At 54.3% G+C, this 55,005-nt stretch carries 62 protein-coding genes and 1 riboswitch (2 of these 63 running past the window's edge); of the genes, 40 read left to right on the top strand and 22 right to left on the bottom strand.

Annotated elements, in window-relative coordinates; genetic code table 11:
* The 8 genes from M8Q36_RS00850 to M8Q36_RS00815 form a co-directional block, all read left to right on the top strand.
* Window positions 1-289, top strand: partial view of a PM0109 family protein gene (locus tag M8Q36_RS00850; protein ID WP_249879717.1) — the 3' end only. Its footprint begins 314 nt before the window's first position; 289 of the gene's 603 nt are visible here — the last part of the coding sequence; its start codon lies off the left edge, out of view; the stop codon is at window positions 287-289.
* Between the two features lie 778 nt (window positions 290-1,067).
* A complete protein-coding gene (locus M8Q36_RS00845) occupies window positions 1,068-1,511 on the top strand; it encodes a hypothetical protein (protein WP_249879716.1) in 444 nt (147 codons plus the stop codon).
* A 147-nt stretch (window positions 1,512-1,658) separates the two neighbouring features.
* Entirely contained in the window at window positions 1,659-2,138 is a 480-nt protein-coding gene (radC, locus tag M8Q36_RS00840; protein ID WP_249879715.1) for a RadC family protein, read from the top strand.
* A gap of 61 nt (window positions 2,139-2,199) precedes the next feature.
* Window positions 2,200-2,673: an Ivy family c-type lysozyme inhibitor gene (locus M8Q36_RS00835; RefSeq protein ID WP_249879714.1), complete on the top strand. Its 474-nt coding sequence runs from the start codon at window positions 2,200-2,202 to the stop codon at window positions 2,671-2,673.
* A 140-nt stretch (window positions 2,674-2,813) separates the two neighbouring features.
* Window positions 2,814-3,146, top strand: coding sequence for a type IV toxin-antitoxin system YeeU family antitoxin (locus M8Q36_RS00830; protein WP_249879713.1), 333 nt, complete (start codon window positions 2,814-2,816; stop codon window positions 3,144-3,146).
* Between the two features lie 12 nt (window positions 3,147-3,158).
* Window positions 3,159-3,374: a hypothetical protein gene (locus M8Q36_RS00825; protein ID WP_249879712.1), complete on the top strand. Its 216-nt coding sequence runs from the start codon at window positions 3,159-3,161 to the stop codon at window positions 3,372-3,374.
* 23 nt (window positions 3,375-3,397) lie between these two features.
* Complete coding sequence (locus M8Q36_RS00820) at window positions 3,398-3,751, top strand: TA system toxin CbtA family protein (RefSeq protein ID WP_249879711.1); 354 nt, start codon at window positions 3,398-3,400, stop codon at window positions 3,749-3,751.
* Complete coding sequence (locus M8Q36_RS00815; RefSeq protein ID WP_249879710.1) at window positions 3,748-4,083, top strand: DUF5983 family protein; 336 nt, start codon at window positions 3,748-3,750, stop codon at window positions 4,081-4,083. Before M8Q36_RS00820 ends, M8Q36_RS00815 begins: the two co-directional genes overlap by 4 nt.
* Before the next feature lie 464 nt (window positions 4,084-4,547).
* On the opposite strand, the gene M8Q36_RS00810 is transcribed toward M8Q36_RS00815, so the two are convergent.
* Together M8Q36_RS00810 and bhsA are read right to left on the bottom strand one after the other, a co-directional pair.
* A complete protein-coding gene (locus M8Q36_RS00810; RefSeq protein ID WP_017458785.1) occupies window positions 4,548-4,757 on the bottom strand; it encodes a YdgH/BhsA/McbA family protein in 210 nt (69 codons plus the stop codon).
* Window positions 4,758-4,843: 86 nt separating this feature from the next.
* The gene (gene bhsA / locus M8Q36_RS00805) at window positions 4,844-5,101 is read right to left on the bottom strand and encodes a multiple stress resistance protein BhsA (RefSeq protein WP_017458786.1); all 258 of its coding nucleotides are present in this window, start codon (window positions 5,099-5,101) and stop codon (window positions 4,844-4,846) included.
* A gap of 250 nt (window positions 5,102-5,351) precedes the next feature.
* Here bhsA and M8Q36_RS00800 point away from each other — a divergent pair, with 250 nt between their 5' ends.
* On the top strand, window positions 5,352-6,005 hold the full coding sequence (locus tag M8Q36_RS00800; protein WP_249879709.1) for a TetR/AcrR family transcriptional regulator: 654 nt from the start codon (window positions 5,352-5,354) through the stop codon (window positions 6,003-6,005).
* 71 nt (window positions 6,006-6,076) lie between these two features.
* On the opposite strand, the gene zinT is transcribed toward M8Q36_RS00800, so the two are convergent.
* Entirely contained in the window at window positions 6,077-6,721 is a 645-nt protein-coding gene (zinT, locus tag M8Q36_RS00795; protein ID WP_249879708.1) for a metal-binding protein ZinT, read from the bottom strand.
* Window positions 6,722-6,978: 257 nt separating this feature from the next.
* Here zinT and mntP point away from each other — a divergent pair, with 257 nt between their 5' ends.
* Both mntP and crcB read left to right on the top strand, forming a co-directional pair.
* Window positions 6,979-7,548, top strand: coding sequence for a manganese efflux pump MntP (mntP, locus tag M8Q36_RS00790; RefSeq protein WP_249879707.1), 570 nt, complete (start codon window positions 6,979-6,981; stop codon window positions 7,546-7,548).
* A 30-nt stretch (window positions 7,549-7,578) separates the two neighbouring features.
* A riboswitch (Fluoride riboswitch) is annotated at window positions 7,579-7,648 on the top strand.
* A gap of 73 nt (window positions 7,649-7,721) precedes the next feature.
* Window positions 7,722-8,102, top strand: a complete 381-nt coding sequence (crcB, locus tag M8Q36_RS00785) for a fluoride efflux transporter CrcB (protein ID WP_249879706.1) — start codon at window positions 7,722-7,724, stop codon at window positions 8,100-8,102.
* A gap of 40 nt (window positions 8,103-8,142) precedes the next feature.
* On the opposite strand, the gene M8Q36_RS00780 is transcribed toward crcB, so the two are convergent.
* Window positions 8,143-8,469 (bottom strand): four-helix bundle copper-binding protein, encoded by a 327-nt coding sequence (locus tag M8Q36_RS00780; protein WP_071925260.1) that lies wholly within the window; start codon window positions 8,467-8,469, stop codon window positions 8,143-8,145.
* Between the two features lie 323 nt (window positions 8,470-8,792).
* Between M8Q36_RS00780 and M8Q36_RS00775 the strand changes: the two genes are divergently transcribed.
* From M8Q36_RS00775 to M8Q36_RS00765, 3 genes are all read left to right on the top strand, one after another.
* Window positions 8,793-8,966: a con-10 family general stress protein gene (locus M8Q36_RS00775; protein WP_072051630.1), complete on the top strand. Its 174-nt coding sequence runs from the start codon at window positions 8,793-8,795 to the stop codon at window positions 8,964-8,966.
* A 100-nt stretch (window positions 8,967-9,066) separates the two neighbouring features.
* Window positions 9,067-9,288: a hypothetical protein gene (locus tag M8Q36_RS00770; RefSeq protein WP_249879705.1), complete on the top strand. Its 222-nt coding sequence runs from the start codon at window positions 9,067-9,069 to the stop codon at window positions 9,286-9,288.
* A 495-nt stretch (window positions 9,289-9,783) separates the two neighbouring features.
* Window positions 9,784-9,861, top strand: a complete 78-nt coding sequence (locus M8Q36_RS00765; protein ID WP_249882697.1) for a hypothetical protein — start codon at window positions 9,784-9,786, stop codon at window positions 9,859-9,861.
* Between the two features lie 202 nt (window positions 9,862-10,063).
* Here the strand turns inward: M8Q36_RS00765 and M8Q36_RS00760 are convergent, their stop codons facing one another.
* On the bottom strand, window positions 10,064-10,348 hold the full coding sequence (locus M8Q36_RS00760) for an Rdx family protein (protein ID WP_249879704.1): 285 nt from the start codon (window positions 10,346-10,348) through the stop codon (window positions 10,064-10,066).
* A 227-nt stretch (window positions 10,349-10,575) separates the two neighbouring features.
* On the opposite strand from M8Q36_RS00760, the gene M8Q36_RS00755 reads away from it, so the two are divergent.
* The 6 genes from M8Q36_RS00755 to M8Q36_RS00730 all read left to right on the top strand — a co-directional run bounded on the left by M8Q36_RS00755 (window position 10,576) and on the right by M8Q36_RS00730 (window position 17,398).
* Window positions 10,576-12,948 (top strand): TonB-dependent receptor domain-containing protein, encoded by a 2,373-nt coding sequence (locus tag M8Q36_RS00755; protein ID WP_249879703.1) that lies wholly within the window; start codon window positions 10,576-10,578, stop codon window positions 12,946-12,948.
* A gap of 145 nt (window positions 12,949-13,093) precedes the next feature.
* Window positions 13,094-14,146 carry a hemin-degrading factor gene (locus M8Q36_RS00750; protein ID WP_249879702.1) on the top strand — a complete coding sequence of 351 codons (1,053 nt, stop codon included), beginning with the start codon at window positions 13,094-13,096 and terminating at the stop codon, window positions 14,144-14,146.
* Window positions 14,143-14,961 carry a heme/hemin ABC transporter substrate-binding protein gene (locus M8Q36_RS00745; RefSeq protein ID WP_249879701.1) on the top strand — a complete coding sequence of 273 codons (819 nt, stop codon included), beginning with the start codon at window positions 14,143-14,145 and terminating at the stop codon, window positions 14,959-14,961. Before M8Q36_RS00750 ends, M8Q36_RS00745 begins: the two co-directional genes overlap by 4 nt.
* A complete protein-coding gene (locus M8Q36_RS00740; protein ID WP_249879700.1) occupies window positions 14,961-15,953 on the top strand; it encodes a FecCD family ABC transporter permease in 993 nt (330 codons plus the stop codon). Before M8Q36_RS00745 ends, M8Q36_RS00740 begins: the two co-directional genes overlap by 1 nt.
* Complete coding sequence (locus tag M8Q36_RS00735) at window positions 15,950-16,729, top strand: heme ABC transporter ATP-binding protein (RefSeq protein WP_249879699.1); 780 nt, start codon at window positions 15,950-15,952, stop codon at window positions 16,727-16,729. The genes M8Q36_RS00740 and M8Q36_RS00735 overlap by 4 nt, the downstream gene beginning before the upstream one ends.
* A 75-nt stretch (window positions 16,730-16,804) precedes the next feature.
* Complete coding sequence (locus M8Q36_RS00730; protein ID WP_249879698.1) at window positions 16,805-17,398, top strand: LysR family transcriptional regulator; 594 nt, start codon at window positions 16,805-16,807, stop codon at window positions 17,396-17,398.
* 52 nt (window positions 17,399-17,450) lie between these two features.
* On the opposite strand, the gene M8Q36_RS00725 is transcribed toward M8Q36_RS00730, so the two are convergent.
* The 8 genes from M8Q36_RS00725 to eat all read right to left on the bottom strand — a co-directional run bounded on the left by M8Q36_RS00725 (window position 17,451) and on the right by eat (window position 25,155).
* Entirely contained in the window at window positions 17,451-18,278 is an 828-nt protein-coding gene (locus M8Q36_RS00725; protein ID WP_249879697.1) for a glycosyltransferase family 8 protein, read from the bottom strand.
* Window positions 18,275-19,657, bottom strand: a complete 1,383-nt coding sequence (locus M8Q36_RS00720; RefSeq protein ID WP_249879696.1) for a D-arabinono-1,4-lactone oxidase — start codon at window positions 19,655-19,657, stop codon at window positions 18,275-18,277. Before M8Q36_RS00720 ends, M8Q36_RS00725 begins: the two co-directional genes overlap by 4 nt.
* 296 nt (window positions 19,658-19,953) lie before the next feature.
* A complete protein-coding gene (locus M8Q36_RS00715) occupies window positions 19,954-20,484 on the bottom strand; it encodes a 2-oxo-tetronate isomerase (protein WP_020456704.1) in 531 nt (176 codons plus the stop codon).
* A gap of 58 nt (window positions 20,485-20,542) precedes the next feature.
* Window positions 20,543-20,992, bottom strand: coding sequence for a DUF421 domain-containing protein (locus M8Q36_RS00710; RefSeq protein WP_017458803.1), 450 nt, complete (start codon window positions 20,990-20,992; stop codon window positions 20,543-20,545).
* A 10-nt stretch (window positions 20,993-21,002) separates the two neighbouring features.
* A complete protein-coding gene (locus tag M8Q36_RS00705) occupies window positions 21,003-21,518 on the bottom strand; it encodes a hypothetical protein (RefSeq protein ID WP_249879695.1) in 516 nt (171 codons plus the stop codon).
* 92 nt (window positions 21,519-21,610) lie between these two features.
* Window positions 21,611-22,384, bottom strand: a complete 774-nt coding sequence (gene eutC / locus M8Q36_RS00700) for an ethanolamine ammonia-lyase subunit EutC (RefSeq protein ID WP_045509343.1) — start codon at window positions 22,382-22,384, stop codon at window positions 21,611-21,613.
* Complete coding sequence (locus tag M8Q36_RS00695; protein ID WP_249879694.1) at window positions 22,381-23,769, bottom strand: ethanolamine ammonia-lyase subunit EutB; 1,389 nt, start codon at window positions 23,767-23,769, stop codon at window positions 22,381-22,383. Before M8Q36_RS00695 ends, eutC begins: the two co-directional genes overlap by 4 nt.
* Window positions 23,770-23,778: 9 nt before the next feature.
* Complete coding sequence (eat, locus tag M8Q36_RS00690; protein WP_020456708.1) at window positions 23,779-25,155, bottom strand: ethanolamine permease; 1,377 nt, start codon at window positions 25,153-25,155, stop codon at window positions 23,779-23,781.
* A gap of 160 nt (window positions 25,156-25,315) precedes the next feature.
* On the opposite strand from eat, the gene M8Q36_RS25445 reads away from it, so the two are divergent.
* Entirely contained in the window at window positions 25,316-25,444 is a 129-nt protein-coding gene (locus tag M8Q36_RS25445; RefSeq protein WP_283945925.1) for a hypothetical protein, read from the top strand.
* Window positions 25,445-25,852: 408 nt separating this feature from the next.
* On the opposite strand, the gene olsF is transcribed toward M8Q36_RS25445, so the two are convergent.
* The 3 genes from olsF to ampH all read right to left on the bottom strand — a co-directional run bounded on the left by olsF (window position 25,853) and on the right by ampH (window position 29,968).
* Entirely contained in the window at window positions 25,853-27,577 is a 1,725-nt protein-coding gene (gene olsF, locus M8Q36_RS00685) for a bifunctional ornithine lipid synthase OlsF (RefSeq protein ID WP_249879693.1), read from the bottom strand.
* 141 nt (window positions 27,578-27,718) lie between these two features.
* Window positions 27,719-28,690 (bottom strand): porphobilinogen synthase, encoded by a 972-nt coding sequence (gene hemB, locus M8Q36_RS00680; protein WP_249879692.1) that lies wholly within the window; start codon window positions 28,688-28,690, stop codon window positions 27,719-27,721.
* Between the two features lie 120 nt (window positions 28,691-28,810).
* Window positions 28,811-29,968: a D-alanyl-D-alanine-carboxypeptidase/endopeptidase AmpH gene (gene ampH / locus M8Q36_RS00675; RefSeq protein WP_045509330.1), complete on the bottom strand. Its 1,158-nt coding sequence runs from the start codon at window positions 29,966-29,968 to the stop codon at window positions 28,811-28,813.
* A 192-nt stretch (window positions 29,969-30,160) separates the two neighbouring features.
* On the opposite strand from ampH, the gene M8Q36_RS00670 reads away from it, so the two are divergent.
* The 3 genes from M8Q36_RS00670 to M8Q36_RS00660 all read left to right on the top strand — a co-directional run bounded on the left by M8Q36_RS00670 (window position 30,161) and on the right by M8Q36_RS00660 (window position 33,193).
* Window positions 30,161-30,694: an isochorismatase family protein gene (locus M8Q36_RS00670; protein ID WP_249879691.1), complete on the top strand. Its 534-nt coding sequence runs from the start codon at window positions 30,161-30,163 to the stop codon at window positions 30,692-30,694.
* A 137-nt stretch (window positions 30,695-30,831) separates the two neighbouring features.
* Window positions 30,832-32,052, top strand: coding sequence for a peptide antibiotic transporter SbmA (gene sbmA / locus M8Q36_RS00665; RefSeq protein ID WP_249879690.1), 1,221 nt, complete (start codon window positions 30,832-30,834; stop codon window positions 32,050-32,052).
* Window positions 32,053-32,065: 13 nt separating this feature from the next.
* Window positions 32,066-33,193, top strand: coding sequence for a DUF1615 domain-containing protein (locus tag M8Q36_RS00660; protein ID WP_249879689.1), 1,128 nt, complete (start codon window positions 32,066-32,068; stop codon window positions 33,191-33,193).
* Here the strand turns inward: M8Q36_RS00660 and M8Q36_RS00655 are convergent.
* A complete protein-coding gene (locus M8Q36_RS00655; protein WP_249879688.1) occupies window positions 33,190-33,498 on the bottom strand; it encodes a DUF2755 family protein in 309 nt (102 codons plus the stop codon). The two genes, M8Q36_RS00660 and M8Q36_RS00655, sit on opposite strands and share 4 nt — an antisense overlap.
* A 266-nt stretch (window positions 33,499-33,764) precedes the next feature.
* On the opposite strand from M8Q36_RS00655, the gene M8Q36_RS00650 reads away from it, so the two are divergent.
* On the top strand, window positions 33,765-33,986 hold the full coding sequence (locus M8Q36_RS00650) for a DUF2754 domain-containing protein (protein WP_017458816.1): 222 nt from the start codon (window positions 33,765-33,767) through the stop codon (window positions 33,984-33,986).
* On the opposite strand, the gene ddlA is transcribed toward M8Q36_RS00650, so the two are convergent.
* Window positions 33,987-35,087: a D-alanine--D-alanine ligase gene (gene ddlA, locus M8Q36_RS00645; RefSeq protein WP_249879687.1), complete on the bottom strand. Its 1,101-nt coding sequence runs from the start codon at window positions 35,085-35,087 to the stop codon at window positions 33,987-33,989.
* A 108-nt stretch (window positions 35,088-35,195) separates the two neighbouring features.
* On the opposite strand from ddlA, the gene M8Q36_RS00640 reads away from it, so the two are divergent.
* The 6 genes from M8Q36_RS00640 to M8Q36_RS00615 all read left to right on the top strand — a co-directional run bounded on the left by M8Q36_RS00640 (window position 35,196) and on the right by M8Q36_RS00615 (window position 41,395).
* Window positions 35,196-35,879, top strand: coding sequence for an extensin-like domain-containing protein (locus tag M8Q36_RS00640; RefSeq protein WP_249879686.1), 684 nt, complete (start codon window positions 35,196-35,198; stop codon window positions 35,877-35,879).
* Window positions 35,880-36,048: 169 nt separating this feature from the next.
* Window positions 36,049-37,239 (top strand): multidrug efflux MFS transporter, encoded by a 1,191-nt coding sequence (locus M8Q36_RS00635; RefSeq protein ID WP_249879685.1) that lies wholly within the window; start codon window positions 36,049-36,051, stop codon window positions 37,237-37,239.
* 261 nt (window positions 37,240-37,500) lie between these two features.
* The gene (gene iraP, locus M8Q36_RS00630) at window positions 37,501-37,761 is read left to right on the top strand and encodes an anti-adapter protein IraP (RefSeq protein WP_017458820.1); all 261 of its coding nucleotides are present in this window, start codon (window positions 37,501-37,503) and stop codon (window positions 37,759-37,761) included.
* An 87-nt stretch (window positions 37,762-37,848) separates the two neighbouring features.
* Window positions 37,849-39,279 carry an alkaline phosphatase gene (gene phoA, locus M8Q36_RS00625; RefSeq protein ID WP_249879684.1) on the top strand — a complete coding sequence of 477 codons (1,431 nt, stop codon included), beginning with the start codon at window positions 37,849-37,851 and terminating at the stop codon, window positions 39,277-39,279.
* A gap of 90 nt (window positions 39,280-39,369) precedes the next feature.
* Window positions 39,370-39,690 (top strand): phosphate starvation-inducible protein PsiF, encoded by a 321-nt coding sequence (gene psiF, locus M8Q36_RS00620; protein ID WP_017458822.1) that lies wholly within the window; start codon window positions 39,370-39,372, stop codon window positions 39,688-39,690.
* 181 nt (window positions 39,691-39,871) lie between these two features.
* On the top strand, window positions 39,872-41,395 hold the full coding sequence (locus tag M8Q36_RS00615) for an FAD-dependent oxidoreductase (RefSeq protein WP_249879683.1): 1,524 nt from the start codon (window positions 39,872-39,874) through the stop codon (window positions 41,393-41,395).
* A gap of 35 nt (window positions 41,396-41,430) precedes the next feature.
* Here M8Q36_RS00615 and proC read toward each other — a convergent pair whose 3' ends face one another.
* Window positions 41,431-42,237 carry a pyrroline-5-carboxylate reductase gene (gene proC / locus M8Q36_RS00610; RefSeq protein ID WP_249879682.1) on the bottom strand — a complete coding sequence of 269 codons (807 nt, stop codon included), beginning with the start codon at window positions 42,235-42,237 and terminating at the stop codon, window positions 41,431-41,433.
* 133 nt (window positions 42,238-42,370) lie between these two features.
* Between proC and M8Q36_RS00605 the strand changes: the two genes are divergently transcribed.
* The 5 genes from M8Q36_RS00605 (at window position 42,371) to ppnP (ending at window position 45,138) form a co-directional block, all read left to right on the top strand.
* Window positions 42,371-42,832 (top strand): YaiI/YqxD family protein, encoded by a 462-nt coding sequence (locus tag M8Q36_RS00605; RefSeq protein ID WP_249879681.1) that lies wholly within the window; start codon window positions 42,371-42,373, stop codon window positions 42,830-42,832.
* A gap of 271 nt (window positions 42,833-43,103) precedes the next feature.
* Window positions 43,104-43,628, top strand: a complete 525-nt coding sequence (aroL, locus tag M8Q36_RS00600) for a shikimate kinase AroL (protein ID WP_249879680.1) — start codon at window positions 43,104-43,106, stop codon at window positions 43,626-43,628.
* A gap of 50 nt (window positions 43,629-43,678) precedes the next feature.
* The gene (yaiA, locus tag M8Q36_RS00595; RefSeq protein WP_017458827.1) at window positions 43,679-43,870 is read left to right on the top strand and encodes a protein YaiA; all 192 of its coding nucleotides are present in this window, start codon (window positions 43,679-43,681) and stop codon (window positions 43,868-43,870) included.
* Between the two features lie 217 nt (window positions 43,871-44,087).
* Entirely contained in the window at window positions 44,088-44,765 is a 678-nt protein-coding gene (locus tag M8Q36_RS00590) for an AroM family protein (RefSeq protein WP_249879679.1), read from the top strand.
* Window positions 44,766-44,853: 88 nt separating this feature from the next.
* On the top strand, window positions 44,854-45,138 hold the full coding sequence (ppnP, locus tag M8Q36_RS00585) for a pyrimidine/purine nucleoside phosphorylase (protein ID WP_017458829.1): 285 nt from the start codon (window positions 44,854-44,856) through the stop codon (window positions 45,136-45,138).
* A 45-nt stretch (window positions 45,139-45,183) separates the two neighbouring features.
* Here the strand turns inward: ppnP and rdgC are convergent, their stop codons facing one another.
* Window positions 45,184-46,095 (bottom strand): recombination-associated protein RdgC, encoded by a 912-nt coding sequence (rdgC, locus tag M8Q36_RS00580; protein ID WP_044489799.1) that lies wholly within the window; start codon window positions 46,093-46,095, stop codon window positions 45,184-45,186.
* Between the two features lie 99 nt (window positions 46,096-46,194).
* Between rdgC and mak the strand changes: the two genes are divergently transcribed.
* The gene (gene mak / locus M8Q36_RS00575) at window positions 46,195-47,103 is read left to right on the top strand and encodes a fructokinase (protein ID WP_249879678.1); all 909 of its coding nucleotides are present in this window, start codon (window positions 46,195-46,197) and stop codon (window positions 47,101-47,103) included.
* A 34-nt stretch (window positions 47,104-47,137) separates the two neighbouring features.
* Here mak and sbcC read toward each other — a convergent pair whose 3' ends face one another.
* The gene (sbcC, locus tag M8Q36_RS00570; protein WP_249879677.1) at window positions 47,138-50,278 is read right to left on the bottom strand and encodes an exonuclease subunit SbcC; all 3,141 of its coding nucleotides are present in this window, start codon (window positions 50,276-50,278) and stop codon (window positions 47,138-47,140) included.
* Window positions 50,275-51,477, bottom strand: coding sequence for an exonuclease subunit SbcD (gene sbcD, locus M8Q36_RS00565; protein WP_249879676.1), 1,203 nt, complete (start codon window positions 51,475-51,477; stop codon window positions 50,275-50,277). Before sbcD ends, sbcC begins: the two co-directional genes overlap by 4 nt.
* A 198-nt stretch (window positions 51,478-51,675) precedes the next feature.
* On the opposite strand from sbcD, the gene phoB reads away from it, so the two are divergent.
* From phoB to brnQ, 3 genes are all read left to right on the top strand, one after another.
* Window positions 51,676-52,365: a phosphate response regulator transcription factor PhoB gene (gene phoB / locus M8Q36_RS00560; protein ID WP_007373472.1), complete on the top strand. Its 690-nt coding sequence runs from the start codon at window positions 51,676-51,678 to the stop codon at window positions 52,363-52,365.
* Between the two features lie 21 nt (window positions 52,366-52,386).
* On the top strand, window positions 52,387-53,685 hold the full coding sequence (phoR, locus tag M8Q36_RS00555) for a phosphate regulon sensor histidine kinase PhoR (RefSeq protein WP_249879675.1): 1,299 nt from the start codon (window positions 52,387-52,389) through the stop codon (window positions 53,683-53,685).
* Between the two features lie 406 nt (window positions 53,686-54,091).
* A protein-coding gene (gene brnQ, locus M8Q36_RS00550; RefSeq protein WP_200553010.1) for a branched-chain amino acid transporter carrier protein BrnQ crosses the window boundary here: on the top strand, window positions 54,092-55,005 show its 5' portion. 406 nt of this gene lie beyond the right edge of the window; the window shows 914 of its 1,320 coding nt (coding positions 1-914); its start codon is at window positions 54,092-54,094; its stop codon lies beyond the right edge, outside the window.

Here is a 55,005-nt window from a genome sequence, read left to right as displayed (position 1 = left end):
CTTTCGCTTTAGTTCACCATTACGAGCTGGAAAGAAAAGCCAGCCCAACCCCTTACAGCTGGATGGACAGGGAATAGTAGAAGTGATCTTGGTTCGCAGCCTTGAAGATAGTGAAAGAGACTTTGACAATTTATGGAATGATATGCCATGGCCAGCACTCCAACCAGAGTGGAAACAAAATGAAGTGTGCAACCTTCTCGAAGTTTGCTCAAAACATGTGTCGCTAGCCCTTCTGCTCACCGAACCAGACGACGTTGTTCAGTGGATCAAGGAAATGAACCGCGTTTGACGACATTTGAATCGCCTCGGTTTTTACAGTCACCTCATAGACATCCTTGGACTGATCCCGTTCCGGTATCCATGGCATCCTGCCGGGCTGCCATACCTCAAGGCGTACCAGCCCCAGTACCAGCAGGCGATCGTGACCTGCTCCCAGTAAACTAACATAGCACGATGTAAGCAAGTTCCATTTCTGGCACCGAGCTGCCTCTCAAGTCGGTACTACATTCAGCACTGTAGTACGACCAAACGGCTTTCTTGGCTCTTTTATCCGCTTTGTTAAATCATAGAATTTAAAACTATTATTGATTTATAAAGAGGAAAATTTTTGTATTGTAAAAAACCAATTTCCTGGAATATTTGGTCGAATTTGAAATAATCTCAGATATATATTATTACCATGGCTATCTATGACGATAGTCCCGGGTGCCTGTATATGTAGTTTGCCCTGAATTTGTTATTACTGTTTATGTCGGTTGATTGTTCATGGGATAAGTTAAACTCTTAATTGAGTTAATCTGGACAAAACCTGTCCATGTGTCGAATCACTGTACGATGCATTTACACACATATTTAAAATAACCTCTTGTAAATAATTAATTATTCATCTTAAAAATATTTTTACCTTAGTATCCATACCCTGTCCGGCTCCCTCGTTAAAGTAATTTCTCTCGATAGAACTGCTCATTACCGATAAAAAAAGCTTTTACAGGCACTCCGCTCTCGTCTTAACCAACGCGTATCTATTTACTTCCGCTTTCATTGCGGGAAACTACAAAGGTGACTTTATGAGATTAATGATTTGTATCCTGCTTGCTGCAGGTTCACTAATGATAAATGCAGGTAACGCTCTTGCTCAGCCCTTTCGTGGAATACTGCCTGCTGCGGTTAATTACAAGAGTGGTAACCGTTTCTGGTGCGATGCTCATCTGCAGATGACACGTAAATGTGCAGCTACGGAAGCGGATCAACCCGGTACGATGGTGATTGTGCATTCTGCGCCCACAGAACACTGTGAAGGGGGATTTTGGGGTTTCATCAGTATCTACCGCAATGAACCATCCCTCGGCTTTACAATCACACCGGATCAAAAATTTGGCGTAACGGTTAAGGACTTATGCCGTCCTGGCACGGTTGTGATGTTCCAGCCTAACAGTACCCATCCCGATTATGACGATCTCGTCGGTCTGTACCAGGGAAAGGAAATTTTCCGTTATAAACACTCTTCATAACGGCAGCATTTACCATCCAGACTGCCGCCTCAAAGTTGGGTCTGTCTTTATGTCCCTGAGCACTTCACTCATGTATTCCACATTCATATCACCAGAGTCCTGCCAGCGAATGCTGGCAGGACTCTTTATTCTTTTCGGGAATTTGCTATGTCTGATATTTGTTTTGCTTCATCTTCGCCGTTCACAAGTTCTGAGCGGCGAATTATTGATTGTGCAGTCCGGACACTGGAGAAATATTTACGGAAAACAGGAGATGCATTCACGACGCCTGACTATGTAAAAGACTGGGCTCGTCTGCAGTTTGCGAACCTGGATCGGGAGGTGTTCACTGTGCTTTACCTCGATAACCAGAACCGGTATATCGATAAAGAAACGCTTTTTCTGGGGACGGTTAACCATACAGAAGTTCACCCGCGTGAAATTGTGAAAGGGGCACTACGCCATAATGCCGCTGCCGTCATTCTGGTTCACAATCACCCCTCCGGTTGTACGGCTCCCAGTGAATCTGATAAAGCGATTACCCGCAGGATCGCTCAGTCACTGGCGTTACTGGAAATACGTGTGCTTGATCATTTCATTATCGGCACTCGCGATGTTTTATCTTTTGCAGAACAGGGATTAATGTGATGAATTTTCACGTTTTAATTATTCGAGTTAAAAATAACTGATTGATTAAGGATAAAAACTCATGAAGCTACTTATCAATGATTTAACCAGAACAACCGTTTTATCGCTGCTGCTCATCAGTGGATATGGCTATGCAGACAGTAATATCGTCACAGCTGAGCAGGCGATGAACTGTAATACAGCTGCCACCCCTGGGGCTGGTGATGCGTGCCCCTATCCATTTGACGTTGAAAAAGCCGATGACGTATTCAGAAAAACTGTCAGTCATGCAATGGAGAAGGCTGGGCTGGGTAAACTATGGGAAAATGAGGGTGTGCTTCGTGGACCACAGACACCTCTGGAGCCAGTGACCATCTCGGGCGTGACCTGGTTACGTTCATCTTCCTGCGAACAGCATAATTGCGGGGAGCACTATATTGCATATCTTTACCAACCCAACCTGAAAGCCTTCGTGGGTCTCTACAGTAATGGGGGTAAAAAGCTGTTAATCGGCAATCCAGATGCAGCCCAACTGAAATTTCTGCAGTCTCAGTGATCTAATTTCTTTCTGATAAAAGTATTCAGGCATTGTATTCGTGCCTGAATACAGATAACCCCACGTAAACGTCTCCACTGGCCTTTGCAACATTGCAGCCAGCACCCTGTCCTCATTCAATTATCAAGAGAGAAAACAGTATGACTACAACCGTTCCCCATCAGTGGGGACTTCGGCGTGACATCACGCCATGCTTTGGCTCCCGCCTGGTGCAGGAGGGATATAAACTGCATTACCTGGGGGACCGTGCCAGTCTCTATGGTTCGTTCTCATCAGCGCAGTTTCAAATGCTTGATCGCAGTTTTCCGATGTTTGTCGGACTTATGGAAGTAGCACTGCGTTCCGGCGAGCTGGACCCGCATAACACTCATGCCATCAGACTGGAAAATGAAGGTCTCGTTTGCGAAGCCGACACGCTGGGAAGCTGTGGCTATGTCTACGTTTCAATTTATCCAGCGTCACTTGCTGAATAAAAGGAGGCAGACATGCCTGTCCCCATGCAACGTCTGAATGATTTATGGCGAGATCTGGGAAACATCGTTGTAACAGAAGAAGAAGGTATGCTGGCCATCAGTGAACCTTTTATCCATTTCCCCGTCGGAACGCCCGTTTCCGATATCTGGACCTGGTTCGAAAACAGTAATAACGAGTTCATCGTTGCCCAAAAGCTTTACGGCATGCCAACACGCTATTCGTCCTGAAATCAACTCATCAAGGATTACGTATGAAACAGTTAACTGCGCCGGTTACGGTGCCGGTTTCGCCATGCCTGTCACCCGTGCAGGTATGGCAGACATTACTCACTTATCTGCTGAATAAACACTACGGACTTACTCTGGATGACACACCTTTTCATGATGGCAACGTTATCAGTGAACACATTGAAGCAGGGGTTACCTTAGTCGATACGGTAAATTTTCTGGTTGAACGACATGAACTGGTTCGCATCGACAGGCATGGATTCGCATGGCTGGAACAATCGCCGTTTTTAACCACGCTGGAAGTTTTGCGGGCAAGTTACGCGACAGGGCTAAAAGTAGCTTATGCAAAACCAGCAATTAAGGAGGGAAGGGGATGAAGCTCATGACCCCTGCACTCCCGCTACACTGTATCTTTACCGGCATACAGTGCAGCACTGCGCACATAACAGATCAGGACAACGAACTGTTTTATCAATTGTCACATGATCAGACTGAATACAGTGATGCGGAGTGGATTCACTTTACCGGGACGGGATATTTACTTCGGCTCAGTGCCTGGCAATACCCAGTGCTCAGGCTGAAACGACTTGGCCTGTCGAAAGCGTGTCGCCGATTGATCCTGATGTTATCCCACCAGTACTCGATCACCACCATCTACTTCGATGCAGCTGGCGATGTGTTGCCTGGAGTGGAGCATTTCGATTGGTGATTCGCCGTGCGAGATACCTGTGAAAGAACCCCACAGAAGCGGTAAAAATCAATGTGGGGGCATTAAAGGGGGCATGTATGAAGATCGAATATAAAAAATTACTTTATTATCAAATGTTTTATGTGTTTTGTTTTGTTCCTATTATCGCACCACCTCAACTTCCCCAAACATCTATAACTATCCATAAACTCCCTGATTTATAACGTTTTTACTGGATCTATAGTCCGTGTTGGTCCATAGCCATCCTGTATGATCCGGGATTGAATGTGCATAGGGACGTGTATATATTCCTGTTCGGCCCTGTATTTCTGTACACATGCCTTAATGCCTTCCCATGTTTTATTTCCACAATATTTATTCGCGCCAGTATTCCCTTCCTGATATTCCCGTTACGGGAAATAGCGTTTTCCCCATAAAAAAAGCGCCCGCAGGCGCTTAGAGAGTGTTGTTCGTAAACAGCATACTTATTTGGTCAGTTCAGCCGTCATATGAACATTATTGTTGGTGTTGGCTTCAATGATTTTATATGAAGCGCCAGCCTGCTGTGCTTTGGCGGCAATTAATGATTCCGCTTCGTCAAGCGTAGAAGCAGTGGCGGTTACGCTCTGAGCGAAAGCACCAAATGACAGGACGGAAAGCACAGTAGCGACAGCAAGTGAATTGATGGTTTTCATCATGGTATTCCTTAAATTTTTATTTGTGCTGGGCGATAAAGCCCGTTTCAACATCTGTTATGAATGCCGGCTTTAAACGGCAGAGTTTATTTGTAAATCACCGCGGTGCCGTGCAGGGTGTTCGGGCCGGTCACGGAAGTAATGCGGAATGATTTCGCACCCATTTCATCGGCTTTCTGCGCCAGTTCGCTTTGCAATGAGGAGAGATTGGTGCCGGCATTGGCAGAAATCACGCCCACTTTTTGTTGGTCAGCCGGAGTGGACTGCACTTCTACGGCGGCGACGCTTGCGAAAGAGAGGGAACTAAGTACTGCGACTGCGATCAGGGATTTGATGGTTTTCATAATTTTTACCTTCTGAATCTGGATTTGTATGAGGTCGTAAGTATTAACTTAACGATCGATAGGTAAATGATAAGTGTGATCTGCGTCACTCGTCAACACTATTTTTATAATGATCATTTAAATAATTAAAAATGTCTTTTTATTCACGCTGATAAGTAGAATATTTTTTAGAAAAATTTCCGCTGGTCAGCCGCTTTGTAATGTTTTTATAATGATTATTAACTAAATTGATGTGAACGAGGGAGGATCAATGGCAACCGACGTCACATGCTATACGAGAAAAGGTCGCGGACGGCCAAAAATTTTCGACCGGGACGCAATGCTGGATAAAGCGATGATGCTGTTCTGGCAACATGGCTATGAAGCCACATCGCTGGCAGACCTGGTAGAAGCCACCGGCGCAAAAGCACCGACACTGTATGCGGAATTTAATAGTAAAGAAGGGTTATTCAGAGCCGCGCTTGATCGTTATATGGCACGGTTTTCCGCCAAACACCGGGCAGCGCTTTTCTGCGAGGAGAAAACGGTTGAGCAGGCGCTGCGCGATTATTTGCAAGCCTTAGCCAGTTGCTTTGCCGGTAGTGATACCCCGGCAGGCTGCTTTTTGATCAATACGTCTGCCACGGTTTCTGCGGCGTCGGAGCCGATAGCCGACACCATCCGGGAACGGCAAACGGCGCAGGAGCAAACGCTGCTGGCCTTTTTGCTACAGCGCCAGTTGCTTGGAGAGATCCCGGCGCAAACCGATGTGCAAACCACCGCGCTTTTTTTAAGCTGCATTATCCATGGAATGTCGGTCAGCGCGCGAGAAGGCGCCAGTTTGGATAAACTGCAGCAGATTATCGACACGACGCTGCAGTTGTGGCCGCTCTTAATCAGCCAGAACGAACGGAATACCGGTTAATGGAACGGCTGACAATGCGCTTGATGATTGCCACCCGCGGGCGAGAGGATAGTTCGCCCGCGGTGAAACCATCAGTGATGCAGCATCTCGTCGACAATCTGCGCTTTGGTCATATTGTACGGATAATATGTCGGCCAGTTATCCATCTCTTTTAGCAGCGCTTCTTGCGATTCGTTGCCCATAAAAATATGGAAATGCTGCGACTGGCGCGGGCCAATAATATGGTCGCTGAACTGCACATATTTTGGCGCTTTTGATTGCGCATCTTTGCATTCAAACAGATAACGCACGCCTTTTTTCCCCGAGGTATAAGTCAGGATTTTATAGCCCGCATAATCATAACGGCAGGAATTGACCGTTTTGCCAACGTGAAACTCCATCACATTGTTTTCTATGCCAATCATCTCAACATCGGTGGCGTAACCTTTTTGGTAATAAGCGCGGTACTCTTCAACGCTTTTACCGCCTTGTTTTGCTTTTTTCTCCAGCACCGGATCAAGCGCGCCGCTGAGCAGATATGGATTCACGGATTGCCAGATCCCGTCCCAATCGGACAACACCCGGTCTTTCACGTCCTTATCATCAAAAAAGCCTTCGCTGGCTTTACGCTCTACTTCCGTAAGCGGTTTGCCGTGGTGGTGGTCATGCGCCAACGTCGGCGCGCTCATTAGCAGCACTCCCATGCCAAGTACAAAGGCCGATTTCTTTATGATCATATTGCGCTCCCTGGTTATCATTTGTTACGAAATGAAATGTTATAATATAACAAAAACAAATGCCACATCGCTTTCAATTCACCAGCTAAATGAGAGGATCACCGTCTGACATAGCCAGCGCTATAAAACATAGCAACATCTATATGTTTATGATTAATAAGTAATTTTTGCGTTTTTGATTCGGCTGTGGCATTCTTGCCGCTCTTTTCGCAGCGTCTGCGTTTTTGCCTTCGTCTGAGGGCATTTAAGGGTCAGCAATGAGTTTTTACGCAATTACTATTCTTGCCTTCGGTATGTCGATGGATTCTTTTGCCGCTGCTATCGGTAAAGGGGCGACGTTAAAACGCCCTCCGATGAGCGAAGCGCTCCGCACCGGATTAATTTTTGGCGTTGTTGAAGCCATCACCCCGATTATCGGTTGGGCCGCAGGCTTAGCCGCCAGCCAGTACATCATGCAGTGGGATCACTGGATAGCCTTTGTACTGCTGTTTGCGCTTGGCGTGCGCATGATGAAAGAGGGTCTGAGTAAAACCATGGATGAAGAAGCTGGAGCGCCGCGTCGCCACGGTTTCTGGTTGCTGGTCACCACCGCTATCGCAACCAGCCTTGATGCGATGGCCGTCGGTGTCGGTCTGGCGTTTCTCAATGTGAACATTGTGACGACGGCGCTGATGATTGGCCTTGCGACCACCATCATGGCCACCACCGGGATGCTACTGGGGCGTTTTCTTGGCACGGCGATCGGTAAATGGGCGGCAGTGCTCGGCGGTGTTGTGCTTATCTCTATCGGCAGCTCGATTCTGGTTGAACACTTAGGCTTACTGTAACTTGCCCGAACGCGCGAAATCGTCAACAATGCGTGCTCAGGTGATGGCGTTCCACCTGACCCAACCGCTTCCCTGAGAAGCTGATGACGCCTGGTATGTCTCTGTCATGAGGCATGTCGGGCGTTTTTCTTTTGTTCCCTGCATGCCTCGCACTTTTGTTGATGAGGAAAAACATGCTGAAATCCTTATTTGCCGTAATCATTGGTGGTTCTGCAGGCTGCGTGATCCGCTGGCTACTCGCGATTCGTTTAAATACGCTGTTTCCCAATCTGCCACCCGGCACGCTGCTGGTAAATTTACTCGGTGGGCTAATTATTGGCGGCGCGCTGGCATTTTTTACACGCCAGCCGCATCTTGATCCTACCTGGCGACTGCTGATCACCACCGGTTTATGCGGCGGCATGACCACCTTTTCTACTTTCTCTCTGGAGATTTTTGCTCAGTTGCAAACGGGCAACTACGCGTGGGCGCTGGCTTCCGTGCTGGTCCATGTAACGGGAGCGATTTTAATGACGGCGCTGGGGTTTGCGCTGATAAACATCTGGTATGGATAAAACAGGAAGGGGGCAATTCGCCCCCTTTTCTCAGCGCATTTCATGCCGCCATTTGCAGGCACGCTTGTGCGCAAGCCCGGCAACGTTTAGCGCACTGCTGGCAGTGCTGATGTTGATGCCGGCTGCACTCTTCGGCGCAGGCTCTGCACACATCGACGCAAATCCGGCACAGCGAGGGTAAATGCTTACTTTCCAGCGCCATAAATTGACCGGCAAGGCGGCACAGGGCGGCGCATTGTACGTCCAGTTTGATGCATTCACGCATCATGTCGATATTCTCTTCCTGCAGGCAAGAAAGTGCGCAGTGTTCGCAAGCCGCAGCGCATTGATAACAGGCTTCTGCGCATCGTTGATGTTCTGTATGCATGATTTATCTCCACAATATTTATGTGTCATAAGATAATTGTGCACAGAATATTTATCTCTACCATTTTATTTACACATTTCATCACATCATTAATTTTATGAGATGAGTAAAGTTTAAGTAACTCGCTTATAACTATAAAGATTTATTTTTGATGCAACATATGTGTTTAAATATTTCTTTAAAGATTGTTGTTTTTATATTGATATATTTTGGGATGATCAATTGACTAATCGTGATAAATAGCCAGACTTAAGACTCCAACGCGATTGATATGGGTTATTAACCGTATCGATTATATCGAAAACGAGATGTGGAGATATAACATGGCAGAACATAGAGGCGGTTCCGGTAATTTCGCTGAAGATCGTGAAAAAGCGTCAGAAGCGGGGCGTAAAGGTGGTCAGCACAGCGGTGGTAATTTTAAAAATGACCCCGAACGTGCATCCGAAGCCGGTAAAAAAGGTGGTAAAAATAGCCACAGCGGCGGTCAGAAATAGCCGTTTCGCTAGTTCTTTTTATTATCTGTAAAGTTCAGAACGGCAGCGGGCCGGAAACGGCTCGTTTATTTTTTTTACGAAATAATTTAATGAGGTATGAATGAATAAAAATGACGACGAGGAGGGTGAGAGAATTATCACCAGACCTGAACACCTGGCGCGAAGTTCGCCTGCTAATTTAATTGAATTTTTTCATCATCCCTGCGAAATAATCGCCATTAATTTTACCGAAACTGTTGATTTACGTCTCCCGCCTTATAAGAAACGTCTCGTGCACAAAATGGCCAATCGCAAACAACCCCCAAAAGAAAATAATCAGTAAACCCTTTTCACTTCTCTAACGGCGCTGTGCTTCTTAAACGGTGTTAATTTCCCGTTTAATGTTGTTCCGCTAAAAGCCGCGTGGAGCCTTCAGCCATTCGTCATTACGAACACGAGCAGAACGCTCTTTAACGCATTGAAAACGAATAAAAAATAACCTTCAGGCTCGGCAAATCCGCGTTGCGCCTGAAGGCATGCAATTGCATCTTCGTTACTAACAATAAGCGTGCTAATTATTAGCAAATTTCAACCAGAAAAGCGCTATAAAACAGCAAGTTATGATGAAATAAACCGATCTTTTCGAATAATTTTTTTATCGTTAACGCATTGATGTTATTGATGATTTGTCTAAATTTCATCCATTCTGACGTTTTTAACAAAACCGGTGTCGCAGCAGCAACCGCATTTGATGGGCTGTTTTTTTCGTCCGCCGCTTGGCCTCTATGACGGCGGAGGATCTATAGTGAGTGAACTGAAGGCAACAAGAGGAGGTTTTGTGCTCTACATTGAAAAAGATGATCCTCGTGAAGCGCCGGAATCGGGTGATAAAAAACCCCAGCCGGTGAAGAAATAAATAAAAAGGTCGCTACGGCGGCCTTTTTATTTATTATTCAGAAAGTTAACAGAAGAACCAGTAAGCAACTTGGACATATCTTAGCGGCCAGATTGTTCTATCGAATGCAAATCGACGCCTGCCGGTTCGGCTTTGCTGCTTATCAATGCTGCTGAAACGCACATCTGTCGTTACGTACCGCAAGCCATGCGGGCGCAGAGATTTACTCCGCTTTCTTTTCCACATGCCCGAGCGGTTTTTCCGGGAAGCAGTAGTCGCGCACGCGGCGCTTTAACTCTGCCGCATCGGGGAAACCGCCGTCCAGCTTGCGATCCCAAATCACTTTGCCATCAATATCAATGGTAAAAATCCCGCCGGTGCCCGGTATCAACGTGACGGAACCGAGATCCGTACTAAATGTGTGCAACAGTTCTTGCGCCATCCAGGTGGCGCGCAACATCCAGTTGCATTGTGAGCAGTAGTGCAAAGTGATGACCGGTTTATTCATCTTTCGTTGACTCCTGGCGCGGATGAAAAAGGGTTGTATAAGCCTCATGTTGCTGAAAATCTGACGGCATAATAAATTTATTGCAAATGATAACTGTTATCATTATCTTCGGTGTCGATAACATAACAATAACCTGCAACTCTTTTGCGCTGACTGCAATCTTGCGCGATCTCCTGGAAGTCATACGTGAGCCTGATACTAATAAATTCTAAGGCTTACAAGACAATATGTGTAAATCGCACCTTTCCCTGCTGCGCTTTGACAAGCGTGTGCTGGTCACTTCATTACTCGCAGCGTTGTATCAAACCTCCGCATTTGCGGTAGATAACGGCACCTCATCGACAGCTTCCGCCGGGGCTCAGCAAGATAACGCTGAGGAGATGCTCGTCACGGCACCCGCACCGGTATTAAAAGCCGGAAGCACGCATTCCGTCAGCGCCCAGGATCTGCAAAACAAAGGCGCGAAAGATTTTGGCTCTATTATGCGTTATGAACCACTCATCAGCGCTACGGGCGCCAGCGGCGGTTCCGGCAACGGCAAAAGCGGTTTTGATCGCGGCGGTTATACCGGCTACAACATTCGCGGGCTGGAAAGTAACCGCGTTGGCATTGATGTTGACGGCATCCCGCAGCCGGATGCCACCGGGCGCAGCTACGTAAGCCGCGCAGGACTTAACACTTTCGGCATTGGCCGCGATTATATCGACCCGTACATGTACGGCAGCGTTGATATCCAGTCCGGCGCAACCCGTACCGAGCAAACCAATACCTCCATCGGCGGTAACGTCTCCTTCCGCCCGAAATCGGCGGATGATTATCTGCGCCCTGGCAAAGAGACCTATTTTGGTTACCAGAGCGATTACGACTCCGCCGATCGCAGCTGGCACAACGGCGTGACGGGAGCTGCGGGGGACGAAACCCTGCGCGGCATCATGGTTTACAGCCGTCGCGACGGTCAGCAAACCCGCAATAACAGCGGTACGGTTGACGCCTATCCGGCGAACTGGCACTCGGATGCGATGATGGCCTCCGGCATCTGGCAACCGAATGACGCGCATAAATTCACCGGCACGCTGGATTACTATCACAAAACCAACCATACCCACTACGATGCGTGGAACAACGCCGGCAGCGCCATCCTTGGCAAGGCACAGCAAACCAGCCAGACGCGCCGCTGGGGCGTGAGTCTGAAAGATGACTGGACGCCGATGAACGACTGGCTGGACAGCATGTCCAGCAAAGTTTATTACCAGCACACCGAAGCGCATGACCGCACTTACATGCCGGACAGCGTCACGGCGACCATGGAAACGGTCTACTCCAATTACGACACCGATACCTGGGGCATGCAGAATGCGCTGGCGAAAACAGTGGGACGTCACGATCTGAGCGCCGGTTTTAACGCCAGCACCAGTAAAACCGAGCGTCCGTTTAACCAGTCACCGGTGCCGAGCGCCTTTAGCGAAATCATGCAGCCGGAAGCCGATAGCCGCAGCTACACGTTAGGCGCATTCTTGCAGGATCAGATTAATTTCGCTGCCGATGGCCACCACTTTGCCATTATTCCCGGCGTGCGCGTGGTTCATCAAGAGACAAAACCGGATAACCTCTCCAGCCTGACCGCCAACAGCAGTGTGCTGGACGAATCCGAGGTATCGTCCCTGTACGGTAAAAATTCCGACACCCAACTGCTGCCGTCACTGACCTTCCAGTACGACATCACGCCGCGGTTGATGACATACCTGCAATACAAACGCGGCGCGCAGTTCCCCAACGCCAGCCAACTGTATGGCTCCTGGAACCTGGGTTCCAGCTATGCGGGACGCGGGCAATATGCGCTTATCGGGAATACGGATTTGGACACCGAAACCAGCGATAACCTTGAGTGGGGCATGAAGGGCGAGGTGACCGAGGGCGTAACGCTGCGCACGGCGCTGTTCTACAACAGTTATAAAAACTTTATCGCGTATACCCGTTACACCCGTTCCGGCAACCCGGATAAATTCACCAACGTGCCATCTAACATCTACACCACCTATCAGGCGGAAAACCGCGATAAAGCCTTTATCTATGGCGGCGAAATTAGCGCGAAATTCAACGTTGGCACCTGGTTTGAACAGGTCGATGGCCTGAGCGCCACACTGGCGTATGGCTACAGCGAAGGGAAAGCGAAATCGCGCTATCTGGGCGACAAATACATCGATCTTGATAGTGTCGCGCCAATGAAAGCGATTGTCGGCGTTGCCTGGGATGACCCGGCGAAACGCTACGGTACGGCGCTGACCGCCACCTTCGTCAAAGGTAAGCAAGCCACCGCTACCAACCGTCAAACCTACAGTAATACCGGCGGGGCGCTGGGCGATTCCGGCACGGAATATATGCGGGTGCCGGGCTATGGACTGCTCGACTGGACGGCGTACTGGCAGGTGGCGAAAAACATCAAAATTAACGGCGGCGTTTACAACATCACCGATCGTAAATATTGGGATTACCTGAACAGCCGTAACCAGGAAGAGACCACCAACCAGAATGCGTATGACAAAGCGCTGGCGGTAATGCCGGGGCGGACATGGCAACTGGGCGTCAATGTTGATTTCTAAGGCGATGTCATTTCACGTTGCTCGTTTGCCGGTGCTACAGCATTGCCGCCGCGATGCAACGCGAATGATTTCTTTGCACATCAGTTGGTAATTTCCATTCCCCGGTATCGCTGCCGGGGATTAAACAGTTAAGGAAGTGAAAAATATGCCTGCAACATTACGTGATTTCACTGCAATCTGGCAGCAATATCAGGCCATTAAAGCGCAACAACCAACGAAATACGCTCGCGACATCGCGAACGAGATGGCGATAAGCGAAGCCGAATTAACCTATGCCCGTGTCGGCCACGACGCCGTGCGCCTGCAAGGGGAAATGCGCGACATCCTCGCCGCGCTGGAAGCGGTCGGCGACACCAAATGTATCTGTCGCAACGACGACGCGGTTCATGAGCAGATTGGTCGTTTCACCAATCTGCATATTAGCGAGCGTGCCGGGGTGGTGCTTAACCCGCGCGCGCTCGATCTGCGTTTGTTTATCAGCCAGTGGACCAGCGCCTTTCATTTGCATGAACACAGCCCGCGCGGCGAACGTCAGAGCATGCAATTTTTCGATCGGCAAGGCGATGCGATATTGAAGGTCTACCTGACGGAACACACCGATATTGCCGAGTGGAACGGCGTTATCGCCCGCTTTACCGCGGCGGAGAACCCACCGTTAACGCTCACTGAAACTGATGGCGAAAAATACGCGGAACACGCAGACGGCGCCGCGCTGGACAGCGAATGGCGGGCCATGACGGATGTGCATCAATTCTTTGGTTTGCTGAAAAAGTACAACCTCTCGCGCCAGCAGGCGTTCCGGCTGGTGGGCGACGATCTTGCCTGCCTGGTCAGCAACGACGCGCTGCCAAACCTGCTGGAAACGGTGCAACAGCAGGGGAACGAAATCATGATTTTCGTCGGCAACCGTGGCTGCGTGCAGATCTTTACCGGCGTGCTGGAAAAACTGACACCGATGAAAGGCTGGATAAACATCTTCAATGAAAACTTCACCCTGCATCTGCGTGATACCGGGATCGCCGAAAGCTGGGTCACGCGCAAACCCACCGCCGACGGCCATGTCACCAGCCTTGAGCTGTTCGCCAAAGACGGTACGCAAATTGCCCAGCTTTACGGCCAGCGTAGCGAAGGCCAGCCGGAGCAAAGCCACTGGCGCGCGCAGATTGATGCATTAACCAACCCGGAAAAAGCCGCATGAAAAAATTGCTAATCCTGCTGGCGGTGCTGCCGCTGGTGGCAAGCGCCGCCGGGCAAAAAATTGTCTCCTTAGGCGGTGATGTCACCGAAATTGTCTACGGGTTAAATGCGCAGGCGCAGCTGGTTGGGCGTGACAGCACCAGCACCTGGCCCGCCAGTGCACAAAAACTGCCGGATGTCGGTTATGTCCGCCAGCTCAACACCGAAGGCATCCTCTCTCTACGCCCGACGCTGGTGCTGGCCAGCGACCAGGCGCAACCTTCGCAGGTGTTGCAAAAAGTGCAGGACAACCATGTGAGAGTGGTTGCCGTACCGGGCGGTTATACGCTGGCGGCGATTGATAAAAAAATCGCGGTCATTGCGGACGCGATCGACGAAACAGACGCAGGCGCGCAGTTGCGTAAAACGCTGGCGAACGATATTGCCGCACTACCGAAGCAGCCACTGAACAAGCGCGTGCTGTTTATCCTCAGCCACGGCGGAATGGGGACGATGGTGGCCGGGCAGAAAACCGCTGCCGATGGCGCATTGCGTGAAGCGGGGTTACAAAATGCGATGCAGGGCTTTGACCATTACCGTTCGATGTCGCAAGAAGGGGTGATCGCCAGCCAGCCGGATCTGGTGGTGATTTCCGCCGACGGCGTAAAAGCGATGGGCGGTGAACAGAACCTGTGGAAATTGCCTGGTCTGGCGCAGACGCCCGCCGGGCGCAATAAACAGGTGTTGCTGGTCGATGATGTGGCGCTGCTCGGTTTTGGTTTGCGCACGCCGCAGGCGCTGCTGGCTCTGCGTAATAAAGCGGAGCAACTGCCCTGATGAACCGCCACGCTTCCCGTACGCTCTGGGGGCTTACGTTGCTGCTGCTTGGGTTGACGGGGCTGGCAAGCACGCAGGGCGCGATACAACTGCCGCTCGCCAGTCTGTGGCAGGCCGGTGACGAGGCGCTGCGCCAAATCTGGCTGACGGTGCGTTTGCCGCGCGTGGTGTTGGCATTGCTGGTCGGCGCGGCGCTGGCCCTTTCCGGTTGCGTAATGCAGGGGCTGTTTCGCAATCCGCTTGCCGACCCCGGTTTGCTGGGCATCAGCGGCGGCGCGTCGTTAACAGTCGCCTGCTGGCTGGTGCTGCCGGTTACCGTTTCGCCGCTGGTGGCGCTGTATGCGCCAATGCTGGCGGCGTTTATCGGCAGCCTGACGGTGATGATGGTGATTTATCTGCTCAGTAAAGCGGGAGAGGTAGGTTTATCGCGGTTGTTGCTGGTGGGGATCGCCATTAATGCGCTTTGTGGTGCGGGCGTTGGTGTCCTTTCGTGGATCAGCAACGACGCGCAATTGCGCCAGCTTTCACAGTGGGGAATGGGCAGTCTCGGGCAGATCGAATGGTCGACGTTAACGGTCGCCGCCAGCCTTATCCTGCCCGCATCGCTGGTGATTTGGCGTGTAGCCGGCGCGCTTAATCTGCTGCAACTGGGCGATGAAGAGGCGCACTATCTGGGCGTCAATGTGCCACGGCTGCAGCGCATATTGTTGGTGTGCAGTGCGCTGCTGGTGGCAACGGCGGTTGCGGTGAGCGGCATTATCAGCTTTGTTGGCCTGGTGGTGCCGCATTTGATGCGCATGTGGCTGGGGCCGGATCACCGTGCGCTGGTGCCCGGCGCGTTGCTGGCGGGAGCAATGTTGCTGTTGGCCGCCGATACTGTGGCGCGCACCGTTGTCGCGCCCGCCGAAATGCCGGTTGGCCTGCTGACCAGCATCTCTGGCGCGCCGTGGTTTTTATGGCTGATTTTTCGCCGGTCGAAGGCGGTGACATGAATAAGCTTTTAACCGCCGCGCATTTGCGGCTCAACGCCGGTTCACGGCGGCTGATTGACGATGTTTCCCTGACGCTGACCGGCGGCGAAAGGGTGGCGCTGATTGGCCCGAACGGCGCGGGGAAATCGACGTTACTGCGTCTGTTAACCGGTTTTCTGCCCGCCGCGGCAGGGGAGTGCCATCTGGAAGGCAAACCGCTACAGGCGTGGACGGCGCATGCGCTTTCACGCCGCCGGGCGGTGATGTTGCAACAGACCTCGCCTGGTTTTGACTGGCCGGTGGAGGCCATTATCGCCATGGGACGTGCGCCCTGGGGACCCCAATACGAACGTGAAATTGTGCAGCAGGTGGTGATGCTGACCGGCTGTGACATGTTGGTTGGGCAGCGCTACGTCACCTTATCCGGCGGCGAACAGCAGCGGGTACAACTGGCGCGCTGCCTCGCGCAACTGTGGCATCGTGACGGCCCGGAAGGCTGGCTGTTTCTGGATGAGCCGACTTCGGCGCTCGATCTCTACCATCAGCAGCAGGTGCTGCGCCTGCTGAAGCGGCTGACGCTGGGCGGCAAACTGCATGTCTGTTCGGTGCTTCACGATCTCAACCTTGCTGCGCGGTGGGCGGACAGGATCTTGCTGTTACACCAGGGAAAACTGGTGGCACAAGGCACGCCGGAACAGGTGATTCAGGCACCGCTTATCGCGCAGTGGTACGGTGCTGAAGTCGAGGTGAGCCACCATCCGGGCGGGAATTCGCCGCAGGTTTTTCTCTCGGTCTGATAAACGCCACGGTTGGCTGATGAAGCCGTATTTTTGCTAAAGTTTAGTGTGACTTAACTGATGCGGAGATCGGCAATGACCCTACCGCCTTTACAGGCGCTCATCTGTTTTAATGCTGTTGCACAACACGGCAGTATGAAAGCGGCGGCAGCGGCGTTGTCCATCAGCGCCAGCGCGGTGAGCCAGCAGATTGCCAAACTGGAAGCCTGGGTAAATGTGCGGCTGTTTATGCGCGGCTCGCGCGTGCTCACGCTGACGCCGGAAGGGAAAATTTACCTGCGGGCTATTCAGCCGGCCTTTCATCAGATTTCGCAAGCCACCCACCGGTTAATTGACGCGGCGGCACACCACCGCGTGAGCGTCAGCTGTTCAACGGATTTTGCCATGCACTGGTTGCTGCCAAGGCTTGGCGGCTTTGAACGTTATTACCCGCATGCCGAGGTGCTTATCACTACCGCTACGCGGGACGTTGATTTGAAAACGGAAGGGATCGATTTTGCTTTTCGCCGCGCGGTGCAGGCCGGGAGTGAATACATCCTGCACCCGCTGGAGAACAGCGGCGGGATGCTGCTGATCTATGATAAGTCGGCGCTGTTAGAACCGCTTTGCCACGCCTTTCGCGACTGGCTGCTGGCTGTCGCGCAGGAACATCATTGGCCGGAACGGTAAATGCAAAAGTGGCGGCATCTTTGCGTTCCGGCAATTGTATATTTATCGGCGGTTAGGCATATTGCCACCACAATCGATGCAGTTCATCTCCATTGTCACCAGGTTCAGGCCGCGTTTCCCACGGTTTATCGATAATGAAGTGCAGGTTTTTTACCTGCGCCAAATCCCACATTTGCGGATGCTGACGCGGCAACGTTTTTAAGGCGTTATAGCCGTAATGCAGCGGTAGCCAGCGGTCGCGGAACACCTCGTTCAGAAAATCCTGCTCGGCAAAAACATAGCCCGAAATATCGGCTTTCTCCGTCAGCTTCGCCATCATCTGCTGATAAAGGGCATTATCCGGCGTGAGCAGCAGAAACCCGCCGTTCAGGTAGTTATCCAGCGACGCCGGTGGATTGGCATGCATTTGCGCGTCCGTACACCAGCTGTAATAGCAGTTTTCCGGCCGCCAGCTCGCCGGATAGCTTTCGATATGGTTAGGGTTACAACGACAGGCATGGCAGGCGGCAATGGTGCCTGCGGCCAGCGGCAGTTCAAAGAGATGATCCATATTTTGCAGCACCAGCATATCGGCATCGAGAAACGCCACCCGCTGGTATTCGGTGAGCGTCCACACCGCCAGTTTGCTCCACACGTCGGCAAAACGGGCGTTTGCATAGCGGCTTTCAAGCGCGGGATCGGGGCCGAGAACAGGCACTTCCCGCACTTTGCAGCCCTGCGCGCCCAAGTGCTGGCGCGTGCTGTCGTCAATGGCGTCGGTCACCATTACCACCAGCGGCCACGGCGAACCGCTGGCGCGCAGCGAACGGTGCAGCGTTTCTACGCCCGGCAGGTAATCCGGCTGTGTCAGGAGGGTTACCCAGGCAAATGCGGCGCTCATGACAACAGCTCCGTAATAAAGGTGTTGAGAAATTTGCCCTGCGGATCAAAACGCTGGCGTACGGCCTGAAACGCCGTCCATTGCGGGTAGAGCGTTGGCCAGTCATATAACGTCGGGTCGAAGTATTTCCCCCAGTGCGGCTTCCCGCCTTCTTCTGCCAGCAACTGTTCGGCGGCGCGCAGAAACGCCAGCCCCTCTTCAGAGAGCGAGCCGTCTTCGGCGTAATACACCACAAAGCCAAAAAAACAGGTCGGCTGCTGCCAGGCCGGGCTTAGCCACGCCCCGGAAGGCCCGGTGCAGCGCAAAATTATCGGATAGTGCATATGCGGGTGCGATTGCTGATGCCACGCTTTAATGCGTGCAATCACCGCCGGGGCGCGCGCCAGCGGAATACCCATTTCAATATTGATTTGCGGCGTGGCGATACCCCGGCAGAACACCTGATAGATATCGCCAATCACATCCGAGTAGTCTTTAAAGCGCGTCACGGTGCGAAACGGCTTGCCGTTTTCATCAACAATATTGGTGTCGTCATGCATCTGCTCCAGCGTTTTTTCCACCGTGTCGTTCATCTGCGTGTCGGTCTCTTCCCGCTCGACCAGATCGCCATGGTTATTGCGCCATAGCGCCATTTCATCGGCGGTGGATTCGCGCGCGTTCCAGGTATGAACTTTGTTTTCATCCGGGAACCACCATGTTTTGCTGAACACCCATTGCTGGTTCCAGCTAAGCAAGTCTTGCGCAAGATCCCCGGCGCTGCTGGCGCTTTTAAAGCAGGTATACAGCGTTGCCGGGCGCGTGCGCAGGGTGACGGCGGTGATTGCCCCCAGCGTGCCGAGCGCCAGTTGCGCGGCGGCAAACGCCGGTTGCTGGCGGTCAAGCTCGTGGATCTGCCCGGCGGCATCCACCAGCCGGATGCGCAGCGCTTCATCCGCCAGCGAGCTTTGCTGCATGCCCTGGCCGTGGGTCCCCGTTGAAATGGCGCCCGCCAGCGTTTGTGAGTCGATCACGCCCGGCGACGCGTACAACATGCGGTTCATGACGGTGAGGAGTTCAAACACTTCGTGCAGCTGTGTCCCGGCGCCAAACGTTACGCTGTCGTCATCCACCGCCAGCACACCGCGCAGTGCAGAGATATCAATTAGCGTATCGCCCGGCTGGCTCAGTTTCAGCATGCGCCCTGGCGACATGCGGCTGCCCATCACCCGTACGCGCCCGGCAGCGGCGGCAATAACCTGCTGCAACTGCGCTTCATTTTCCACATGGATAACGGCGTTTTTGCTGGCCAGTACCGCGTTTTTTGCCCAGTTGAACAGGTGCGGATCTTGCGGGTCTGCATGCGGCTGACGGCGTGGAAAAAGGGTGTGCGTGTCGTTCATGGGCGGCTCCTCGCTCAGATTTTTATGTATTAACCAAGCGTAGCGCATCACAGAAACTGTGAGTTTTGACGCGTCTTTTCACGGTGTTGCGTCGTGGCGTAGCAGAGGGCGAGTGACTGATTGCCTGGCGCCACAAACACGCAGGCGGAACAGATAATTAAGCTTTCCACACGGCACGTTAGCGCGGGCGTAGTGCTGATAATCAGGCCATGTGCGGCCTGATTATTGAGGGCTTACAACGTGATGGTCGTGAAATGGGCCAGCGTGGCATAGTGACGCGTGGCGGAGTGAAAAGGTTAGCGGTTTAATAGTGTTATTAACGTTGCCAGCGCATATTTCACCGACTGCTCAATCACGCTTTCGCAATCCCCGGCAAAATGGCGCAGTGCCGTGATCGGCGCTTGCCCCGGCAGCGCCCAGGCAAACCACACGGTTCCGGCCGGCGTACCATCTTCGCCGCCGTCCGGGCCGGCATAACCGGTGACCGCAATCCCGACCGGTTCATGACTGACCGCGCAAGCGCCTTGCACCATCTCGCTGGCTGTCTGCTCGCTCACCGCTGTCCAGCGTGCCAGCGTTTCGCGCTTAACATGCAGCAGGGTACTTTTCGCTTCATCGGTAAACGAGACAAACCCGCAACCAAAGAAGGCGGGCGTATCACCAGCGGCGCACAGCGCGGTGGCGATTTGCCCGCCGGTGCAGGATTCCGCCGTGGTGACGCGTAGCTGTTTTTGGGTAAGCAACTCACCCAGCTGCGCTGCCAGCATCGGGATAGGCAGGCAGAGCAGCGCATTCATGTTATTCGTTAAGGTAATGTCTTCATTCATAGGCTATTTTTCGTAAAGTCGGTTGTAACTCGGTAAGCAAAGTATAGCGAGCGAAAAGTCATGATGAGTTTTTGGGAATAATCGAGATATGGCCGTTGCGCTCAAGAATGGCGAATTTAATCTCCGCCAGATCGGCGATGCCCTGGTTATTTCGTGCTGACACCATAATGTCGTCGCGTGTGATATCGGCTTCACGCATTTTGTTTTCTAGCATTTGGCCGTTCTCCACTAACACCACCGGCGTGCCGTCGATCAGGTTTTCCGCCCCTTTGACATACTTCTTCAGCGTGCCAAATAAGATATCCACCACCACCAGCGTGATAATGGTCAGCGCCGCGCCGGTCACGGAGAAGTCATTACCGAGTAGCGCTTGTTGCGTGGCTTCACTGATGATCAGCAGCAAAATCAAATCAAAAGAGGTCATCTGTAACAGCGCCCGGCGGCCGGCGATTTTGAACACCACCATCAGTACCAGATAGATAGCTATCGCGCGTAATACCATGTCCATCGCGTTCTCCTCAGGGCCAGATAAACTGCGTCAGGGTGAGCGGGGGGGCGTTGTTCACTGCAATCCGCTGCGTACTGTTACCGACGCCGAGCGGTGTCAGCCCCAGCCATACGGTCAGCGGTTTATCGGCGGCGGGGCGGGTATATTCCAGCACCAGTTCGCCGCTGCGGCTGAACATGTTGAGCGGTTGTGGTTGCAGGGTGCGGATCTCAAAATCGTGCATGAAATCGCCGCCCAGGGTGAAAGTGATGTGGTTGTCGGCCGTAGCACTGGCGGTTATCTGCATATCCAGATCGCTTTGTAGCCGACCAAAGCGGTCGTACTCGACGGTGAGACGCTGATCGGCGCTGGTCGCCGTTTTTTTGCTCAGCCAGCCTTGTGAAAAGAGCCCGCACAGCCCGGCAATCACAATGGCGATAAGCGCTATCGCCCCCCATTTTTGCACCTGCATTTCAACATGCAGCCAGAAAGGGTTGTCTTCCACGGGCCATGTTCGTTCTGCATCAGCGCTGCTTTTTTTCTCCATACGCCCTCCACGGGTTCGCCGTAAATAACGTAAAGAGTGTAGATGACGAGGGGAGAAAGAGCGCTTCGTCACGCCAGCGCTCTGTGTTGAGATCAGCTCGTAATACGGGGTGTCACGCGCCCGTGCAGCGCCGGGTTGTCGCTTTCGTCTTTCAGTTGCACACCGGTGAGACGGCGCAGAAATGCCTGTTCCAGCAGCCAGGCGAGCTTAAACGCGGCGGCCTCGTAATTGAGCCCTTCCGGGCGAATATTAGAGATGCAGTTGCGCTCGGATTCAATGCGCTGGCGCGCGGGTTTCCAGGTGAGGTAGACGCCGAGGCTATCCGGCGAGGACAACCCCGGACGCTCGCCAATCAGTATCGCCACAGCTTTACTGCCCAGCGTTTCGCCAATGTCATCGCCGAGCGCCACGCGCGACTGGTGTGCCAGCACGATGGGGCCGAGAGAAATGCCCAGCGTGTCCAGATAGGGCAGCAGGGCGGTGATAAGCCCGACTGACTGGCGATGCACGGCGTGGGAAGAGAGCCCGTCGCCAATCACCAGCAGCAGATCGTGCGCGGGCGGGCGGTGTGCGGCAAGGGTTTCACGGCTCTCATCACTCAATCGGCGGCCCAGATCCGGGCGGTTCAGGTAGATATGCCGGTCGGCAGCGGCACTGTGCGCATCCAGCGTTTTTAAGCCCAGCGCATGAAGCTGCTGTGCCAGGCTTTCGCTGTCGAACGGCTGGTGAATGGCATCACGCGCCTGGGCGTGCGCGAGGCCAAAGTTGAGCACCTCCCGTGTCGGCAGGCTGGCGCCGCTGCGCCCCAGCGCAATGCGGGCATCGGTAAACTCACGCAGCAGTGTCCAGGCATCGGGTCCATTCATGCGTGCGCTCCTTGTGGCATAACGGTCAGCAGCGGGTGGTTAGCGCCGGTCAGGCGCAACTGTCCATGGGTGTCGATAATCTGCATCTTCGTGAGCCACTCGGCGAACTCCGGCGCATGTTTCAGCCCCAGCAGGCGGCGGGCGTAGAGCGCATCGTGGAACGAGGTGCTCTGGTAATTGAGCATGATGTCATCCGCGCCCGGTACGCCAATCAGGAAGGTCAGCCCGGCGGTACACAGCAGCGTCAGCAGCGTGTCCATATCGTCCTGATCCGCTTCAGCGTGGTTGGTGTAGCAGACGTCGCAGCCAATCGGCAGCCCCATCAGTTTGCCGCAGAAGTGATCCTCCAGCCCGGCGCGGATGATCTGCTTGCCGTCGTAGAGGTATTCCGGGCCGATAAAACCAACCACGGTGTTGACCAACAGCGGGTTAAAATGTCGTGCTACCGCGTAAGCGCGCGCTTCGCAGGTTTGCTGATCGACGCCGTGATGCGCGTTAGCGGAAAGGCAACTGCCCTGGCCGGTTTCAAAATACATCACGTTGTTACCCAGCGTGCCGCGCTTCAGGCTCAGCGCCGCTTCATGCGCCTCCTGCAACAGCGCCAGGTTGATGCCAAAACCGCTGTTAGCGGCTTCCGTCCCCGCCACCGACTGGAACACCAAATCAACCGGCGCACCGCGTTCAATCAACTGGATGGTATTGGTGACATGCGTCAGCACGCAGGACTGGGTAGGAATGGCAAAGCGCTCAATGATGTCTGCCATCATGTGGTTAAGCTTTTGTAGCACCGGCAGGCTGTCGCTGGCCGGGTTGATGCCTACCACCGCGTCGCCCGCACCATACAGCAGGCCATCGAGCATACTGGCGGCAATGCCTTTCAGATCGTCGGTCGGGTGATTGGGCTGCAAACGCACACTGAGATGGCCGGGCAGGCCAATGGTGTTGCGAAAGCGGGTGATCACGCTGCATTTGCTGGCGGCGAGGATCAAATCCTGGTTACGCATCAGCTTACTGACGGCGGCGGCCATTTCCGGAGTGATCGCCGGGGCAACATGGCTAAGCGTGGCGGTATCGGTGCTGTCGGCCAGCAGCCAGTCGCGGAATTCGCCCACTGTCAGGTGGGCAATCAGGGCAAACGCGCGGCTATCGTGGGTATCGATGATTAACCGCGTCACTTCATCGTCTTCGTACGGGATGAGCGGTGAAGCGAGGATCTCGCGTAGCGGCACATCCGCAAGGGCGATTTTCGCCGCCATCCGCTCTTCCGCCGACTGCGCCGCCACCCCGGCCAGCACATCCCCGGATCGCGCCGGGGAGGCTTTCGCCATCAACGTTTTCAGGCTGTCGAACTGATAAGTACGGTGAGCCAGCGTGGTTTTATACATTCCGTCTCCTCAGGAGAGCGCCCGCAGTTGCGGGTCCATCTCGGCACGTTCACGCGCGTGCGCCGTTTTACGAAACCACATATAGCCGCCCAGCATCATCAGCGCGAAGATCAGTGCCAGCAGCGTGTTGTACCAGACCATCGCCACCAGGCAGAGCACCGCCATGCCCAGCGCAAACGCGGGGGCGTACGGGAACAGTGGCGCTTTAAACGGGCGCTCAAGTTCCGGTTCGCTGCGGCGCAGCTTAAACAGCGCGGCCATTGAGGTGATATACATAACGATAGCCCCGAAAACGGACATCGTCACAATACAGGCGGTGAGCGGCATGCCGCTGATGGTGACCAGCGAGTCGGAGAAAATCGCCGCAATCCCGACCACGCCCCCGGCGAGGATCGCCAGATGCGGCGTGCGGGTTTTGCGGTTGAGGTTTGCCAGGCTTGCCGGCAGATAGCCCGCGCGCGCCAGCGAGTAGATCTGGCGTGAGTAACCCATAATGATGCCGTGGAACGACGCCACCAGGCCAAACAAGCCGAGCCACACCAGCATATGCAGCCAGCCGCTGCTGTTGCCGACCACCACTTTCATCGCCTGCGGCAGCGGATCGTTAATGTTCGACAGTGTGCGCCAGTCGCCAACGCCACCGGCAAAAATCATCACGCCAACCGCCAGCACGGTGAGGGTCAAAATACCGCCGCCGAGTGCACGCGGAATGGTGCGTTTCGGATCTTTGGCTTCTTCCGCTGCCATAGAAGCGCCTTCAATGGCGAGAAAGAACCAGATGGCGAAGGGGATCGCGGCGAACATGCCCGGCAGCGCCAGGCTGCTGAAGCTCTCTGCACCAGCCCAGCCGTTGGCGGTGAAGTTGCCCCACGAGAAGCCCGGTGCCACCACGCCCATAAACACCAGCAGTTCGAAAATTGCCAGCAGGGTGACAATCAGCTCAAACGTGGCGGCAATGCCGACGCCGAGAATGTTCAGCGCCATAAAGATGAGGTACGCGCCGCAGGCCACCCATTTCGCATCCAGCGACGGGAATTGCACGTTCAGGTACGCGCCAATCGCCATCGCGATAGCCGGAGGCGCGAAAACGAACTCGATTAAGGTGGCAAAACCGGCAATAAACCCGCCTGTTGGCCCAAAAGCCCGGTACGCGTAAGCGAAGGGGCCACCGGCATGAGGAATGGCGGTGGTCAACTCGGTAAAACTAAAGATAAAGGCGCAGTACATCGCGGCAATTAACAGCGCGACAATCAAAAAGCCGAGCGTACCGGCCTGTGACCAGCCATAGCTCCAGCCAAAATACTCCCCTGAAATTACCAGCCCGACGGCAATGCCCCACAGACGGAAGCTGCCCAGTGTTCTTTTTAGTGTTGTTTGTGTGCTCATGCTTTACTGCCTCGCCATTGAATACAGTTAGCAGTGAATGTGCAAAGGCGATGCCAGGAGATATATTCTTTGGTTAATTAAATAGTTAGATGATAGTGGTTTTGAAATGCTGCATGGTTTGCACCGTTGCAGATCGGATTCTGGTGCAGGTTGCCCTGCAATGGTGAAACTGGCGAATATGCTGCTTAAGGTGAAATTAATTGCCGGTGGGTTAATAAAAAAAGGCGATATCCCGATTTCTGGAAATGTTATAGGGAATAACTGGAAATTTAAATCCGACTATTCTTAACCCTTTTTTGTCATATCAGGCTTTAATTAAAGTGATGATATGTTATTTAAATGGCGTAATTCACAATAAGTTAACATGTTGATTTTACAGTGTGATTTATTTCTTTTTTTGTGAGGCGCAACACATATTATTAGCGTAATAACCTGATGTTAAATCTAATCCGGAATAATGGGTTGACCTGAATTGTCTGGCACTTTAGTTTTACACAATAATTTTCAGCCAAACCCAGGATGATATTTAGCAAAGGAGGACGTCATGGCCTGGCGACCCATTTTATATGTCATTTTTACCGACAACCCTCGTTTAAATAGCCGACGAGCACAGTTGCGGCTGGTGCATGGCTGACAGGATCCGTTAAAAAGCCGTCACGCATAACGCGACGGCTTTTGTATTTTGTGCAGGTTTACGTTATGCCGTTTCTGTTTCCGGCTGGGGCAGATGCGCAGCAATATAACGCTCGTAGCGGTTCGCTTTCAGGTGCGTTAAATCCACCAGCACCAGGCCATCCACGCAGTTGTTAAAATCCGGGTCGCAGCCGAAATCAATAAATTGCACGCCGCCTGGCTCACACAGTTCGGAATATTGTTTATACAGGGGCGGAATGCCGCAGCCCAGGTTTCCCAGCAGCGATTTCAGCCGCGTCAGATCTTCGGTGTAGTCATCGCCGGTAAACTGCGCCAGCACTTCCGGCATGCTGGCAGGCCACGGGCGGCGCGATGACGCCAGCGGCCAGGTTGCCGGGAACCACAGGCGGTAGAACGCCACCAGCAGATCGCGCGCCGCAGGCGGCATACCGCCGGAAATAGAGACCGGGCCAAACAGGTAGCGATACTGCTGATAACGCGCCAGATAGGCTCCAATACCCGACCACAGATAATCCAGCCCGCGACGTCCCCAGTAGCGCGGCTGAATAAAACTGCGGCCCAGTTCAATGCCGTGGCGCAGCACATCCGCCATACGATCGTCGTAATGGAACAGGCTGTGGCTGTATAACCCTTCAACGCCGCGCGCCGCCATTTGCTGCGCGGTTGGCATAAAACGGTAAGCGCCGACAATTTCCAGATCGGCCTCATCCCACAAAATCAGATGCAGGTAATCGTCGTCATATTTATCCGTATCACGACGTTTACCGCTGCCTTCGCCCACCGCGCGGAAGGCGATTTCACGCAGTCGCCCCAGTTCGCGCAGCAGCGGCGCATCTTCCTGCCCTTTACGCTGCCACAGATAGATGACCTTGCCATCAGTGGTGCGGCCGAGGCATTCGGCGTTGTTAAGCTCCCGGCGCAGCGTAATGCGCTCTTCCGGACGTGCGATGGCACACTCGGTTTTGAAGGGGCCGGGCAATCCCTTGCCAAGACGCAGGACATGTTTGCGACACTTATCGGCCAGCTCGCGCGGCGCGAGCTGCGGCGTGTGCCAGCTGTCCCAGGGAATACGTTCACCGATTTTGATCGGCAGTGCGCTGTCGCGCCGGCGAAACATCTGCTGCATAAGCAGTAAAAAGGGCAGCGTTTCAGAGACCATCGCGCTGGCGTAAAACAGGGCGCTGTTACGCGCGTCAATCCATACCGGCAGCAGCGGGGTGCGAAATTTGCTGGCCAGTTTAATAAACCCGGCGTGCCAGCCTTTGTCGCGAATGCCTTTGCGCGTCAGGCGCGACACTTCCCCGGCCGGGAAGAAGATCAACACGCCACCGCTTTGCAGATGGTTTTCCATTTGCTGCAATGAGGATTTACGCGTACGTCCACCCATGTTATCCACCGGAATAAACAGCGAACTGAGCGGCTCAAGATGCGACAGCATGCGGTTGGTGACCACTTTCACATCGCGGCGAACGCGGGAAACGGCGTACATCAGCGCCAGCCCGTCGAGCGTGCCTGTCGGATGGTTAGAAATGATGACCAGCGGGCCATGTTCAGGGATTTGTTCGAGGCAGTGAGCGGGAACGGTGCAGCGGATTTGTAGATGTTCAAGTACTTGTTCCACCATATCCAGCCCTTTCAGGTGGGGGTGGCGCGCGGCGAACTGCTGAAACTCTTGCTCATAGAGCAGGCGTCTGAGCAGATTTTTTTGCCAGGGTGCTGGCCTGGCCTGTGGCCAGAGATCCTCAAGTACATTGTCGAGACTAAACATGGTGATTCCTCCTCCCGTCTTGCCGATGACAGTAAAGGGCGAAGATGACGCTTACATTTCATTACAATGAATAAATGACACTTTAAAGACGCGAGGAGAATCAGAAGCAAAGGCAAAAAAAGCGGGCCAGGCCCGCTTTGTTCAGAGGATGCCGCGTTCGGCGAGATCGAGGGCGAAATAGCTGAAAATCAAATCCGCGCCGGCGCGTTTAATCGCACCCAGGCTTTCCAGTACCACTTTGTCTTCATCAATCGCGCCTGCCTGAGCGGCAAACTTGATCATCGCGTATTCGCCGCTCACCTGATAAGCGCCCAGCGGCAGTTCGGTGCGCTCGCGAATATCACGCAGGATATCAAGATAAGCGCCTGCTGGTTTCACCATCAGGCAATCTGCGCCTTCGGCCTGATCAATAAGCGACTCGCGAATCGCCTCGCGGCGGTTCATCGGGTGCATCTGGTAGGTTTTACGATCACCTTTCAGCGCTGTGCCCGCTGCTTCACGGAACGGGCCGTAGAAGGATGAGGCGAACTTAGTTGAATAGGACATGATCGCGGTCTCGGTAAAACCCGCCGCGTCCAGCGCCTGGCGGATCGCCTGCACCTGACCGTCCATCGCTGCCGATGGCGCAATGAAATCAGCGCCTGCCGCGGCGGCAATCACCGCTTGTTTACCGAGGTTAATCAGGGTGGCGTCGTTATCCACGCCGTGATCGCACAGTACACCGCAGTGACCGTGCGAGGTGTATTCGCAAAAACAGGTGTCGGACATCACCACCATTTCCGGCACTGTCTCTTTGCAGATGCGCGACATCCGCGCCACCAGTCCGTTTTCCTGCCAGGTATCGCTGCCGGTCGCATCGGTGTGATGCGAAATGCCAAAGGTCATCACTGAGCGGATCCCGGCCCTGGCGATGCGTTCGATTTCGCGCGCCAGATACTTTTCCGGAATGCGCATCACGCCCGGCATGGCGGCGATAGCTTTGTAATCGTCGAGCTCTTCTTCAACAAAGATCGGCAACACCAGGTCGTTTTTGCTCAGTGTTGTCTCTTCAAACATGGCGCGCAGCGCAGGCGATTTGCGCAGACGGCGGGGGCGAGTAATTAAATCGGTCATGGTATGCCTGATGTTTGTGGAACAGATGGCGGCATTGTAGCCGAAAAGGCGGCGGGCTGTTTTACCAAAATCGCTGTTAAAAGGGGAAGGCAGACGGCAAACCGCCTGCCTTTTGCCGCATCAGGAGGCCGGAACTACCTGCGGTTTATTGTTGCTCAGCTCGCTGACCAGGTCGTTCGCGCCATCGCTCATGCTGGTAAAGCGCGTCAGCGGTGAACGGGTCATCACCACAAAGACGCCGACGTTATGCTGCGGCACCATCGCTATATAGGTGATGAAACCGCCGCCGCCGCCGGTTTTCTGGATGATGCCAGGGTGACCGTCTTTCGGCGCCATATAGACCCAGCCGAGGCCAAGCGCGTCGGCTTTGCCAGGAACATCCATGCCAATCACCTTGGTGAGCTGATTACGCGGGTAGATCAGCGTTTGCATCCGATCGGCCTGGCTATTGCGGGTATAGAAATCGGACGAGAGGAACTGCTGCATCCAGCGCATCATATCGCCTGGCGTGGAGTAAACGCCGCCGCTGCCAATCGCTGCCAGCGTGTTATCACACGGGCTGGCGCCTTTTTCCGCCACCATCAGTCGTTTGCACTGATCCGGCGACGGCGTAAAGGTGGTGTCTTTCATCCCCAGCGGACGGGTTATTTGCTCTTCAAACAGCTGCGGATAGGGTTTTCCGGCCGCCTGAGAAAGCGCATCGGCCAGCAGGTCAAAGGCCAGGTTGGAGTAAGACGCCTGCGCGCCCGGCGCGGTTTTTAACTTCGCGGTGGAAAGCCAGCTCCAGCGCTGCTCGCGCGTTGGCCAGACAAATACCGAACGGTGTGCCGCGCCGCCAGGCTGTTCACGCGGCAGAGCGCTGGTATGGGTCGCGAGGTTAACCAGCTTGATCGGCGTGCCTTCGTAGGTCGGTACGCGCGCGCCAGGTGGCGCATATTTGCTTAATGGATCGTCAAGACGCACCCGGCCCTGATCGAGCAGTTTCACCAGCATTTCGCTGGTCATCAGCTTGGAGAGCGACGCAATACGGATAACCGAATCCAGCTGCGGGCGCACATTATTGCCCGGACGGGTTTCACCAAAACTTCTGAACACGCGCTGGTTACCGTCGATGACCACCATTGCCATCCCGGTCGCACCGCTACCGTAATAGATGTGGTTGGCGTAACGATCGACAATGTCAGAGGCAAATACCGGATCGGGAGATTGTTGCGCCGCACGGGCGCTGGTCATACTCAGCGTGCAGAGCAACGCGGAGAAAAGCAGACAACGTTTCAACGAAGGGGATCCATATAAGAATGGGAACGATAGAGGATATTTATACTACCCGGCGTTTCGATGCAAAGCACCAATAAGCGTGTTATTTCGCCCTAATACGTAACGATGGGTAAATATGAAATTTTTTCCCTATGACTTTGGCGTAAGGCGGCTGTGATAACCTCTTTCTTTCCCACACTCAGGAGTCAGGTAATGGCAAGTCAACGGGTAGTGATGGTGGTGGATATGCAAAACGGCGTGTTTGCCACAGAGCGTATTCAGCGTGAACAATGCGTGGCGCGTATTAACCAACTGACCGCAGCAGCGGACACGGTGATTTTTATCCAACACGCCGAAGCGGGCGGGCTGGAAGAGGGCAGTGACGGGTTTGCGCTTTTGCCGGAGCTGACGCAACCGGCGAACGCGCTGTATGTCACCAAAACTGCCTGCGACGCGTTTTATCGCACTACGCTCGAAAGTGTGCTGCGTGAGCATGATATTCGCGCCTTTGTGATGTGCGGGTGCGCCACCGATTACTGCGTGGATACTACGCTGAAAAACGGCGCCAGCCGTGGTTACGCCATTACCGTCGCGCAAGATGCGCACACCACGGCGAATCGCCCGGCGGCGCAGGCTACGGTGTTAATCGATCACTATAACGAGGTGTGGCGCACCTTAACGGTGCCTTGCAACCCGGTGTTAGTGAAACCCGTCGAAACAATTCTTCACGAATGGCAAACGAACTAAGGCGTTAAGCTCAGGTCAGATTTAACCAGACGGCGCCGCACTTCGCGGCGCTTTTTTTGTCGCGGCCCATTCAGGGGCTTACACACAGTGATGCACAGCATGTGTCGTAAATAATAAGAAGTGAGCAGGAGAGCATTATGTTTAAGTCCTTCTTTCCAAAACCGGCGTTGTTCTTTTTGTCGGTGTTCATCTGGACCGCGATTACCGTGGTTTTCTGGCAGGCGGGTGGTGAAGCGTGGTTGATGCGCCTCACCGGCGCGTCTGCGGATGTGCCGATTAGCGCCGCGCGTTTCTGGAGCCCAGGCTATCTGCTGTTTTATGCCTACTATCTGCTTTGTGTCGGCGTGTTTGCGCTGTTCTGGTTTACCCTCTCGCCGCATCGCTGGCAGCGCTGGTCAATTCTCGGCACCGCGTTAATTATCTTTGTGACCTGGTTTTTGGTGGAAGTGAATGTCGCTATTAACGCCTGGTATCAGCCGTTTTACGATCTTATCCAGACCGCACTCAGCGCGCCGAACAAAGTCAGCATTCATCAGTTGTACAGCGAGATTGGCGTGTTTTTGTGGATCGCACTGATTGCCGTAACGGTGGCGGTGCTCAATAACTTTTTCGTCAGCCACTATGTGTTCCGCTGGCGCACGGCGATGAACGAATACTATATGGCGCGCTGGGAGCGTTTGCGCCATATCGAAGGCGCAGCGCAGCGTGTGCAGGAAGACACCATGCGTTTCGCCTCGACGCTTGAAGATATGGGCACCAGTTTTATTAACGCCATTATGACGTTGATTGCTTTTTTGCCGGTGCTGGTGGCGCTATCGCCGCATGTACAGGAGATACCGGTGGTCGGGCACATCGCTTATGGCCTGGTAATTGCTGCTGTGAGCTGGGCATTGCTCGGCACCGTGTTGCTGGCGTTTGTGGGCATCAAACTGCCGGGGCTGGCGTTTAAAAACCAGCGCGTGGAAGCGGCTTACCGTAAAGAACTGGTCTACGGCGAAGATGATGCCGGTCGCGCCAGGCCGCATACCGTTGCAGAGCTGTTCGCCGCCGTGCGCCGTAACTATTTCCGGCTCTATTTTCACTATATGTATTTCAATATCGCCCGTATCCTGTACATGCAGGTTGATGTGGTGGTTGGCCTGATTGTGCTGTTCCCGACGATTGCCGCCGGGGCTATCACTTTCGGTCTGATGCGCCAGATAACCAACGTGTTCGAGCAGGTGCGCAGTTCGTTCCAGTATTTGATCTCTTCCTGGACGACGCTGGTGGAGCTGATGTCTATCTATAAACGTTTACGCAGTTTTGAACGTGAACTGGATGGGCAGGAGATCCAGCCTGTGCCCCCTATTTTTGGTTAATACAAGGAACGTTATGGTTTACGTCCCCCGTTTTGGCTGGTTGCTGGCGACGTTGATTCTCGCCGGGTGTAGTACGCAGGGCACGCTTTCGCAAAAAGAAGCCGAAGCTGAAAAAGAAAAAGCGCTGGAACAACAGCAGAACAAGCCGATGGATGTCGCAAGCGTGGTGCGGCGAACCATTCCCGCCAGCGTGAAAGATCGCGAAGGCTGGGCGCAGGATCTGGCGACAACCTTTAGCAGCCAGAAGCTGTCGCCGACGCTGGAGAACATCTGTTCGGTGCTGGCGGTGGCGCAGCAGGAATCCAATTACCAGTCTGATCCGGTGGTGCCGGGGCTGAATAAAATTGCCTGGAAAGAGATCGATAAGCGCGCCGAGCGGATGCACATCCCAACGATGCTGGTGAATACCGCGCTGAAAATCCCGTCGCCGAACGGTAAAAGCTACAGCGAACGGTTGGACAAAGTGCGCACGGAAAAAGAGCTCAGCGCCATTTTTGATGACTTCATTGGCATGGTGCCGATGGGGCAGAAACTGTTTGGTTCGCTCAACCCGGTGCGCACCGGCGGGCCGATGCAGATTAGCGTCGCCTTTGCCGAGCAACATACGGATGGTTATCCGTGGAAAATGGAAGGCACCGTGCGGCAGGAGGTCTTCAGCCGCCGCGGTGGATTATGGTTTGGCACCTATCACCTGCTCAATTACCCGGCCAGTTACACCGCCCCCATTTACCGTTTCGCCGATTTTAACGCCGGGCTGTATGCCAGCCGTAATGCGGCGTTTCAGAACGCCATCAGCAAAGCGACCGGCGTGAAACTGGCGCTCGACGGCGATTTGATTTTGTACGGCAGCAGCGATGCGGGTAGCACGGAATTAGCCGTGCGCAAACTGGGCGCTTCGCTGGGCATGAGCGATCGTGATATCCGTCGGCAACTGGAGCGCGGAGACAGCGACAAACTGGAAGACACCAAACTCTATCGCGAAGTGTATCGGCTGGCCGAGAAGAAAAGCGGCAAACCATTGCCAAGAGAGGTACTGCCGGGGATCAAGCTGGAAAGCCCGAAGATCACGCGCAACCTGACAACAGCATGGTTTGCGAAGCGCGTCGACGATCGTCGGGCCGCCTGCATGGCGCAGAACTAGCGCGAATGGTGATGTCGCCAGCGTAAGATAAGGAAGATAACACCAAGCAGGGCGCTTCCCACGAGGAAAGGCACAAGACCGAAAATTGTGCCGACGCCCATTCCCATTTCTACGTGCGGGCGGGTGGTGTCCTGCACTTGCATCAGATGCTCGAACACGCCCGGTGCATGCACCAGCAGGTTCAGCAACTGCGCACCCGCCCAGAAGCAGAGTAGTACGAATACGGCGTAAGCAATATTACCCGGTCTGGAGGTGTCACGTTGTTTTGCGCCCTTAAAGGGTTTTGACATAGTAAAGTCAGCCATAAGACCTCCGGTACTCTTTACTTTTTAACGCTCGATGTAGTTGGCGCGTGGCCTCAACTGACGGTAATTTTGGCAGTTGTACCGCTTTGTCAACATCAGAATGGTGATAATTTCGCCCCGGGAATGATTCCAGTTGGATGATTTTTGCCGATGCTCACATTTCTGTAACGTTTTAATTACCTTGGTAACATTTCAGAATTTCCGCATACGCCACAGACGGTAAGCGGCGGTTGTGCGATGATGCCGTTTTGACTGCCGGAGTTGTCATGAAGCTGCCTGTAAAAATCCGCCGTGACTGGCACTATTACGCGTTTGCGATTGGGTTGATATTTATTCTGAATGGCGTGGTCGGGCTGCTGGGGTTTGAAGCCAAAGGCTGGCAAACCTATGCGGTGGGGCTGGTGACCTGGGTGATTGGTTTCTGGCTGGCCGGGTTAATTATCCGCCGCCGCCCTGAGGACGAGGAGACGGCGGATAAACCGCAGTGATTAGTTATTAACGGTAATTTTCAGCGCGCTGTTAGCCTGATGGCGCGCAATAGCCAGCTCAATCAGGCGCGTGATTAACTCGCTATAACCAATACCGCTCGCCTGCCACAGTTTCGGATACATGCTGATATTGGTGAACCCTGGCAGCGTGTTGATCTCGTTGATGATCACGTCGTTTTCCGGCGTCAGGAACACATCCACGCGCGCCATCCCTTCACAACCCAGCGCCTGATAAGCCTGCACGGCAATGCCGCGGATTTTATCGTTGATTGCCGGATCAATGTCGGCGGGCACAACCACCTGAGCCCCGTTTTCATCGATGTATTTGGTGTCGTAGGCGTAAAACTCGCTATGAAGCACGATTTCGCCACAGGTACTGGCCTGCGGTGAGTCATTACCCAGCACCGCGCATTCAATCTCGCAGCCTTTGATGCCGGTTTCAACAACCACTTTTTTATCGAATTCAAACGCCAGGTTGACCGCCGCCTGGTACTGCGCTTCATTCGTCACTTTGCTGACGCCCACGGAGGAACCCTGGTTGGCGGGTTTAACAAACAGCGGCAAACCGAGTTTGGTTTGCACATCGCTGAAGCTAATCTGCCCGCGATTGGCGCGAGTTAGCGTGATAAACGGGGCGATGGAAAGCCCGGCGTCGCGTAACAGGCGCTTGGTGACATCTTTATCCATGCAGGCTGCAGAGGCGAGCACGTCGGAGCCGACAAACGGCAAGTTCGCCAGACGCAGCATGCCCTGTAATGAACCATCTTCGCCCAGCGTGCCATGAACAATCGGGAAGATCACGTCGACATTCGGAAGCGGTGTGCTGTTTTCTGCCTGGATCAGTTGTTGCTGTTGGATCCCCGGCACCAGCGCCACGCTATTTTCCGAGGGGTTTAAGGCGATACGCGCCGGATCGTTGGCGTTTAGCAGGTAATTATTCGCATCGCTGACGTGCCACTGCCCCTGTTTATCGATCCCCAGCAGCACCACGTCAAAGCGTGATTTATCCATGGCGTCGACGATATTTTTCGCCGACTGTAACGACACTTCATGTTCCGCTGATTTGCCGCCAAAGACGACCCCTACCCGCAGTTTTGCCATTTCTCCGTTCACTCACACTGAATTCACAAAGCACATACCATAGCACGTCAAAACGCACGATTCGCGGCCTTCTGCCATAATGTTTTCTGGAAACCAGAAGGAGACGACGTGAGCGGGAAAGGGCTGATTGTTTTGTGCATTCTTCTGGCGGTGATTTGGGTTGGCTACCGCGCGTTGCCGTCTTACTACAACCCGTTTGCGCCGTTGCAGCTTAGCGACCCGCCCGGGCGCATTACGCAGTTCAAACTGCGCCGCTTGCCGCCGCAAGCCTGTGCGGAATTATTGTCGCAGGCGAACCAGCAACGCCTGATCTCGTCGGCTCCGGTTGCCGACAGTGCCGGAGATTGCCCGTTAACCTATGTCGTACGGGTACGCGACTTTGGCGCGGTTAAACTGAGCAGCAGTTTTCTCGCCAGTTGTCCGCTGGCGCTCAGTTCCGCGCTGTTTGTCGAGCAACAGGCGCGGCCACTCACCGAACGCTTTATGGGCAGCCAGCTTACGCGTATCGATCATCTTGGCAGCTATGCGTGTCGCAATATCTACAACCGCGCTGATGCCAGGCGTAGCGAGCACGCCAGTGCAGAAGCGCTTGATCTCAGCGGTTTTCGACTGGCGAATGGTCAGTCCGTGACGGTACTGAAGGGCTGGCGGCAGGCGCGAACACAGCCGTGGCTGCGGGCAATGTTAAGCGCCAGTTGCGGCTATTACGGTAACGGCCTTGGGCCGGAGTACAACGCCGCTCACGCCAACCATTTTCATCTTGGCATGCGTGGCTTTGGTCTCTGTCGCTAAGCATAATCCACTGTCAATAATGGGGTTTTTCCCCCGGGCGGCGGCATGAAACGCAAGCTGACAGATAAAATACCGAAATTGTCGTAACCGCATCTCTGGTGACTCATCGCTGGCGCATTCTTGTTAATCTGTGCGCTGTTTGTCGAAACCTCAATAATTACGCGTACTTATGGAATCCTGGAAGGTCAATCTCGTTTCGGTCTGGTTCGGTTGCTTTTTCACTGGTCTGGCCATTAGCCAAATTCTGCCGTTCTTGCCGTTATATGTTGCGCAACTGGGCGTGACGTCCCATGAAGCGCTGTCGATGTGGTCAGGCTTAACGTTCAGTATTACCTTTCTGGTTTCGGCGATTGTTTCGCCCATGTGGGGCAGCCTGGCGGATCGGAAAGGGCGCAAACTGATGCTGTTGCGCGCCTCGTTAGGGATGGCGATCGCGATTCTGTTACAGGCGTTTGCCACCAATGTCTGGCAGTTGTTGATCCTGCGCGGCGTGATGGGGCTGACGTCTGGCTATATTCCCAATGCGATGGCGCTGGTGGCTTCGCAGGTGCCGCGCGAGCGCAGCGGCTGGGCGCTAAGTACGCTCTCCACGGCGCAGATAAGCGGCGTGATTGGCGGGCCGCTGATGGGTGGTTTTCTTGCCGACCATGTGGGGCTGCGCATGGTGTTCCTCATTACGGCGATATTGCTGATTGTGAGTTTCCTCGTCACGCTGTTTTTAATTAAAGAGGGCGTCAGGCCGACGGTGAAAAAGGGCGATCGCCTGAGCGGCAAGGCGGTGTTCTCTACCTTGCCGTACCCGGCGCTAGTGATCAGTTTGTTTATCACCACCATGGTGATTCAGCTGTGCAACGGCTCTATCGGCCCGATCCTGGCGCTGTTTATTCAATCTTTGTCACCGCATACCACTAACATTGCTTTTCTCAGCGGGCTTATCGCCGCTGTGCCCGGTGTCTCGGCGCTGATTTCCGCCCCGCGCCTCGGCAAACTGGGGGATCGCATTGGTACATCGCGCATTTTAATGGCGACGATGGCGGTGGCCGTGGTGCTGTTCTTCGCCATGTCGTTTGTTACGTCGCCGCTCCAGCTTGGGATCTTGCGCTTTATGTTGGGTTTTGCCGATGGCGCGATGTTGCCCGCCGTGCAGACGTTGCTGCTGAAATATTCCAGCGATCAGGTTACCGGGCGTATTTTCGGTTACAACCAATCGTTTATGTATCTGGGAAATGTTGCCGGGCCGCTGATGGGGGCCACCGTATCCGCGATGGCGGGTTTCCGTTGGGTATTTGCCGCCACGGCTGTGGTGGTGTTTATTAATCTCTGGCAATTACTGCTGGCGTTTCGCCGGGTAAAACGCTAACGCAACAGGGCCGAAATAATATCAGTCTGCTTCGGCCTTACTATCGTTTTTTCTTATGCAAATAAGCCAGGCGCTTTTTTTTATTTATCGCTAAGCCACTCAAAAGATTTCCCATCGAAGCGGGAGAAACGTTTCGTTGACCCTGTTTTTTAAATGACTATTAAGCCTTGTGAGAAAATCCGCAAAAATAATACATGTATCTACTTTGCAACATCAAAACTCAATGCTAACGTCTTTGAAATCTCGTAAGGAAATAGCGCTATGAAAAATCTCATTGCAGAGTTATTGGTCAAGCTGGCAGAAAAAGAAGAAGAGTCGAAAGAACTGGTCGCTCAGGTTGAAGCGCTGGAAATCGTGGTGACCGCGCTGTTGCGCCAGATGGCGACGACGGAACAACAGGCGTTAATTCAGAGTATCGAAGGCGCGCTCGAAGAAGCCCGGCCGGGAACTCACGTAACCCATCAGGACGCGGAGTTGCTGCAACAGTACGTAAAAAAGCTTTTAAGGCACCCGCGCAGCTAAACCTCTGACGCGCTGCCTGCACTGTCATATCACTGTCATCTGCGCTACCTATAGTCGCTCTGTTTTATTTTCTTTAAGTATTTGTACATGGAGAATATTAAAGTGAAACAGAGCGCATTATTTCTTGCATTATTACCTCTGATGTTTACCCCTGCTATTTATGCCGAAACGACGTCGGCACCGGTTCTTGATAATCGTGCTGCTCACGGCGATATTTCCACGCCTGGTGGTGCGCGCCGTTTAAGCGGTGACCAAACCGCTGCTCTGCGTGATTCCCTCATGGATAAGCCCGCCAAAAATATTATTTTGCTGATTGGCGATGGCATGGGGGATTCCGAAATTACCGCCGCGCGAAATTACGCCGAAGGGGCCGGTGGATTTTTTAAAGGTATTGACGCACTGCCCCTGACCGGCCAGTACACACACTATTCGCTGGACAAAAAAACCGGCAAGCCGGATTACGTCACCGATTCCGCCGCGTCGGCCACGGCCTGGAGTACCGGCGTGAAAACCTATAACGGTGCGCTCGGCGTCGACATTCACGATAAAGATCACACCACCATTCTGGAGATGGCCAAAGCCGCTGGTCTGGCGACGGGCAACGTTTCCACTGCGGAACTGCAAGACGCTACGCCCGCCGCGCTGGTTTCTCACGTTATCTCACGCCGCTGCTACGGCCCGACGGTGACCAGTGAGAAGTGTGCGCTTAACGCGCTGGAGAAAGGCGGGAAAGGGTCGATTACCGAACAACTGCTGAACGCCCGCGCGGATGTCACTTTGGGCGGCGGCGCGAAAACCTTTAGCGAAACCGCTACCGCTGGTGAGTGGAAAGGGAAAACGCTGCGCGAACAAGCGCAGGCGCGCGGCTACCAATTAGTCGGCGATGCCTCCACGCTCGCGGCGATCTCCGAAGCGAACCAGGATAAACCGCTGCTGGGGCTGTTCTCCGACGGCAACATGCCGGTGCGCTGGGAAGGGCCAAAAGCCTCGCTGCATGGCAATATTGATAAACCTGCCGTGACCTGTACGCCAAACGCGAAACGTACCGACAGCGTACCAACACTGGCGGCGATGACGGAAAAAGCCATTGATTTGCTGAGCAAAAACGAAAAGGGCTTCTTCCTGCAGGTAGAAGGCGCGTCGATCGATAAACAGGATCACGCGGCGAACCCGTGCGGTCAGATCGGCGAAACGGTTGATCTTGACGAAGCTGTGCAGAAGGCGCTGGAATTTGCCAAAAAAGATGGCAATACGCTGGTGATCGTGACGGCGGATCATGCCCACGCCAGCCAGATCATTCCGGCAGATACCAAAGCGCCAGGCTTAAGCCAGGCACTGAACACCAAAGACGGCGCGGTAATGGCCATCACTTACGGCAACTCGGAAGAGGAGTCGATGGAACATACCGGAACGCAGGTTCGCATCGCGGCTTACGGCCCGCATGCGGGCAATGTGGTGGGGCTGACGGATCAGACCGATCTGTTCTACACCATGAAAGCGGCACTGAATCTGAAGTAACAGCCTCCCGGCGGTAAATCTTTGCTGCCGGGTGGTTTTTTCACCAATTAGTACCATCCTTAAAAGGCACATTAAGAGAAGGATGGTGCTATGAAAATAACATTACTGGTTACCCTCGTTTTCGGTCTGCTGTTTGTCACGGCGCTGAGCGCCGCCGAAAAAACGCTGACTCCGCAACAACAACGCATGACCCTCTGCAATCAACAGGCGACGGCGCAAACCCTGGCGGGAGATGCCCGTAAGAAATACATGAGTGACTGCCTGAAAAACACCAAAACTGAGCCCGGACAAAAAAGCCTGACGCCGCAGCAACAGCGGATGCGCGAATGTAATGCCCAGGCGACGCAACAATCCCTTAAAGGCGAAGATCGCAGTAAATTTATGAGCGGTTGCCTGAAAAAAACGCAATAACGCATCGGGTGAGCATCGCGTTTTGCTCACCCTCTTTTCGGAATTTGCCTCGTCTTTTTGCCCGCCCGCTAATCTCTGCCAGGCTTACTTTGTGAGCTTCGTTTTATTTTCCCTTTTCCTCGTGGTTGTGCGCTGTCTGGCGTTACGCCCGTTTTCGCAACACTGACACGGGAGCAAAGTGATGAACTATCAATACGTTACTGAACTGAATGCCTTGCCGGAAAGCCAACCGGTCAAAGTGGATGTCGCGGGCACCTCAATGATCCTTATCCGCACCGGGGCGAAAGTTCGCGCCTTTCAGAGTAAATGCCCGCACGCAGGCGGGCCGCTGGAGAAGGGTGCCGTGTGCGATGGAAAACTGGTCTGCCCGTGGCATAAAGCCGCGTTTGATATCACCAATGGCGAATGGCGTGAACCGCTGGCGCTGCAAAACCTCAAGCAGTATCCGGTGATGCTTGAGCAAAATCGTGTGCTGGTGAACCCGCGTCCACTTTCTCCCGCCAGCCATTCGCTTATCCGTGGCGAGCGCCCGCAAACCGCCGTGATCCTGGGAACAGGTGCCGCTGGCAGTGCGGCGGCGATAACGCTGCGTGACGCCGGGTTTAACGGTCACCTGGTGTTGATCGATAAAGAAGATGATGCGCCCTACGATCGCACCGCGCTGAGCAAATTCGTGCCGGCGGGAAAAATGAAAATCAGTGACGTTCCCCACTTGCTGGACAGCGCTTTTTACAGCCAGCCCGGCGTCGAAAGCCTGCGTGAAGAGGTGGCGAATATTGATTGCCACGCTCACCAGCTTACGCTTGCCGGTGGCCGACAGATCGCTTTCGACAAACTACTGCTGGCCACCGGTGGCCAGCCAGTGTGGCCGGATATTCCCGGCAACCACCTGTCGGGTGTGCATGTGTTGCGTGGTATCCACCAGGCTGAGCGTCTGCTCAATGAAGTCGAACAGGAGCAACAACTGGTAGTGATCGGTAATAGCTTTATCGCCATGGAACTGGCGGCGGCGCTGCGTAATCAGGATATCGACGTGACGGTGTTATCGCGCCATGCGCTGCCGTTTGTACCGCAGTTCGGTGAGGAGGTGGGGCGGCATTTTATGAATCTGCATAAACAGAATGGCGTGAAGTTTGTTACCGGCGAACCGGCGGCGCTGGAGGGGAACGGCCATGTGCGGAGCGTAACGTTAAAAGATGGCCGTTCCGTACCAGCACACGTAGTGGTGTTTGCCACGGGTGTGCAACCGGTGACCGATATGGCACACGATCTGCCTCATGAAAAGGATGGCAGCCTGACGGTGGATGAAACGTTGAGCGTGGCACCGGATGTCTGGGCGGTAGGGGATATCGCCAGCTACCCGGCCCCGGAAGGGCGTCGTCGCATTGAACACTGGCGTGTGGCGCAGCAGCAGGGGCGGCTCGCCGCGCTGAATATGCTGGGTGAACGGCACACCTTTGATCGGGTGCCCTTTTTCTGGACGACTCACTTTGGTAACCGCTTTGAATATCTCGGTTACACCCGTGAGTGGGACAGTATGAAAATGCTGGGATCGTTTGATAATAAACGTTTTGCCGTGCTCTACGGCGAAGAAGGCATACTGAAAGCGGTGCTGAGTTGCGGCGAGTACAGTGAAACGGCGGGATTACTGCTGAAAATGCAGCAACCGATTAGCATGCATGCCGCCAGCGAAATGCTGGCCTGAGAAATCGCGCCACGCGATATCGCGTGGCGCATTAGTTAGCTACTTATTTTGTCAGACTTCGCCATACACGCGGCAATGGCTTCGATAACCGCCGAGCGGAAACCTTTCTCTTCCAGCACTTTTACCGCTTCAATGGTGGTGCCGCCGGGCGAACAGACCATATCTTTTAGCTCGCCCGGATGCTTGCCGGTTTCCAGTACCATTTTTGCCGAGCCCATTACCGCCTGAGCGGCAAATTTATACGCCTGCGCGCGCGGCATCCCGCCCAGCACAGCGGCATCGGCCATCGCTTCGATAAACATAAATACATACGCCGGTGCAGAGCCGCTGACGCCAACCACCGGGTGGATCATCGGTTCGGCAATCACTTCCGCTTCCCCAAAGCAGCGGAAGATATTCAGTACATCGGCGGTATCTTCCGGGGTGACCAGCGCGTTAGGCGTCACAGAGGTCATACCCGCGTTCACCAGCGACGGGGTGTTGGGCATGGCGCGGACGATTTTGCGGTCGTGGCCGAGCGCGCGAGCTAACTGATCAAGCGTAACGCCGGCGGCGATGGAGACCACCAGCGTCTCTTTGTTCAGGCTGGAGGCGATATCGTTGAGTACTTTCACCATAATGTTCGGTTTAACGGCGCCAAAGACGATATCGGCAATCTGCGCCACTTCCTGCGCGCTTTGCGCGGCGTTCACGCCAAACTGGTCATGCAGGGCAGCCACTTTCTCCGGCGACGGGGTATACACCCAGATTTGCCCCGGCAGCACCTGGCCGCTGGCAATCAAGCCGCCAACAATCGCTTTTCCCATGTTACCGCAGCCGATAAAACCGATTTTCTTCTCCATCACATCCGTCTCTCTGCTTGTAAATGTTTGTGCGATATAGCTTAACGTGGATTGGCGGCGAGGGCGAAAGGATCTCTCCTTTCCCCGACAGGAAATTAAAGCGACAATGCGCCAAAACCAGAAAGGAGTAACGATGGCGATTTGGGTTGATGCGGACGCCTGTCCGAACGTAATCAAAGAGATTTTATTCCGTGCCGCCGAGCGCACGCAGACGCCGTTAACGCTGGTGGCGAACCAAAACCTGCGCGTGCCGCCGTCGCGGGTGATCCGTTCCATCAGAGTGCCTGCGGGTTTTGATGTTGCCGACAATGAAATTGTCCGCCTGTGCGAAGTCGGTGATTTGGTGATAACGGCCGACATTCCGCTGGCGGCGGAAGTGCTGGCAAAAGGCGCGGCGGCACTGAACCCGCGCGGTGAACGCTATAGCGAGGCAACTATTCGCGAAAAACTGACGATGCGCGATTTCATGGATACCCTGCGCAGCAGCGGTATTCAAACCGGTGGCCCGGACAGCCTGTCACAGCGGGATCGCCAGCAGTTCGCCGCCGAGCTGGATAAGTGGCTGCTGGCCGACAAGCGCCGCCAGAGCGAGTAAATTCTGCGCATCCCCGTTTGATATGTTACTGTTTGCCGCCTTGCGGGCTTGCCAGCCTGTGTTACATTCAGTAAGGTTGCCGCGACACGTGCTGCCATAGAATCTTTACAGATGAAACCCAGATTAAATCTGGTTTCGCTTGAAGTTTTTATCGGCGCGGACATAAAAGTGTAACGTTAATTTTACGATGAATTTCGTACTAGTTTGGTGATATCATCGCTGTCTTATTTTCCGTCCTGCACTGTGCAGGACCCGGAGGGAACACCTGCTCATGACGCTCCCCATTTTTCTTATCGGCGCACGTGGTTGCGGTAAAACAACGGTTGGTCGGACGCTGGCGCTGGCGCAGGGATGCCAGTTTATCGATACCGATTACTGGTTGCAGGAAAATGCCCAACAGACCATCGCAGCGATTGTTGAACAGGAAGGGTGGGACGGATTTCGCGCACGGGAAACCGCCGCGCTGGAAGCGGTTAGCGCGCCATCACGCGTGGTGGCGACCGGCGGCGGGATTATCCTTCGCGAATACAACCGCCGATTTATGCGTGAACACGGCGTGGTGGTTTATCTCTGCGCGCCGGTCGAGGTGCTGGCGGACCGGCTGGAGGCTTTTCCCGAGGAGGGGCAACGCCCGACGCTAACCGGCAAGCCCATCAGCGAAGAAGTTAGTGAAGTGCTGGCGCAGCGCGATGCGTTGTACCGTGAAGCTGCGCATTATGTAGTGGATGCAGCGCAGTCGCCGGATAAGGTGGTGTCTGATATTGAAGCGGCATTGCAACTGGCGCGCGCCAGTTAGCGAAACGTTTGTCTATACTTATTGCTCGACCCGCAAAATGAGGAAGAGCTATGCCGACCAAACCGCCATATCCGCGTGAAGCCCGTGTTGTCGCCGTTGAAAAAGGTGCGAATGGCCCGACAGTGACCTGGTATGAACTGCGCGCCGACCATCCGAAACCGGATACCTTAATTAGTGAACACCCCACCGAGCAGGAAGCTCTGGACGCCAAACGGCGTTATGAAGATCCGGACAAAAGCTAAGCCGCATCTTGCTGGCTGGATGATCTCCTGAACATTACAAAAAAGGATCTACGTCACGTTTTTAAACTGGCTGAATAATAGCCAGCGGTTACTCTTTTATGGTTACTGGAATTTATATGAACACAGGAGTGGCATGTTCTCTTTACACAACAGCCGTCAAAACGGCGTGATCGAGAGCGAATAAGAACAAGCAGTGATGAAAGGCGGAAAGTAGAAAATGAGCGCGTCCCTGGCGATCCTCACCATTGGTGTGGTTCCGGTAAAAGAGATTTTCCCGCTCCTCGCGGAGCACGTTTCAGAAGAGCAGATCACCCATCTCAGCTTGCTGGGAAAAATGGATCCGGATGAGGTGCGACGTGAATACGCCGTCGGTGCCGGGGAGCACGCCATTCCCACTCGATTAAGCGATGACAGCCTCGGGATGGTTTCCCGCGAGAAAGTGGAGCGCGATCTCCAGGGCGTTATCGAAGTGCTGGATAACCAGGGTTACGATGTCATTTTGTTGATGAGTACCGCTGATATTCGCGGTTTCGTTGCACGTAACGCGATTTTGGTTGAGCCGCAGCGCATTATTCCGCCGCTGGTCGCTTCCATTGTCGACGGGCACCAGGTGGGCGTGATGGTGCCCATTCCCGAACTGATGGCGCAGCAAAAGAAAAAATGGCAAGTGCTGGAAAATGAACCTTACTATGTGCTGGCCCATCCTTACCTGGCGACAGAACAGGAATTAATTGCCGCGGGTAAAGAGCTTATTGAGCGCGGTGCGGATGTGCTGATGCTGGATTGTCTTGGTTTCCATCAATATCACCGCGATTTGCTGCAAAAAGCGCTGGATGTGCCCGTTTTGTTATCGAATGTGCTGGCCGCGCGGCTGGCATCTGAACTGCTGGTTTAGACCGGCAATCGTGTGAATTTCTCGTGACAGAAGCAAAGCCCGGCCTCTATAGTGTTTTTCCATACATTTTCTTTATAAGGGCCAGTTCATGCTTCAAAGTAACGAATACTTTTCCGGTAAAGTGAAATCCATTGGTTTTACCAGCAGCAGCACTGGCCGTGCCAGCGTTGGGGTCATGGCGGAAGGGGAATATACTTTCAGCACCGCGCAGCCGGAAGAGATGACGGTAGTAAGCGGCGCGCTGAATGTACTGCTGCCGGGCGAAACCGAATGGAAAGCTTACGCCGCGGGTGAAGTGTTCAATGTACCTGGTCATAGCGAATTTCATTTGCAGGTGGCGGAACCGAGTTCTTACCTCTGCCGTTACCTGTAATGCAAAACGCCCGGAAAATCCGGGCGTTTGTCTGTAGAGAAAAGGTTAGCGCTGCGCTTCGCCGCCTAAGCCTTCCACCAGGTTTTGAATCAACGCCGCCAGCTCGCCGGTCATCAGAATAAAATCGGCATCGAAACGCTGGGCAAAATCTTCGCGATCGATATCTTCGTTCTGATCGCGCAGCTCATCGCAGAATTTCAGGCGTTTTACGGAACCGTCATCGCACATCAGGAACTGGATACGCTGCTGCCAGTCGAGCGCCAGCTTAGTGACCACTTTGCCTGCCTCAATGTGTACGGCGATTTCATCGCTCACCAGATCCTGTTTTTTCGCACGGATCACGCCGCCATCTTCCAGCATCGCTTTCAGTTCTGCTTCGTCCAGCAACTGGAAACCCTGCGCCACCGTACCGGAACGCACCCATTCGGTCAGCGTCAGTTCGATAGGATTTTCCATCGCCAGCGGTACCACCGGCAGCGAACCGAGGCTTTTACGCAGCAGCGCCAGCGTGTCTTCCGCTTTTTTGGCGCTGGCGCAGTCGACCATAATCAGACCATTCACGGTGTCGATCCACATCATGGTCTGGCTGAAACGGCTGAATGCACGCGGCAGTAAGGAGTGCAGCACTTCGTCTTTCAGCGAATCTTTTTCGGTTTTTTTCAGCTTGCGACCCTGCTCGGCTTCAAGACGGGAAATTTTTGCTTCCAGCGCTTGTTTGACTACCGGCGTCGGCAGAATTTTTTCTTCTTTACGCGCGCAGATAATAATCTGACCGTTGTTGCTATGGGTCAGCGCGTCGCTGTGTGAACCCATCGGTGGAACCCATCCGGTTTTCGCCATATCCTGACTACCGCATGGAGTAAACGATAGTGGGGCAAGCTGTTTTTCCATCTCTTCCGCACGCAGCGCAACATCGCGGCTGAGACGGTATACCATTAAATTTTTGAACCACAGCATGATTTTTTCCACGGCCTTGTCGTTAAATGCAGCGGGCATGATAGCGAATTGTCGCCGCCGTTGCATTGCTAATGCGTGGTCCACTATGAGGAGTTTGATGTGCGTATCGGTATCGACTTAGGTGGTACAAAAACAGAAATCATTGCGCTGGGCGAACAGGGCGAAGAGTTGTTTCGCCACCGCCAGGCCACGCCGCGTGACTATTGGCAGACCATTGAGCTAATCGCTTCGTTGGTGGATCTCACGGAAAAAGAGACCGGGCAGCGCGGCACGGTAGGCATGGGCATTCCCGGTTCGATTTCGTCCTACACCGGTGTTGTGAAAAATGCCAATTCAACTTGGTTGAACGGTAAACCGTTCGATAAGGATTTGAGCCAGCGGTTAAACCGCGAAGTGCGGCTGGCAAACGACGCCAACTGCCTGGCGGTTTCCGAGGCGGTGGACGGCGCGGCAGCCGGTGCGCAAACGGTGTTCGCGGTGATTATCGGCACCGGCTGCGGTTCCGGCGTCGCGCTTAACGGCCACGCGCACATCGGCGGTAACGGCACCGCAGGCGAGTGGGGGCACAATCCGCTGCCGTGGATGGATGAGGATGAGCTGCGCTACCGTACCGAAGTCCCCTGTTATTGCGGCAAACAAGGCTGTATTGAAACCTTTATTTCCGGCACCGGCTTTGCCACGGATTATCAGCGGCTTAGCGGTAAGACTCTCAAGGGCAATGAGATCATGCGTCTGGTCGACGAACAGGATGCGGTGGCGGAACTGGCGATTAGCCGGTACGAGCTGCGGCTGGCAAAATCACTGGCGCATGTGGTGAACATTCTTGACCCGGATGTGATCGTGCTGGGCGGCGGCATGAGTAACGTCGAGCGGCTTTACCAGACCGTACCGGTTCTGCTGCGCAACTGGGTATTTGGCGGTGAGTGCGAAACGCCGATCCGCAAAGCGCTGCACGGCGATTCCAGCGGCGTACGCGGCGCGGCGTGGCTGTGGCCACAGGGCGAATAAACAACGAGGGCGCGGTTGAACGCGCCCTTATTTTTTAACTCACCGCGAATTTCCCGTCGAGTTTGCTGTAGCCCAGCCCGTTAATTTTCTTCACTTTGATCTGCACCGGGATGCGCTCTTTCATCGCTTCGACATGGCTAATCACGCCGATGGTTTTGCCGCTGGCGTTCAGCGCGTCAAGGGCATCCAGCGCCGTATCCAGCGTTTCGCTGTCCAGCGTGCCAAAACCTTCATCGAGGAACAGCGAGTCGATGCGGGTTTTATGGCTCACCAGATCGGAGAGCGCCAGCGCCAGCGCCAGGCTGACCAGGAAGCTCTCGCCGCCGGAAAGGGTGCGCGTATCACGAACCGCATCCGCCTGCCAGGTGTCGACCACTTCCAGTTCCAGGGCGTCGCTCTCCTTGCGTTTCAGCAGATAACGTCCGTGCAGGCGATTAAGCTGGTTGTTCGCCAGCCAGACAAGGTTATCCAGCGTTAAACCCTGGGCGAATTTGCGGAATTTATCTCCCTCTCTGGAGCCGATAAGCGCATTCAGATGGCCCCAGTCGTCATACAGCACGCTGGCATGCGCCATCTCCTGCAATACGTTTTGCTGGCGCTTGCGGTTATCTTCGTCCTGTTTCAGCTGTTGGCGGAATTCACCCTGGCGGGTGGTGTTTTCCCGAAGCTGGCGCGAAATAGCGTCCAGCGCCAGGCCAGTGCTTTCAACCGTGGCATCCGGAGTGAGTGCCGCAGGCGGCTGTGCCTGGTGCGCATTTAGCGCCTGTTCAGCGCTGTTCGCTAGTGCCTGTTTCTGCTGGCATTCGCTGTCGAGCTTCTGGCGTAACTGCTCAAGGCGCTGGCGTTCAGGCTCGGTGAGCAGGGCGTCGAGAAAGGCCTGATGATCGGCGAAAACGCTTTTCCCCAGCGCATCGGTAAATTGTTGCTCCAGCGCGCCTGCGGTTTGCTCCTCTTGCGCCAGTTGCTGGTGCAAGGTTTGCCACTGGCTTTGCAGCGCAAGACAGGCATCGTGTACCTTTCGCCAGCCTTCCAGCGCTACTGTCTGCCCATCGCTGGCGGTGTCGCTTTCCGGTAGCGTCTCAAGGATCGGCGTGAGCTGCGCCATTTTTTCGTGCAGCGCACTGAGCTGTTGCTGCTGATGTTGCCACTGTTCGGCTTCCTGCGTGCGCGCTGCCAGCCACGGCTCCTCTTCGCCTTCCGCTGGCAGGGCCAGATCCAGCTGCTGCAGTGTGGTCGCCAGTTTTTCACGGCGGGCAACCACAGCGTGTTGATACTGCTCGCTTTGTTGATAAAGTTCGCGGATTTGCAACTGCAGTGTCTGGCGCTGGTTCAGCAAATAAAGCTGATGTTCATAAGCATCCTGCGCGCTTTGCCAACTGGTAAGCTCGCGATGCGGCTCCAGCGTGACGCTGAGCGCGGCACAGGCTTTTGCCCACTCCTGCAACCAGTTTTGCTCCTCCTGTTGCAGGTTTTTCACTTCGCGCTCATCTTTTTCGTAGCGTTCAGCCAACCCTTTCAGCCGCTCGCCAAGTGCGACGCCATCCTCTTTGACCTGGCGCACTTCCAGATCCAGCGCGCTGCGCCGTGCCTGATTGACGCCTGGCTCAAGAGTTTGATAATGCGCAATCGCCGGATGTTCGGTTGCGCCACACAGCGGGCAAGGGTGACCCGGTTGCAGACGCGCGCGCTCGCTTTCCAGATCTTTGATGCGGTTTTCCAGCTCGCAAATGGTCGTGACTTCCGTCAGCAGCTGGTTTTTCTCTTTATACAGCTCGCGTTTGCGCGCCAGTTCAACACCGATCTTTTCCTGCTCGGCGCGTAAATCAAGCAAGCTCTGCTGGCGCTGCGTCAGCTGTTTGCGCAGCGGAGCAAAACGGGCATGCAGAGCAGTAAGTTGCTGGCGCAGCGGGCGGTTTTGCGCGCACAACGCCATTGCCGCCGCCGTCTCTTCCGCGCTCATTGCCAGTGTCGATTCAGGCAAGGTGCGTAGTTTCGCCTCGTGAGTCTGCACACGCTGTTGCAGGCCGAGCCACTGTTTTTTCTCTTCTTCCAACTGGTTGAACAACACGCGCCAGCCGGTTAATTCGTTCTGCCAGCGCTCAAAACGGGCATTCTCAACAAGCCAGCTTTCCAGCGTTTTCTGCGTTTCCCGCAATGTTGCATGCTGCTGCTGGGCACTGAAGCGAATGCGTGCGCGCTGTAATAGGCTGGCATGTAAGCGAGTATTTACTTCTTCGCTCTGTGCGCGGGTGCGAACCAGCGCTTTACGCTGCTCCTCAAGCCGATCCCATAGCGGGCGCAATTGCAGCGCCGGTTGCGCACGTTCCAGCGCCGCTAACTGCGGCTGGGCACCGGCCAGCGCCTGCTGAGCCTGTACCAGTGCGGCCTGCGCACGTCCGCGCGCGGCGCGTAACTCCGCATCGCGGTTCAGCCAGTTGGCCTGCGCCTGTATGTCGCGCTGCCCTGCCAGCAAACGTTGCTCTTCGTCAGTAAGCGCCTGCAAACGTTGCGCAAGCTGCTGGCGCTGCTCATAACTAAGCAGTTCCACGCCTTTTGCCTGCGCTTGCAACTGCTCCAGCCGGGTTTTCGCCGCTTTGTGTTTTTCAAACACCATGGCGGAAATCTGGCCGTAAATCTCGGTGCCGGTCAGCTCTTCGAGCAACTCGGCGCGTTCGCGCGGCTTCGCGTTGAGGAACGCGGCAAACTGCCCCTGCGACAGCAGCATAGAACGGGTAAAGCGGCCATAATCTAGCCCGGTCAGTGAGGCGGTAAGATCAAGCTTATCTTTCACTTTATCGGCAAGGATTTTGCCATCGGCGCAGGCCGCCAGCTCAACGCGCGGGGCTTGCAGGTTGCCATCCGGCAGCCCGCGGGCGCGGCTCTGGCTCCAGAACGCGCGGTAGGCGACGCCTTTCACTTCAAACTCCACCTCGGCCAGGCAGTCGGCCGTATCGCGGGTCATTAAATCGTTTTGCGATTGCGAAAGGGTGCTCAGGCGCGGTGTTTCGTGGTACAGCGCCAGGCAGATAGCGTCGAGCAGCGTGGTTTTCCCCGCGCCCGTCGCGCCGGTAATGGCGAATAAACCGTTACTGGCAAACGGCTCTTCGGTGAAGTCTATTTTCCACTCGCCTTTAAGCGAGTTCAGGTTTTTTAGCCGCAGGCTCAGGATCTTCATGCTTCATTCTCCTCATCCAACGCCTGGCGCGCTTCGCTAAACAACGTGTGTAACCGTGCATTTTGTGTGTCGTCGAGTTCTGCCAGCGCAAGGCGGCGGGCGAACACCTCTTCCACTTTTAATTCGTTTAAGGTTTCGCGTAACTCGCCGGAAAGAATTCGTTCGCGCTGCTCGCGGCTGCGGCGCACCAGCAGCACTTCGACCGGCAAATCTTCGGTTACCAGCTGGATTTTGCGTTGCATATCCGCCAGATATTCATGGCTTTCGATTTCAATATCCAGCCAGACGGGTGGCTCTGCGGGGGCATTGCGCCATTGTTCTAACTGACGGCAGATTTCAGCGAAATCGCCTTTGATCACTGCTAACGGTTGGGTTGCCGGCACCTCCAGCGCCGTGACATCGGCGAGCTTACCTTCGGCGAAGGTCACCAGATTGACGCTTTTGCTTTTCCCGGTTTCATCAAAGCTCAACGCAATGGGCGAACCGCAGTAACGGATGTGCTCAAGGCCGCCAATCTTCTGCGCGCGATGAATGTGGCCGAGCGCGAGGTAATCCACAGGGGGAAAATTTTGTGCAGGGAAGGCGTCTAACGTGCCGATATAAATATCACGCACCGCGTCACTTTTACTGGCACCCACCGTGGTTAAATGGCCGCTGGCGATAATCGGCAGTGGTTTGTCACCGCGCAGTTCACAGGCTTTAGTAAATTGTTGTTGATAGTAATCGGTGATTGCTGCGAGTAAATGCTGCTGTTTTTGTTGCCCGGAAAGCCCCGCCTGGCTAACGGTAATGTCGCGCGGGCGTAAAAACGGCACCGGGCAAAATACCGCGCCGGGTTTGCCATCGCGGCGCTTTAGCAAGAACGGCTGGGTGCCTGCACTGGCTACCACGGTAGTTTTCAGGTAAGCGAGGATCTCTTTTGATTCATTCAGCGTGGCCACGGAATCGTGGTTTCCCGCCAGCACGATAAGCTGGCAGCCCGTTTGCTGGAGTTTGACCACAAAGCGGTTGTAAAGCTCGCGGGCATAGCTTGGCGGGGAACCGGTGTCGAAAATATCGCCTGCGACAATAATGGCATCCACCTGATGCGTTTCGGCGGCGGCGAGCAGCCAGTCGAGAAAAGCGTCATGTTCGGCGGCGCGGTTTTTACTGTAGAAGTTTTGACCCAGATGCCAGTCTGAAGTGTGAATGATGCGCATAGCGGTTCCATGGCGAAAAAGCGTAAAGCAGATTATAAACATTAAGCAGATGAGGGACATAACCGAACGCAAATTTGCGTTGTCACACGGCCACCGGGCGGGTCATATAGCGGTCATCTTATTCATAAATCTGTCATAAAACTGACGCATAATGGCGCCGCTACATATACTGACGACTTAATTAAAACAGGGCGAATTATGGCGAGACGAATTCTGGTCGTAGAAGATGAAGCACCAATCCGTGAAATGGTGTGCTTCGTGCTCGAGCAAAATGGTTTTCAACCGGTGGAAGCTGAAGATTATGACAGCGCGGTGAACCAACTTAACGAACCCTGGCCCGACCTGGTTTTACTGGACTGGATGCTGCCTGGCGGTTCTGGCATTCAGTTTATTAAACATCTTAAACGCGAAGCGATGACCCGTGATATTCCGGTGATGATGCTGACCGCGCGCGGGGAGGAAGAGGATCGCGTTCGCGGTCTGGAAACGGGGGCGGACGATTACATTACCAAGCCATTCTCACCGAAAGAGCTGGTTGCACGTATTAAAGCCGTGATGCGCCGTATTTCACCGATGGCGGTGGAAGAGGTGATTGAAATGCAGGGGCTGAGCCTCGATCCCTCCTCACACCGCGTGATGACCGGTGAAAATCCGCTGGATATGGGACCGACAGAGTTTAAACTCTTACACTTCTTTATGACTCACCCGGAACGTGTTTATAGCCGCGAACAGCTGCTGAACCACGTATGGGGAACCAACGTTTACGTTGAAGACAGAACCGTGGATGTGCATATTCGCCGTCTGCGCAAAGCGCTGGAACACAGCGGCCACGATCGTATGGTGCAAACAGTGCGCGGCACGGGATATCGTTTTTCGACCCGTTTCTGAAATTTGACAGGAGTGTGACGCGTGCTGGAACGGCTGTCATGGAAAAGGCTGGTGCTGGAGCTCCTCCTTTGTTGTATCCCCGCCTTTATTCTCGGCGCGATTTTCGGTTACCTGCCCTGGTTTTTATTCGCCGCGGTAACCGGGTTGCTGATCTGGCATTTCTGGAATTTACTGCGTCTTTCCTGGTGGTTGTGGGTTGATAAAAGCATGACGCCGCCGCCGGGAACCGGCAGCTGGGAGCCGCTACTTTACGGGCTACACCAGATGCAGATGCGTAACAAAAAGCGCCGCCGCGAACTGGGAAATTTGATCAAACGCTTTCGCAGCGGTGCGGAATCGCTGCCGGATGCGGTGATCCTCACCACGGAAGAAGGGGCGATTTTCTGGTGTAACGGTCTCGCGCAGCAGATGCTGGGGCTGCGCTGGCCAGACGACAACGGCCAGAATATCCTTAACTTACTGCGCTACCCCGAATTTACGAAATACATCAGGAACCAGGAGTTTGGCCGACCTCTGCACCTGGTGCTTAATAATGGGCGGCATCTTGAGATCCGCGTCATGCCCTACAGCGAGCAACAACTGCTGATGGTGGCGCGCGATGTGACGCAAATGCACCAGCTGGAAGGCGCGCGGCGTAACTTTTTCGCTAACGTCAGCCATGAACTGCGCACCCCGTTAACGGTGCTGCAGGGCTACCTGGAAATGATGCAGGAGCAAACGCTGGAAGGGGCGCCGCGCGAAAAAGCGTTGCACACCATGCGTGAACAAACGTCGCGGATGGAAGGGTTGGTGCGCCAGTTACTCACGCTGTCGAAAATTGAAGCTGCGCCGACGCTGCCGCCTAATGAAACCATCGATGTGCCGATGATGCTGCGGGTCGTCGAGCGGGAAGCGCAAACCCTCAGTCAGCAAAAGCATACGTTCAGTTTTGAAGTGGATAACGCGCTCAAAGTGCTCGGGAACGAGGAGCAACTGCGTAGCGCAATCTCGAATCTGGTCTATAACGCCGTCAACCACACGCCCCCGGGCACACACGTTATTGTGCGCTGGCAGCATGTACCGCAGGGCGCCGAATTTAGCGTGGAAGATAACGGACCGGGCATTGCCGCAGAACATATTCCGCGCCTGACTGAACGTTTCTACCGGGTGGATAAAGCCCGCTCGCGGCAAACCGGCGGCAGCGGACTTGGGTTGGCGATCGTCAAACACGCGGTGAATCACCACGAAAGCCGCCTTGATATCGTCAGCGAACCGGGCAAAGGCACCCGCTTTAGCTTTGTTCTGCCGGAACGTCTGGTTGCCAAAAAGGCCGCTTCCTGAAGGCGCTGTCAGCATATCTTTCCAGCGGCCTGCGAAAACAGGCCGCTTTCCCGTGCCGTCTACCGTAGCTGAAACGTATTTTGTACGTCTGCTGCTTTTTTGTTCGCATGATCAGCCATGTGTTTTTCTTATAAATGGAGTATTTGACTGCTTGTTTTTTGCAATGCAGCATAACCATCTGGTTTTGCGATCCCACCTTGCCTTTAAACGTTATAAGCGTTTAAATTGCGCCCCATACATTGTCAGACCGACTGTGTTTACGTGGTAAATCGAAAAACTATTCTTCGCCACGTTGTACATAAAGCATTTCCCGCTGATTTTTCACGCAATTGGCGTTTTATTGTTCGGTAGGGAAAGGCCATTAATTCATCACTTTACGACACCACATCCACAGGCAGTAAAACTTATGACCCATCACTTAAAACCACGAGACATAGTTGCTCTGGGCTTTATGACCTTTGCCCTCTTCGTAGGCGCAGGTAACATCATTTTTCCTCCGATGGTCGGCTTACAGGCGGGTGAACACGTCTGGACGGCGGCGTTTGGCTTTCTGATTACCGCTGTGGGTTTGCCGGTGCTCACCGTTGTCGCGCTGGCGAAAGTGGGTGGTGGCGTCGATAGCCTGAGCACGCCGATTGGTAAAGTGGCGGGTGTTCTGCTGGCGACGGTTTGCTATCTGGCGGTTGGACCGCTGTTTGCAACGCCGCGTACGGCAACCGTCTCGTTTGAAGTCGGGATTGCACCGCTGACTGGCGAAGGCGCAATGCCGCTGCTGATTTACAGCGTGGTTTACTTCGCGCTGGTGATCCTGGTGTCGCTCTATCCGGGCAAACTGCTTGATACCGTGGGTAACTTCCTTGCCCCGTTGAAAATCATCGCGCTGACTATCCTCTCGATCGCCGCGATTGTCTGGCCGGCGGGTTCCATCAGCCACGCGCTGGACGCCTACCAGAACGCCTCTTTCTCCAACGGTTTCGTCAACGGCTACCTGACGATGGACACGCTGGGCGCAATGGTCTTTGGCATTGTAATTGTCAACGCGGCGCGTTCGCGCGGCGTGACCGAAGCGCGTCTGCTGACCCGTTACACCGTGTGGGCTGGCCTGATGGCGGGCGTAGGTCTGACGCTGCTTTATCTGGCGCTGTTCCGCCTGGGTTCAGACAGCTCTTCGCTGGTTGAGCAATCTGCCAATGGCGCTGCCATTCTGCATGCTTACGTTCAGCACACCTTTGGCGGTGCGGGCAGCTTCCTGCTGGCGGCACTGATTTTCATCGCCTGCCTGGTGACGGCGGTTGGCCTGACCTGCGCCTGTGCTGAGTT

Origin of the sequence: Kosakonia sp. R1.Fl, from assembly GCF_023516815.1 — a bacterium.
Lineage (GTDB): Bacteria > Pseudomonadota > Gammaproteobacteria > Enterobacterales > Enterobacteriaceae > Kosakonia.
The sequence above is the reverse complement of the archived record's forward strand: the minus strand, read 5'-3'. Positions and strand labels throughout refer to the sequence as shown.

Bases quoted from the DNA above. Each gene is read 5' to 3' on its own strand.
- M8Q36_RS00845 (WP_249879716.1), top strand. From the start codon at position 1,068: ATGAGATTAATGATTTGTATCCTGCTTGCTGCAGGTTCACTAATGATA.
- radC (WP_249879715.1), top strand. From the start codon at position 1,659: ATGTCTGATATTTGTTTTGCTTCATCTTCGCCGTTCACAAGTTCTGAG.
- M8Q36_RS00835 (WP_249879714.1), top strand. From the start codon at position 2,200: ATGAAGCTACTTATCAATGATTTAACCAGAACAACCGTTTTATCGCTG.
- M8Q36_RS00830 (WP_249879713.1), top strand. From the start codon at position 2,814: ATGACTACAACCGTTCCCCATCAGTGGGGACTTCGGCGTGACATCACG.
- M8Q36_RS00825 (WP_249879712.1), top strand. From the start codon at position 3,159: ATGCCTGTCCCCATGCAACGTCTGAATGATTTATGGCGAGATCTGGGA.
- M8Q36_RS00820 (WP_249879711.1), top strand. From the start codon at position 3,398: ATGAAACAGTTAACTGCGCCGGTTACGGTGCCGGTTTCGCCATGCCTG.
- M8Q36_RS00815 (WP_249879710.1), top strand. From the start codon at position 3,748: ATGAAGCTCATGACCCCTGCACTCCCGCTACACTGTATCTTTACCGGC.
- M8Q36_RS00810 (WP_017458785.1), bottom strand. From the start codon at position 4,757: ATGAAAACCATCAATTCACTTGCTGTCGCTACTGTGCTTTCCGTCCTG.
- bhsA (WP_017458786.1), bottom strand. From the start codon at position 5,101: ATGAAAACCATCAAATCCCTGATCGCAGTCGCAGTACTTAGTTCCCTC.
- M8Q36_RS00800 (WP_249879709.1), top strand. From the start codon at position 5,352: ATGGCAACCGACGTCACATGCTATACGAGAAAAGGTCGCGGACGGCCA.
- zinT (WP_249879708.1), bottom strand. From the start codon at position 6,721: ATGATCATAAAGAAATCGGCCTTTGTACTTGGCATGGGAGTGCTGCTA.
- mntP (WP_249879707.1), top strand. From the start codon at position 6,979: ATGAGTTTTTACGCAATTACTATTCTTGCCTTCGGTATGTCGATGGAT.
- crcB (WP_249879706.1), top strand. From the start codon at position 7,722: ATGCTGAAATCCTTATTTGCCGTAATCATTGGTGGTTCTGCAGGCTGC.
- M8Q36_RS00780 (WP_071925260.1), bottom strand. From the start codon at position 8,469: ATGCATACAGAACATCAACGATGCGCAGAAGCCTGTTATCAATGCGCT.
- M8Q36_RS00775 (WP_072051630.1), top strand. From the start codon at position 8,793: ATGGCAGAACATAGAGGCGGTTCCGGTAATTTCGCTGAAGATCGTGAA.
- M8Q36_RS00770 (WP_249879705.1), top strand. From the start codon at position 9,067: ATGAATAAAAATGACGACGAGGAGGGTGAGAGAATTATCACCAGACCT.
- M8Q36_RS00760 (WP_249879704.1), bottom strand. From the start codon at position 10,348: ATGAATAAACCGGTCATCACTTTGCACTACTGCTCACAATGCAACTGG.
- M8Q36_RS00755 (WP_249879703.1), top strand. From the start codon at position 10,576: ATGTGTAAATCGCACCTTTCCCTGCTGCGCTTTGACAAGCGTGTGCTG.
- M8Q36_RS00750 (WP_249879702.1), top strand. From the start codon at position 13,094: ATGCCTGCAACATTACGTGATTTCACTGCAATCTGGCAGCAATATCAG.
- M8Q36_RS00745 (WP_249879701.1), top strand. From the start codon at position 14,143: ATGAAAAAATTGCTAATCCTGCTGGCGGTGCTGCCGCTGGTGGCAAGC.
- M8Q36_RS00740 (WP_249879700.1), top strand. From the start codon at position 14,961: ATGAACCGCCACGCTTCCCGTACGCTCTGGGGGCTTACGTTGCTGCTG.
- M8Q36_RS00735 (WP_249879699.1), top strand. From the start codon at position 15,950: ATGAATAAGCTTTTAACCGCCGCGCATTTGCGGCTCAACGCCGGTTCA.
- M8Q36_RS00730 (WP_249879698.1), top strand. From the start codon at position 16,805: ATGACCCTACCGCCTTTACAGGCGCTCATCTGTTTTAATGCTGTTGCA.
- M8Q36_RS00725 (WP_249879697.1), bottom strand. From the start codon at position 18,278: ATGAGCGCCGCATTTGCCTGGGTAACCCTCCTGACACAGCCGGATTAC.
- M8Q36_RS00720 (WP_249879696.1), bottom strand. From the start codon at position 19,657: ATGAACGACACGCACACCCTTTTTCCACGCCGTCAGCCGCATGCAGAC.
- M8Q36_RS00715 (WP_020456704.1), bottom strand. From the start codon at position 20,484: ATGAATGAAGACATTACCTTAACGAATAACATGAATGCGCTGCTCTGC.
- M8Q36_RS00710 (WP_017458803.1), bottom strand. From the start codon at position 20,992: ATGGACATGGTATTACGCGCGATAGCTATCTATCTGGTACTGATGGTG.
- M8Q36_RS00705 (WP_249879695.1), bottom strand. From the start codon at position 21,518: ATGGAGAAAAAAAGCAGCGCTGATGCAGAACGAACATGGCCCGTGGAA.
- eutC (WP_045509343.1), bottom strand. From the start codon at position 22,384: ATGAATGGACCCGATGCCTGGACACTGCTGCGTGAGTTTACCGATGCC.
- M8Q36_RS00695 (WP_249879694.1), bottom strand. From the start codon at position 23,769: ATGTATAAAACCACGCTGGCTCACCGTACTTATCAGTTCGACAGCCTG.
- eat (WP_020456708.1), bottom strand. From the start codon at position 25,155: ATGAGCACACAAACAACACTAAAAAGAACACTGGGCAGCTTCCGTCTG.
- M8Q36_RS25445 (WP_283945925.1), top strand. From the start codon at position 25,316: ATGGTGAAACTGGCGAATATGCTGCTTAAGGTGAAATTAATTGCCGGT.
- olsF (WP_249879693.1), bottom strand. From the start codon at position 27,577: ATGTTTAGTCTCGACAATGTACTTGAGGATCTCTGGCCACAGGCCAGG.
- hemB (WP_249879692.1), bottom strand. From the start codon at position 28,690: ATGACCGATTTAATTACTCGCCCCCGCCGTCTGCGCAAATCGCCTGCG.
- M8Q36_RS00670 (WP_249879691.1), top strand. From the start codon at position 30,161: ATGGCAAGTCAACGGGTAGTGATGGTGGTGGATATGCAAAACGGCGTG.
- sbmA (WP_249879690.1), top strand. From the start codon at position 30,832: ATGTTTAAGTCCTTCTTTCCAAAACCGGCGTTGTTCTTTTTGTCGGTG.
- M8Q36_RS00660 (WP_249879689.1), top strand. From the start codon at position 32,066: ATGGTTTACGTCCCCCGTTTTGGCTGGTTGCTGGCGACGTTGATTCTC.
- M8Q36_RS00655 (WP_249879688.1), bottom strand. From the start codon at position 33,498: ATGGCTGACTTTACTATGTCAAAACCCTTTAAGGGCGCAAAACAACGT.
- M8Q36_RS00650 (WP_017458816.1), top strand. From the start codon at position 33,765: ATGAAGCTGCCTGTAAAAATCCGCCGTGACTGGCACTATTACGCGTTT.
- ddlA (WP_249879687.1), bottom strand. From the start codon at position 35,087: ATGGCAAAACTGCGGGTAGGGGTCGTCTTTGGCGGCAAATCAGCGGAA.
- M8Q36_RS00635 (WP_249879685.1), top strand. From the start codon at position 36,049: ATGGAATCCTGGAAGGTCAATCTCGTTTCGGTCTGGTTCGGTTGCTTT.
- iraP (WP_017458820.1), top strand. From the start codon at position 37,501: ATGAAAAATCTCATTGCAGAGTTATTGGTCAAGCTGGCAGAAAAAGAA.
- phoA (WP_249879684.1), top strand. From the start codon at position 37,849: ATGGAGAATATTAAAGTGAAACAGAGCGCATTATTTCTTGCATTATTA.
- psiF (WP_017458822.1), top strand. From the start codon at position 39,370: ATGAAAATAACATTACTGGTTACCCTCGTTTTCGGTCTGCTGTTTGTC.
- M8Q36_RS00615 (WP_249879683.1), top strand. From the start codon at position 39,872: ATGAACTATCAATACGTTACTGAACTGAATGCCTTGCCGGAAAGCCAA.
- proC (WP_249879682.1), bottom strand. From the start codon at position 42,237: ATGGAGAAGAAAATCGGTTTTATCGGCTGCGGTAACATGGGAAAAGCG.
- M8Q36_RS00605 (WP_249879681.1), top strand. From the start codon at position 42,371: ATGGCGATTTGGGTTGATGCGGACGCCTGTCCGAACGTAATCAAAGAG.
- aroL (WP_249879680.1), top strand. From the start codon at position 43,104: ATGACGCTCCCCATTTTTCTTATCGGCGCACGTGGTTGCGGTAAAACA.
- yaiA (WP_017458827.1), top strand. From the start codon at position 43,679: ATGCCGACCAAACCGCCATATCCGCGTGAAGCCCGTGTTGTCGCCGTT.
- M8Q36_RS00590 (WP_249879679.1), top strand. From the start codon at position 44,088: ATGAGCGCGTCCCTGGCGATCCTCACCATTGGTGTGGTTCCGGTAAAA.
- ppnP (WP_017458829.1), top strand. From the start codon at position 44,854: ATGCTTCAAAGTAACGAATACTTTTCCGGTAAAGTGAAATCCATTGGT.
- rdgC (WP_044489799.1), bottom strand. From the start codon at position 46,095: ATGCTGTGGTTCAAAAATTTAATGGTATACCGTCTCAGCCGCGATGTT.
- sbcC (WP_249879677.1), bottom strand. From the start codon at position 50,278: ATGAAGATCCTGAGCCTGCGGCTAAAAAACCTGAACTCGCTTAAAGGC.
- sbcD (WP_249879676.1), bottom strand. From the start codon at position 51,477: ATGCGCATCATTCACACTTCAGACTGGCATCTGGGTCAAAACTTCTAC.
- phoB (WP_007373472.1), top strand. From the start codon at position 51,676: ATGGCGAGACGAATTCTGGTCGTAGAAGATGAAGCACCAATCCGTGAA.